Origin of the sequence: Paraburkholderia sediminicola (assembly GCF_046027825.1) — a bacterium.
Lineage (GTDB): Bacteria > Pseudomonadota > Gammaproteobacteria > Burkholderiales > Burkholderiaceae > Paraburkholderia > Paraburkholderia sediminicola_D.
The window spans coordinates 1-44,301 of sequence record NZ_JAQQDU010000072.1 but is presented as its reverse complement, the minus strand read 5'-3'; the positions used below and the strand labels follow the sequence as shown (position 1 = coordinate 44,301).

At 62.9% G+C, this 44,301-nt stretch carries 34 protein-coding genes; 19 read left to right on the top strand and 15 right to left on the bottom strand.

Annotated elements, in window-relative coordinates:
* Positions 1 to 260 precede the first annotated feature (260 nt).
* Both PQQ96_RS30480 and PQQ96_RS30475 read right to left on the bottom strand, forming a co-directional pair.
* Positions 261 to 1,658, bottom strand: coding sequence for a sigma-54-dependent transcriptional regulator (locus tag PQQ96_RS30480; RefSeq protein WP_408299485.1), 1,398 nt, complete (start codon positions 1,656 to 1,658; stop codon positions 261 to 263).
* A gap of 313 nt (positions 1,659 to 1,971) precedes the next feature.
* On the bottom strand, positions 1,972 to 2,241 hold the full coding sequence (locus PQQ96_RS30475) for a hypothetical protein (RefSeq protein WP_408299484.1): 270 nt from the start codon (positions 2,239 to 2,241) through the stop codon (positions 1,972 to 1,974).
* A 447-nt stretch (positions 2,242 to 2,688) separates the two neighbouring features.
* Here PQQ96_RS30475 and PQQ96_RS30470 point away from each other — a divergent pair, with 447 nt between their 5' ends.
* The 3 genes from PQQ96_RS30470 to PQQ96_RS30460 all read left to right on the top strand — a co-directional run bounded on the left by PQQ96_RS30470 (position 2,689) and on the right by PQQ96_RS30460 (position 5,271).
* Complete coding sequence (locus tag PQQ96_RS30470; protein WP_408299482.1) at positions 2,689 to 3,750, top strand: sigma-54 interaction domain-containing protein; 1,062 nt, start codon at positions 2,689 to 2,691, stop codon at positions 3,748 to 3,750.
* A gap of 400 nt (positions 3,751 to 4,150) precedes the next feature.
* Positions 4,151 to 4,747, top strand: coding sequence for a hypothetical protein (locus tag PQQ96_RS30465; protein ID WP_408299480.1), 597 nt, complete (start codon positions 4,151 to 4,153; stop codon positions 4,745 to 4,747).
* Positions 4,744 to 5,271: a hypothetical protein gene (locus tag PQQ96_RS30460; protein ID WP_408299479.1), complete on the top strand. Its 528-nt coding sequence runs from the start codon at positions 4,744 to 4,746 to the stop codon at positions 5,269 to 5,271. Before PQQ96_RS30465 ends, PQQ96_RS30460 begins: the two co-directional genes overlap by 4 nt.
* A 63-nt stretch (positions 5,272 to 5,334) precedes the next feature.
* Here PQQ96_RS30460 and PQQ96_RS30455 read toward each other — a convergent pair whose 3' ends face one another.
* The gene (locus PQQ96_RS30455; protein ID WP_408299477.1) at positions 5,335 to 6,681 is read right to left on the bottom strand and encodes an ABC transporter ATP-binding protein; all 1,347 of its coding nucleotides are present in this window, start codon (positions 6,679 to 6,681) and stop codon (positions 5,335 to 5,337) included.
* A gap of 23 nt (positions 6,682 to 6,704) precedes the next feature.
* Positions 6,705 to 8,456 carry an ABC transporter permease gene (locus PQQ96_RS30450; RefSeq protein ID WP_408299476.1) on the bottom strand — a complete coding sequence of 584 codons (1,752 nt, stop codon included), beginning with the start codon at positions 8,454 to 8,456 and terminating at the stop codon, positions 6,705 to 6,707.
* A 726-nt stretch (positions 8,457 to 9,182) separates the two neighbouring features.
* On the opposite strand from PQQ96_RS30450, the gene PQQ96_RS30445 reads away from it, so the two are divergent.
* Both PQQ96_RS30445 and PQQ96_RS30440 read left to right on the top strand, forming a co-directional pair.
* Entirely contained in the window at positions 9,183 to 10,874 is a 1,692-nt protein-coding gene (locus PQQ96_RS30445) for a sensor domain-containing diguanylate cyclase (RefSeq protein ID WP_408299474.1), read from the top strand.
* 186 nt (positions 10,875 to 11,060) lie between these two features.
* Complete coding sequence (locus tag PQQ96_RS30440; RefSeq protein WP_201074934.1) at positions 11,061 to 11,327, top strand: double-stranded DNA-specific endonuclease; 267 nt, start codon at positions 11,061 to 11,063, stop codon at positions 11,325 to 11,327.
* A gap of 141 nt (positions 11,328 to 11,468) precedes the next feature.
* Here PQQ96_RS30440 and PQQ96_RS30435 read toward each other — a convergent pair whose 3' ends face one another.
* A complete protein-coding gene (locus tag PQQ96_RS30435; RefSeq protein ID WP_408299472.1) occupies positions 11,469 to 12,785 on the bottom strand; it encodes an ATP-binding protein in 1,317 nt (438 codons plus the stop codon).
* Positions 12,769 to 13,494, bottom strand: a complete 726-nt coding sequence (locus tag PQQ96_RS30430; protein ID WP_054035058.1) for a response regulator — start codon at positions 13,492 to 13,494, stop codon at positions 12,769 to 12,771. Before PQQ96_RS30430 ends, PQQ96_RS30435 begins: the two co-directional genes overlap by 17 nt.
* 220 nt (positions 13,495 to 13,714) lie before the next feature.
* Between PQQ96_RS30430 and PQQ96_RS30425 the strand changes: the two genes are divergently transcribed.
* Positions 13,715 to 14,242, top strand: a complete 528-nt coding sequence (locus PQQ96_RS30425) for a Spy/CpxP family protein refolding chaperone (protein ID WP_408299470.1) — start codon at positions 13,715 to 13,717, stop codon at positions 14,240 to 14,242.
* Between the two features lie 174 nt (positions 14,243 to 14,416).
* On the opposite strand, the gene PQQ96_RS30420 is transcribed toward PQQ96_RS30425, so the two are convergent.
* Entirely contained in the window at positions 14,417 to 15,127 is a 711-nt protein-coding gene (locus tag PQQ96_RS30420; RefSeq protein ID WP_408299468.1) for a pirin family protein, read from the bottom strand.
* Between the two features lie 588 nt (positions 15,128 to 15,715).
* Here PQQ96_RS30420 and PQQ96_RS30415 point away from each other — a divergent pair.
* The 5 genes from PQQ96_RS30415 (at position 15,716) to PQQ96_RS30395 (ending at position 20,847) form a co-directional block, all read left to right on the top strand.
* Entirely contained in the window at positions 15,716 to 16,492 is a 777-nt protein-coding gene (locus PQQ96_RS30415) for an ABC transporter substrate-binding protein (RefSeq protein ID WP_408299467.1), read from the top strand.
* A 383-nt stretch (positions 16,493 to 16,875) separates the two neighbouring features.
* Positions 16,876 to 17,565 (top strand): ABC transporter permease, encoded by a 690-nt coding sequence (locus PQQ96_RS30410; protein ID WP_408299465.1) that lies wholly within the window; start codon positions 16,876 to 16,878, stop codon positions 17,563 to 17,565.
* The gene (locus PQQ96_RS30405; protein WP_408299463.1) at positions 17,562 to 18,275 is read left to right on the top strand and encodes an ABC transporter permease; all 714 of its coding nucleotides are present in this window, start codon (positions 17,562 to 17,564) and stop codon (positions 18,273 to 18,275) included. Before PQQ96_RS30410 ends, PQQ96_RS30405 begins: the two co-directional genes overlap by 4 nt.
* A gap of 46 nt (positions 18,276 to 18,321) precedes the next feature.
* Positions 18,322 to 19,101 (top strand): ABC transporter ATP-binding protein, encoded by a 780-nt coding sequence (locus PQQ96_RS30400; protein ID WP_408299461.1) that lies wholly within the window; start codon positions 18,322 to 18,324, stop codon positions 19,099 to 19,101.
* Between the two features lie 591 nt (positions 19,102 to 19,692).
* The gene (locus tag PQQ96_RS30395; protein ID WP_408299460.1) at positions 19,693 to 20,847 is read left to right on the top strand and encodes a porin; all 1,155 of its coding nucleotides are present in this window, start codon (positions 19,693 to 19,695) and stop codon (positions 20,845 to 20,847) included.
* Between the two features lie 275 nt (positions 20,848 to 21,122).
* Here the strand turns inward: PQQ96_RS30395 and glnK are convergent, their stop codons facing one another.
* Together glnK and PQQ96_RS30385 are read right to left on the bottom strand one after the other, a co-directional pair.
* The gene (glnK, locus tag PQQ96_RS30390; RefSeq protein ID WP_006048444.1) at positions 21,123 to 21,461 is read right to left on the bottom strand and encodes a P-II family nitrogen regulator; all 339 of its coding nucleotides are present in this window, start codon (positions 21,459 to 21,461) and stop codon (positions 21,123 to 21,125) included.
* A 145-nt stretch (positions 21,462 to 21,606) separates the two neighbouring features.
* On the bottom strand, positions 21,607 to 23,307 hold the full coding sequence (locus tag PQQ96_RS30385; protein ID WP_408299458.1) for an NAD+ synthase: 1,701 nt from the start codon (positions 23,305 to 23,307) through the stop codon (positions 21,607 to 21,609).
* A 133-nt stretch (positions 23,308 to 23,440) separates the two neighbouring features.
* Between PQQ96_RS30385 and PQQ96_RS30380 the strand changes: the two genes are divergently transcribed.
* The gene (locus PQQ96_RS30380; RefSeq protein ID WP_408299487.1) at positions 23,441 to 24,610 is read left to right on the top strand and encodes a GNAT family N-acetyltransferase; all 1,170 of its coding nucleotides are present in this window, start codon (positions 23,441 to 23,443) and stop codon (positions 24,608 to 24,610) included.
* Between the two features lie 9 nt (positions 24,611 to 24,619).
* Positions 24,620 to 24,946 carry a GIY-YIG nuclease family protein gene (locus tag PQQ96_RS30375; RefSeq protein WP_408299457.1) on the top strand — a complete coding sequence of 109 codons (327 nt, stop codon included), beginning with the start codon at positions 24,620 to 24,622 and terminating at the stop codon, positions 24,944 to 24,946.
* Between the two features lie 84 nt (positions 24,947 to 25,030).
* On the opposite strand, the gene PQQ96_RS30370 is transcribed toward PQQ96_RS30375, so the two are convergent.
* Together PQQ96_RS30370 and ppa are read right to left on the bottom strand one after the other, a co-directional pair.
* On the bottom strand, positions 25,031 to 27,136 hold the full coding sequence (locus PQQ96_RS30370; protein ID WP_408299455.1) for an FUSC family protein: 2,106 nt from the start codon (positions 27,134 to 27,136) through the stop codon (positions 25,031 to 25,033).
* Positions 27,137 to 27,530: 394 nt separating this feature from the next.
* Positions 27,531 to 28,058, bottom strand: coding sequence for an inorganic diphosphatase (gene ppa, locus PQQ96_RS30365; RefSeq protein ID WP_408210113.1), 528 nt, complete (start codon positions 28,056 to 28,058; stop codon positions 27,531 to 27,533).
* A gap of 268 nt (positions 28,059 to 28,326) precedes the next feature.
* On the opposite strand from ppa, the gene PQQ96_RS30360 reads away from it, so the two are divergent.
* From PQQ96_RS30360 to PQQ96_RS30350, 3 genes are all read left to right on the top strand, one after another.
* On the top strand, positions 28,327 to 29,766 hold the full coding sequence (locus PQQ96_RS30360) for an aldehyde dehydrogenase family protein (protein WP_408299453.1): 1,440 nt from the start codon (positions 28,327 to 28,329) through the stop codon (positions 29,764 to 29,766).
* Positions 29,767 to 29,854: 88 nt separating this feature from the next.
* Positions 29,855 to 30,613, top strand: a complete 759-nt coding sequence (locus PQQ96_RS30355; protein WP_408299451.1) for an SDR family oxidoreductase — start codon at positions 29,855 to 29,857, stop codon at positions 30,611 to 30,613.
* A gap of 84 nt (positions 30,614 to 30,697) precedes the next feature.
* Positions 30,698 to 32,017: an MFS transporter gene (locus PQQ96_RS30350; protein ID WP_408299449.1), complete on the top strand. Its 1,320-nt coding sequence runs from the start codon at positions 30,698 to 30,700 to the stop codon at positions 32,015 to 32,017.
* Between the two features lie 619 nt (positions 32,018 to 32,636).
* Here PQQ96_RS30350 and PQQ96_RS30345 read toward each other — a convergent pair.
* Genes PQQ96_RS30345 through hemC form a run of 3 tightly spaced genes read right to left on the bottom strand, consistent with a single transcriptional unit; the run spans position 32,637 to position 36,864 of the window.
* Positions 32,637 to 33,827, bottom strand: coding sequence for a heme biosynthesis protein HemY (locus PQQ96_RS30345; RefSeq protein ID WP_408299448.1), 1,191 nt, complete (start codon positions 33,825 to 33,827; stop codon positions 32,637 to 32,639).
* A gap of 2 nt (positions 33,828 to 33,829) precedes the next feature.
* A complete protein-coding gene (gene hemDX / locus PQQ96_RS30340) occupies positions 33,830 to 35,848 on the bottom strand; it encodes a fused uroporphyrinogen-III synthase HemD/membrane protein HemX (RefSeq protein WP_408299446.1) in 2,019 nt (672 codons plus the stop codon).
* A complete protein-coding gene (hemC, locus tag PQQ96_RS30335; protein ID WP_408299444.1) occupies positions 35,848 to 36,864 on the bottom strand; it encodes a hydroxymethylbilane synthase in 1,017 nt (338 codons plus the stop codon). Before hemC ends, hemDX begins: the two co-directional genes overlap by 1 nt.
* Before the next feature lie 410 nt (positions 36,865 to 37,274).
* Here hemC and ppc point away from each other — a divergent pair, with 410 nt between their 5' ends.
* Positions 37,275 to 40,472 carry a phosphoenolpyruvate carboxylase gene (gene ppc / locus PQQ96_RS30330; RefSeq protein WP_408299442.1) on the top strand — a complete coding sequence of 1,066 codons (3,198 nt, stop codon included), beginning with the start codon at positions 37,275 to 37,277 and terminating at the stop codon, positions 40,470 to 40,472.
* A gap of 206 nt (positions 40,473 to 40,678) precedes the next feature.
* On the opposite strand, the gene PQQ96_RS30325 is transcribed toward ppc, so the two are convergent.
* The gene (locus PQQ96_RS30325) at positions 40,679 to 41,431 is read right to left on the bottom strand and encodes a class I SAM-dependent methyltransferase (RefSeq protein ID WP_408299440.1); all 753 of its coding nucleotides are present in this window, start codon (positions 41,429 to 41,431) and stop codon (positions 40,679 to 40,681) included.
* 184 nt (positions 41,432 to 41,615) lie between these two features.
* On the opposite strand from PQQ96_RS30325, the gene PQQ96_RS30320 reads away from it, so the two are divergent.
* A complete protein-coding gene (locus PQQ96_RS30320; protein ID WP_408299439.1) occupies positions 41,616 to 42,428 on the top strand; it encodes a helix-turn-helix transcriptional regulator in 813 nt (270 codons plus the stop codon).
* 250 nt (positions 42,429 to 42,678) lie between these two features.
* Positions 42,679 to 44,085: an argininosuccinate lyase gene (gene argH / locus PQQ96_RS30315; protein ID WP_074285070.1), complete on the top strand. Its 1,407-nt coding sequence runs from the start codon at positions 42,679 to 42,681 to the stop codon at positions 44,083 to 44,085.
* Positions 44,086 to 44,301 lie beyond the last annotated feature (216 nt).

Genomic DNA, 44,301 nt, shown 5'->3' with positions numbered 1-44,301 from the left:
CTCCAAGCCAGGGGACCCGCTTAAGAATTTGCGGTTGGAGCCGCTTTCTCTTGCTTACTTCTCTTTGCGGCCGGCAAAGAGAAGTAGGTGCCCGCCCCGCACAGGGGCGACGCTAATAAGACCAATAACAAATCAAGGAAAGGCCAGCACCACAGGCACACAGAAACAAAGCGCCGCGAAGGCAAAAAGAACAAGCAGCAAAGCCCAACGACCTAGGCAAACAGACAACAAGCGCCGCGCAGGCAAAAAACCACTTGATCTTAAACCGCCCCCCCAATCGCACGCGATTCATCGGCCGCATCGCCGTCCTCCCGCGCATCATTCCCATACTCAACGAGCCGGTTATACAGCGTCTTCAAACTAATCCCAAGAATCTCAGCAGCACGCGTCTTCACGCCACCACACTGCTCAAGCGTAGCCAGAATCAACTGCCGATCCGCTTCGGCCAGCGAAGTCCCAAACGGAATCGTAATAGCCGTGCCAGCCGCCGGCTTCGACAACGTAATCTGCAACGGCACCGTAGCCGTACTATCCGAATCCTGCCCCGACATGATATGTGCGCGCTGCACATAATTCTTCAGCTCGCGTACATTGCCCGGCCACGGATACGTCATCAACATGTCCTTCACCGAGGCCGGGAAATGCTTCTTCGTGCTATGACGCTCGTTCAGTTCATCGAGGAACGCCTGCGCGAGCAACTCGACATCCTTACCCCGGTCGCGCAGCGGCGGCAACGTGATCGGAAACACGTTCAGGCGATGGTACAAATCGAGCCGCAACTTGCCTTCCATCACCGCCTGCTCAGGATCACGGTTAGTCGCCGCGATCACGCGCACGTCCGTTTCGGTTTCCTTGGTCGTACCAACTCGCATGAACATGCCAGTTTCCAGCACGCGCAGCAGTTTCACCTGCAACTCGATCGGCATTTCGGTGATTTCGTCGAGGAACAGCGTGCCGCCGCTCGCACGTTCGAAATAGCCCTTGTGCTGACGGTCCGCGCCGGTGAACGAGCCGCGCTCGTGGCCGAACATCTCCGATTCGATCAGGTTCGGCGAGATCGCGCCGCAGTTCACCGCGAGAAACGCATGCTTACGGCGCAAGCTGAGTTGGTGCAGCGTCTGGGCGGCAACTTCCTTGCCGGTGCCCGATTCGCCGACCAGCATGACCGAGGCCGCCGTCGGCGCAACACGGCCAATCTGGTCGTAGACCTCCTGCATGGCCGGTGAATTTCCGAGCATCAAACCGAAACGGCCCATGCGGCGCAACTCGCCGCGCAAGGTACCAATTTCCGCCTTCAGGTCGCCGGCGCGCGGTAAGCGCGACAGGATCGCCTTCACGCGCTGCATGTTGATCGGCTTCACCAGGTAGTCGGTGGCGCCCATCTTCAACGCATTGACCGCCGACTCCACCGTGGCGTGCCCAGTAATCACGATCACCTCCACGCCGGAGCGTGGATCGAGATCTTCAAACAGATCGACCCCACTGCCGTCGGGCAGCTTCAGGTCAGTAAAGACCACGTCTGGCATCTGCCGGACCAGTTGAATGCGCGCTTCGCGCAAATCGCCCGCAGTGGCGGTAGTCAGACCGTCTTCCCCGATGATGGCGGAAAGCGCCTCGCGGGTACCGGCATCGTCATCGACAATCAGTACGTGTGGCATCGCGTCTCGAAAACCTGAAAGCGTGGATGGAGGAACATGCAAAACCGCATGCTGAAAAAGCAGGTCGACGGCTCGCCGCTGCGCCGCGTGTGCGCTCAGATGTGAGTACACACTAACGTCTTCGCAACAGCGCCGCCCCTGATTTGACTCAATGCCGCAACAATCTACAGCAAAATGACGCGATACTGCGCAGCATTGTTGTCCATTTACCTATTATACGGTTTTATCGAGCCAAACTTGTATGCGCGCCCGGCGCCGCTTGTCGAAGCGACACGTCGGCGCAGCCGCGTACGCAAGGTCGTCATCGCGGCCCTCAACTGTGCGGAAACGGCCATGCGTCGTCTTTGCCGTTTGGACGTGCCGAGCCATTTGCGCCATGTGCCATATCTGGCGTAGACGGGCCAGTACTCGCCACCGTCACGCTGCCGGACGGCGGTGCCACCGTGCCGCCTTCGTCTTCCCACCGGCTCAGTTCACGCGCCGCCGGAACCTGCGCGGCACGATTTCGCTGCACGTAGCGTACAGCCAGAAACCCACCGAGGGCTATCAGTGCGCCGAAGATGCCAATTTTGGGTCGTCCCATCGTGAACTCCTTGTTGTCGTCAAACGGATGCGTCGAGCATTGCGTGTTAGCCCGTGTTCAGAACGCCAGGCAGGAGACCGGCGCCCGCGGCAATGCCGATCGAGCGCCGCAAGTTTGCGCCGCCGTCAGCGTTCGGTATTGACGGTCGCGGCTCGGTAGCGCCGCTGCGCGCTTTGAACTGAGTCGCGCAAGAGCACACGCATATCGAATGGACGCCGCAAACGCCGTGCCCGGTAAATTTGCCGCTCTCATTCGTTGCCGGCACGGACTCAGGCACTTTCGACCGAGCCTGCGCCGGGCCATTTCACCGACCGTCACATGGATTGCCGGAAGCGGGGTCAAAGTGGTTAAATCGAATTTTTGTGAGATAGTGGCCGCACGGTTCCGTCACGCTCCAAGGCCTGCGCGCCGCGACACCGAACCTCTTTTGCCCAGGATTCCCCGTTTATGGCGTCAACCGACCTCGACTCGCCGACCGTCTCCGCCGGCGGCAATGCTTCGGCACAGGCGAAGCAGCGCGTCGCGGACGGCATCGCGGGACTGAAATCGTACGGGCTCTTGTACGGCTCGTCGCCGGTGATGCTCGATCTGTATGAACAGATCGAACGCGTCGCCAGCACTGACGCGACCGCGTTGATCATCGGCGAATCCGGCACCGGCAAGGAATTGATTGCCCGCACGATTCACGATCAAAGCAGCCGCAAGGACGCACCGTTCGTCGCCGTGAACTGCGGCGCGATTCCCGACGAACTCATCGAAGCCGAATTGTTCGGCCACGAAAAAGGCAGCTTCACGAGCGCGGTCCAAGGCCGTATCGGCTACTTCGAACATGCGAACGGCGGCACGCTGTTTCTCGACGAAATCACGGAAATGGCGCCGGTGCGCCAGGTGAAGCTCTTGCGCGCGCTCGAGACCGGCACGTTTTTTCGGGTCGGCGGCAGCGAACTGATTCGCGCCGACGTGCGCGTGATCGCGGCGACCAATCGCGACCCCGCGATCGCGGTGAAGGAAAACGGTCTGCGCGAAGACCTGATGTACCGGCTCGCGGTTTTTCCGTTGCGCGCGCCGCCGTTGCGCGAGCGTGAGAGCGATCGCGAACTGCTCGCGCAACACTTCCTCGCCTTGCTGAATCAGCAGGAAAGCGCAAGCAAGAGCTTCAGCAAACGGTCGATCGAAACCGTGCGGACATGGTCGTGGCCGGGCAACGTGCGCGAGTTGAAGAACGCCGTGTATCGCGCGTTCATTCTCGCGGAGAAGACGGTCGAGCTGCCGCATCCGCATCTCGCGTCGCGCGTGAAAAAGCCCGTGACGCAAGGCGACGCGATGAGCGTGTGGATCGGCACCCCGCTCGCGGATGCGCAAAAGCAGATCATTCTCGGCACGCTCAAATATTGCGGCGGCGACAAGCGGCGCGCGGCCAAAGCGCTCGGCGTGAGTCTGAAGACGCTGTACAACCGCTTGAGCGTGTACGGCGGCGACGAAGGCGCGGACGAAGAAACCGAGCAATAAGCGGTGCCAGGCGCTCACGCGGTTCGTTCGCGTGCGCGGGTGTTCGCGGGTGTTGTTTGCGTGCTCGCCGTCTACTTTTTGCATCCTCCTCGCGCTTGTTATGCCTCCCCTGCTCTGCTGAAACGGCCCTTTTTTGCGCACCTGTCATCTCATAATTAATCCCTTCGCACCACCAATCAAATCGGCTTCTTCTCACCAGAAACCGATTTGACTCGCACCATCTTTTGCAATTGCTTGCACTTTCCCACTGCCAATTACAAATGGCATCCTGCAAAATGCGGCAGCGCATAGTGCAACGATGAGAAAGACGTGCCTTTCGCTCACGCACCATTCATACACGTGCTTCGCGTGTTTGAACGCTGCATAAGCGAAGGACACTTGCAGGAGCAGAGACAGGGAAATGCAAAAAAGTATGGTGTGGGTCAACAGGGAAAAGCAAACAGCCAAAGCGTCTAAAGCGGCCAAACGCGGACGTCCGAATACAACCGCGCTCGTCGCACTGGCCTTAGCGATCTCGTCGGCATTAAGCGGATGTAGCTCGTTCTATTCGGAAGGCGCCACCGCCGGCGCCGGTATCGCAGGCGCCGCAATCGCGGCCAAAGTCACCAGTAATGCGGCAGTCGCTACCGGCATCGGTCTCGGCGCAGTGGCCGCAGCCCGCGCGGGCGTGCAGTACTCGGAGCGCGTGGTCCATAAGAATACGCAGGACGGAATCGCCAAAATCGCCGGACCGCTCGATGTCGGCGCGATCGCACCGTGGAGCGTGACCCACTCGGTGCCGATCGAAGACGACGAACACGGCCGCGTCACCGTGAGCCGCACGATCAGCACAGGCGCGCTCGACTGCAAGGAAATCGTCTTCTCGGTCGATCAGACCGCCACCAAGAATGTGCCGGCAAGCAGTGCGTTCTATGTCGCGTCGATCTGCCGTGACGGCGACAACTGGAAATGGGCGTCGGCCGAACCCGCTACCGAACGCTGGGGCGCGCTGCAATGAGGGCGGCGACGCTTTCCGGCAACCGGCTGCGGCTCGTGCTGGCGGGTGCGCTATGCATCGGAGCCAGTCTGCTGACGAGCGGCTGCTCGTCGGTCGGCGCAGTGAGCGGTGCTGCGGCCGGTGTCGCATCAGGCCTCGTGACCACCAACCCCGCAGTCGGCATCGGCGTCGGTATCGCCGTGCAGGCCGCGACCGACGAAGCCGTCAACCGCTACATGCGCACCATGCACGGCGATCAGCAGAACATGATCGCCGCATTGGCGGGTGCGATGCCGGTCGGCGAGACGCGGCCCTGGGCGGTCAAGCACACGCTGCCGATCGAGAACGGCCACGGCCAGGTGCGCGTGACGCGCGCGTTCAGCTCGGCGCTCGCGCTGTGCAAGGATTTCGTGTTCTCGGTACAGGACGGCGACGGCCCGAACGCGCACGAAGACTGGTACACGGCGAGCGCGTGTCAGCAGGACAAGGGCTGGAAGTGGGCCTCGGCGGAACCGGCGGTCGAACGCTGGGGCAATCTGCAATAAAAAAAGCGGCAGGGTCTCCCCTGCCGCTTTTTGCCTGAAGCGTCTCAATCAACTCGACCGGATTTAAGACTCCACGTCTTCCAGACTGAAAATTTCCGTCTGGTCGTTGTACGAGAAGATCTCGCCATAACGGCCCCAGTTGATCACTGCGTCGAGTGTCTCTTCCGCGGCGCTGTCCGACAGAAAATCTTCCAGCTCCTGCTCGAAGCGCACGCGCGGTGCACGATGTCCCGGCCGTTCGTTCAACACCTTCTTGATCCGCGCGGCGAGCGGCACGTGGCGCAGCAGATGTTCAGCGAACATCATCTTGCGCTCCTGGGTGCCGAATTCAGAGAACACGCGTGCCGGCGGCGTCAGGAAAATATCGCCTTCGCGCACGTCCGCAAAGCCCAGGTGCTGCAGCACTTCGGCGACCGGGAACAGATCGTCCACCTCCAGATGCAGCGAACGGGCGATTTCCGGCATGTCCGCGCGGCCGTGGTACGGCGCGGCAGCCAGCGTTTCGATCAGACCAGCCATCAGGTTGGTCGACACATGCGGCAGCCAGCTGCCGAGGTCGAGCCCCTTCTTGGTCGCTTCGTCGGTCTGACGCGCGGTCATCTTGGCGTAGATCTCGTCGACCAGGCGGCGGAACGCCGGATCCAGCCGGTTGCGCGGATGCTTGAACGGCACCTTGATCTCGGCGATCACGCGGCCCGGGTTCGACGACAGCACCAGAATGCGGTCGCACATGAACACCGCTTCCTCGATGTTGTGCGTGACGATCAGCACCGATTTGATCGGCATGCGGCCTTGCGTCCACAGGTCGAGCAGGTCGGTACGCAGCGTTTCGGCGGTCAGCACGTCGAGCGCGGAAAACGGCTCGTCCATCAGCAGCAGCGTCGGATCGACCACCAGCGCCCGTGCAAAGCCAACGCGCTGACGCATGCCGCCCGACAACTCGCGCGGATATGCGTTTTCAAAACCGTCGAGACCGATCAGGTCGATCGCGGCCAGCGCGCGTTCGCGACGCTCGCGCGCACCCACGCCTTGCGCTTCAAGACCCGCTTCCACGTTCTGCAGCACGGTCAGCCACGGGAACAGCGCGAAGGTCTGGAACACCATCGCGACGCCCTTCGCCGGGCCATCGAGCGGTTTGCTCATATACGTTACGTCACCGCCGGTCGGCTCGATCAGGCCGGCGATGATACGCAACAGCGTCGACTTGCCGGAGCCCGAACGGCCCAGCATGCCGACGATTTCACCTTCGCGCAGCGACAGGTTCACATCGTCGAGGACAAGCAACTCACCTTGAGTCTTGTTGAACCCTCTGCACACGTCCTTGACGCACAGAATCTCTTCACCGAGGCGCGGAGGCATCGGCGGAGTCTGGACCGGCGCGGCGGTTACGGCAGCTTTAGGATTTTGCATCGCGGTTTGCCTTAAATTTACTGTCAATCGAGCCGAAGCTTGGACTCGGCATAGGCGTACATCGGACGCCACAGCAGGCGGTTGAACAAGGTCACAAACAGGGACATCACGGCAATGCCGAGAATGATTTTCGGGAAATCGCCCGCGGCGGTCGTCTGCGCGATGTACGAGCCCAGACCGTGCGCGACGACTTTGGTATCGCCCCACTGAACGAACTCGGCGACGATACTCGCGTTCCACGCGCCACCGGATGCGGTAATCGCCCCCGTCACGTAGTACGGGAAGATGCCCGGCAGCATCACCTTGCGCCACCACTGCCAGCCGCGGATGCCGAAATTGGTGGCCGCCTCGCGATAATCGTTCGGGTAGGAGCTGGCGCCCGCGATCACGTTGAACAGGATATACCACTGGGTGCCGAGCACGATCAGCGGCGACAGCCAGATGTCCGGGTTCAGGTGAAAGCGCACGATCACGATCACGAACACGGGAAACAGCAGGTTCGCCGGGAACGCCGCCAGAAACTGCGCGAGCGGCTGGATCTTCTCGGCAAGCGCCGGACGCAGGCCGATCAACACGCCGAGCGGCACCCAGATCACCGACGAGATCGCAATCAGCAGCGCCACGCGCAGCAGTGTGATCAGGCCAAGCACTAACACGTGGCCCACTTCGCCAAGCGTCACGCCGGTGCGCACATAGGCCACCACGCTATAGACGACATACGCGGTAAGGAGGATCACCACAATCCCCCACACGATGTCGCCCACACGCGACGATTTCTGGCGCTGCGGAATCGCGAAGCGGACGCGGTCGAATGCCGGCAGACGGAGCGGCACGCGCGCGGCGTTCGCGAAGACCCAGCCCATCGGCACGAGCAGACGGTGAATCAGGCGGGTACGGCGGATCAGGTCGAGCAGCCACGACTCCGGTGCATTGCCGGAGCTGGTCGTTTCCATACGGAACTTGTCGGCCCACGCGACGAGCGGTCGAAACAGGAACTGGTCGTAGGCCAGAATCACGACCGTCATCGCCAGAATCACCCAGCCGATCGCGTGCATGTTCTTGTCGGAGATCGCCTGCGCCAGATAGGCGCCGATTCCCGGCAGCGTGATCGTGTTGTTGCCCACCGTGATGGCTTCAGAGGCCACCACGAAGAACCAGCCGCCCGACATCGACATCATCATGTTCCAGATGAGGCCCGGCATCGAGAACGGCACTTCGAGCTTCCAGAAACGCTGCCATCCCGTCAGATGGAAACCCCGCGAGACTTCATCCAGATCGCGCGGCACCGTGCGCAGCGACTGATAGAAGCTGAAGGTCATGTTCCACGCCTGGCTCGTGAAGATCGCGAAAATCGCCGCGAGCTCCGCGCCCAGCACGCGCCCCGGGAACAACGCGAGGAAGAACGTGACCGTAAACGAAATGTAGCCCAGCACCGGCACCGACTGCAGGATGTCGAGAATCGGCACCAGCACGAGGCCCGCGCGGCGGCTCTTCGCGGCAAGCGTGCCGTAGATCAGCGTGAAGGTCAGCGACGCGACCATCGCCGCCAGCATGCGCAGCGTGGTGCGCATCGCGTATTCAGGCAGGTTCGACGGGTCGAGCGAGATGACCTGGGTCTTCAGCGTCGACATCGGCGCTAGCGTCTGATGAAAGCCAATGGCGGCCATCGCGATCACGCAGATGATCAACGGGAAGGCGACGAAATCCCAGCCGTTAGGTAGCAATCGCCACGCCGAAGCATTGGCGGTGCGTTTCAGGTCGAAACTGAAGTCCATCAGGCGTCCTCCCTATTATTACAAATGTTCAAATGCACCAAGGAGGCCGCGGCTTCGGCGCGGCAGTCTGAAGATTGGTCCGGAAAGCGGAAATCAGGCATGGCAAAACGCATGTGCGCGGTAAATCGTTAGCGTTGGCGACTCGTGGAACGGTGACGGACGTGTCCTCGGCAAGCCGCCTGGGACCACTACCGCGCAGCCGGACTCCCCTGTCGCCGCAGGCGCCGCCCGAAGGCAGGCGAGCTTTCCTTGTTTTGGACGGCACGACACTACACCATCCTATGTTTCAGGCACAACCTTTCACGCCAAATAGCAGTAAATAGCGGTGTACGCCCCACCAGCGGCCTTCAGCCAGCATCGACCACCTGGTGCAGCGAGTCATCTACTGTCATGCGCCAGCTACTTTCCCAGCGATTTCAATTGCGGCCGGGATCGCATTTCACGCCCCTCCCGGAAAACCCGCGCAGCCATTCAGAAAGCTGACGCACTGCCGTTAAGAACCTGATGGGCAAGGCGGACACACTTCGCATTCCCGCAATAACGGTGGCGTCAGGCCCCATGACGGTTAAAATCAGGAGACGACACGCCTCTTTACGGTCGCACCGGGCCGCAGCGCGGTCCGCACCGAGGGCGTATCGCCAGCCGCTTCCACAGGGGCGAACCAGCGCCAGCGCGCTGCCACGAATGAGCTAGTTGCATGTCACAGCCAGACGAATCAGAGGGTCGATGAACAGGACAACCTTGCGCCAGGCAACCGGACCGATCAGCTTCGCGCTGATCGTGCTCGTTTGCTGGTTCGTGGCCGGCATGGTCGCGGACCGGATGGTACAGCAAGAGCTGGACGCGGCCTTGCGCACGCAGCGCCAGATGTCCACGTCGATCGTCGACAATATGGCAGAGGTGATCGCCAGCGACCTCGCCATGTCTCGGGCCATCCCCGCAACCATGGCCGAAATGGACGTGGTCCAGCGCGCGCTGGTGCAATCCCAGAATTATGCCGCGAACGGCCAGGCGACGGAACCCGCTCTGCGCGCCACGTTGTTAAAAGACCCGCAGATGACCGCCGTGAGCAACTTCCTGCACGACGCGCAAGGCTTCTCCGGGCTCGATCAGATCTGGCTCGTCAACGCCAACGGCACCTGTGTTGCATCGAGCAACTCCGTGAACAACCCGCTCGCCGCGGAAAGCTCCTTCGTCGGCGTCGACATGCGCACCCGCAGCTACCTGACGAATGCCCTACTCGGCGCGTTTTCGGAAGCCTACGGCGTGGGCCGCTCGAGCGGCGAGCCGGGCATTTTCATCGCGGCGCCGGTGTATGCCGACGGCCTGCTGGTCGGGGCCGTGGTGGCCAAGGTGGGGATCGCGCGGCTGCGCCACTGGGTCGCGCACGCCGGCACCTTTGTCGCCGATGAACACGGCGTCATCATCATGGCGCACGACAGCGCGCTCGAAGGTCACGCGCTGCCGAACTCGCGCGTCACGCAGATGAGCGCCGAGGAGCGCATGACCATCTATCGCCGCGAAATCCTCCCCGACATACAGATTCAGGTCGACGCGCAGGTGCGCGAACAGGCACCGTGGGTGCCCACCGCCGTGGCCGGGCAGTTGTTCGGCATGAGCGTGCAGCCGGCGCCATCGCTGTATCAGGCACGCAGCGGCTTGAACTCGGGGCTGTCGGCGCATCTGGTCGATCCGCTCGCGGCCTGGCCCGAGCTGCTGCGCAATCACAAGCGCGACCATCTGCTGGTGTTTCTGACGCTGGCCGGCACCGTTGCGCTGGCGTGGGTGATCACCGTGTCGTACGTGCGCGAGCGGCGCCACCATCGCGCCACGCGCGATCTTGCCGAGCAATTGCAATCGGCCAACACGCTGCTCTCGGCCGAGGCGCGTCACGATGCGTTGACCGGCGCGTTGTCGCGACGCTACTTCCTCGACTTGCTACGCCACGAGATCGAACGTGCGCATGCGAGCAACGAACCGCTGTGCATGGCGATCGCCGACCTCGACCACTTCAAGCAGATCAACGACCGCTTCGGCCACGCCGCCGGTGACCGCGCGCTCGAACATTTCGTCGACACGTGCCGCGCAGAACTGCGCGGCGCCGACGCGATTGGCCGGCTGGGCGGAGAAGAATTCGGCTTGCTGCTGCCGGCCACGGATCTGGCGGGGGGCCGCGAAGTCGTCGAACGCTTGCGCCTGCGCCTGAAGGCGATTCCTTCGCCGAAATTGCCGGCCTCGGTGGGTTTGAGCGTGAGCATCGGCATCACCGAACTCTCACCCGACGATCTGCCCGAGCGCATCATGAGCCGCGCCGACATGGCGCTTTACGCAGCAAAGACGGGCGGCCGCGACCGCATCGAAGCGCTTCCGCCCGACGACACCGCGCCGCCCGCGCGGACGGTGGTCAACGCCTGGTGATGGCTGGTGGTGCCTGCTAGCGCGCCGGTCGCCGCTTAAGCTCAATGCCCGCCTCGGCGCAATCGGCGCCCCGATAAGTGCGGTAGCTGATGCAAAGCAAGTCCCGGCCTCGGGCGTCCCGTAACGAAGCAGGTATCATCAACCCTGACATTGAGGTTGCCGCTACCGCTCTAACGGGAGATTCGCATGAAGGGAAATTTGGTCATTGTCTGTCGCGATCAGGATGCTGACGCATTCGACCATCTGCTGGCCGAATACGGCGCGTTCCAGACGCGCCTGTCGTCGACTACGTGGTATCTGAAACTGGATGTTGCACCGGAACTGATTCAGGAAGAGATACTCGCGCGTCTCGGCAAGTACACCACGCACTACATCTTCGAAGCCGAAACGGTAACGTGGAATACCGTGGACAGTGACGCGGCGAATGCGTTGAACACGCTGTTTACTGATTAGCGCAACGGTTGCCGGACACGCAGTCCAGACGGCGCATTCAATATCGACTTACGGACGCCGCATTCCGAACATTGCGTTCGGACATCGCAGGGCGGCATGGATGCAGCGGGGCAGGTGCCTGCCGCCGCTGCCCCGCCCAAACTACCAGGCGCTTTCCGAGACCGCCGTGACGCGCGGCACCACTTCGAACGGAAAGCTCATCAGGACCCGCAAGCCACGGCCGCCGTGGTTGCCGATCTCACACTCCCCGCCCGCCCGCCGCACCAGACGCTCGACGATCGCGAGCCCCAGCCCGCTGTGACCGTTGCCGCCGCGTGCCGGGTCGAGCCGAACGAACGGCCGGCTGGCATTGATCAGATCCTGTGCGGCGATACCGCTGCCGTTGTCGCTCACCGACAGCGTGAACCCTTGCGCCGTGCGCGCCGTGGCGACAACGATCGGCGGCGCGCCGTAGGCATGGGCGTTGTCCAACAGGTTCGACAGAATCCGGTCGAGCGTCGCCGCGGGCAGCAGGAAACCCGGCCCCGCGTTGAGTTCGGTCTGCACAGTGGGCGCACCCGCCGCCACCGCGCGATAGCTGCGCACCACGCGCTCGCACTGCTCGTCCGCTTCGACCGCTTCGCTCCGATCGGCGCCGTCGTGCGCAAACATCAGAAACTGTTCGACGATATGCGTCATCGAATCGACGTCGCGCACGACGCCGTCACGCATCTTCACTTCTTCCATCATTTCGGCGCGCAGCCGCAAGCGTGCCAGCGGCGTTTTCAGATCATGCGCGACACCGGCCAGCATCACGGCCCGGTCGTTTTCCGTACGCGCCACTTCCTGAACCATCTGGTTGAAACCGTGCGTCAACTGCCGCAGTTCACGCGGACCACGCTCCGGCACCGGCGGCACCGGCAAGCCGCGGCCGAAGCGCGCCACCGCCTGGGCGAGCGAACGCAACGGCTGCTGCAGCGCCCATGCGGCAAAGAGGGCCGCCATCACCGCGAACGAGAAAATGATCGCGAGCCACAGCACCGTGCGATCGAGCGAACGCGGTGGGCGCAATGGCTGCACCGGCACCACGATCCAGCTGCGATCCGCGGCGCCTCGCACCCACAGCGTGGGCGGACGGCCTGGCGGGCCAACCCGTACCTGGGTGCCGGCAGGCATGCGATCGCGCACGTCCTCGATGAAACGTTCCATCGGCGCCGGCAGACCCGCGCTTTCCGGCGGCACGTCAGGGCTCGCCGGATCGACCAGCCTGACGCGCGACGGCAAGGGCTGGTCCGGCGTGCGAGCGACGTGCTGGCGCACCGCGTCGACGAGGAAAGTGGCTTCCTCGACTGCGTAGCGCGTTTGCAACTGGCTGCGCTCGAGCCGCATCAGCGCGTACCACGCGAAATGCGACAGCAGCAACACCGCAATAACTAGCAGCGCGAGGCGCCCGAACAGCGAATCAATGGGCCGGCGCATGCTGTTCGCCATCCGGCACGAACACGTAGCCGCGCCCGCGCACCGTTTGAATGAAGCGCGGCGTGGACGGGTCGGTTTCGAGAATGCGGCGCAGACGCCACACCTGCACGTCGATGCCACGGTCGGTCCCGTCGTATTCCGGGCCATGCAGCAGTTCGAGCAGGCGCTCACGGGTGAGCGTGCGCATGGGGTGATTGACAAAAATCTTCAGAAGCGCGAATTCACTGCCCGACAGCGTGAGCGGCTTGTCTTCGAGATGCAGCGTGCGCGACTGGAAATCCAGCGTGAAGCGGCCGAAGTTAAACGGCTCGCGCTGCTCCGGCGCCGCCGCCGACGGCAGCGTGCGGCGGCGCCGCAGCACCGCTTGCACGCGCGCCAATAGCTCGCGCGGATTGAACGGCTTGCCGAGATAGTCGTCCGCGCCGAGCTCCAGCCCGACGATGCGGTCGACGTCATCAGCACGTGCGGTGAGCATGATCACAGGGATGTCGTCGCCCGACGCGCGCAGCTTGCGCAGCGCGGTCAGCCCGTCTACGCCCGGCATCATCAGATCGAGCACGATCAGATCCGGACGCTCCCGTTCGAGCCTGCGCTCGAGCGTGCCCGCGTCGTGCAGCACGGAGACTTCGATGCCCTGACGGGCCAGATAGTCGCGCAGCAGATCGCGTAATTCGACGTCGTCGTCAACAACAAGTATTTGAGTAGCCATGGGATGAAGTTTAACGCGCAGCAGGAAGGGTTTTCGATTTCAGACGGCCGTCAAGGGTTACCGGGTGTTACCGTGAAAGGCGCACGTAATGACCCGTAATAGCCGCATCAAGCCACGTAACACAGCGCCGGGCACAGTTCTCTACGCTGTGACTTACCGAATGCAGGCCGTCCTTTATCACCGGTTGCATCGTCGGCTATTCCATTACAGGGAGTCTTACATGTCCACCAAAAGAATGTCGCGCGTTCTCGCCGTTGCCGCCACTGCCCTCGCCATCGGTGCGGGCGCTGCCTATGCCGCACAACCCGCCGGTCAAGGCGGCCCCGGCGGCTGGCATGGGCACTTCATGAAGGAACTGACGCAACTGCACGACCAGTTGAAGCTGAACGCGGATCAGGAAAAGCAATGGCAAGCCGCGCTCAACACGATGAAGCAGAACCACGAGGCCATGCGCGCCAACCATCAACAGATGAAGGACCAGTTCAAGGCCGCGCAGCAGCAGCCGATTCTGGACCTGAACGCCATGGCTGCCGCGCACCAGCAAGTCGAGCAGAAAGACGCGCAACTGCGTCAGCAAACCTCGGACGCGTGGCTCAGCTTCTATAACGGGCTGAACGACCAGCAGAAGACTACCGTCAGCACGGCGCTGAAACAGCGTTTTGCGAAGATGGAAGCGCGTCACCAGAAAATGCACGAGCGCTGGGAGCATAAGAAGGGTGCAGCGTCGGCGCCGGCTGCTAATCAGTAAGCCGCACAGCAAAGACGGGGGGCGGGAGGCAGCCTGCACGGCTGCCTCCCGAATGCAAAAACGCCACGGAGGGTTTTCCGTGGCGTTTTTGTTTGCGTGCGGCTCGCTGATTCGAGCCAAGCTCCTCGTTGCGTGCGCGACTGGCGATTGGCGCTTACCCGCGCGTATGCGCGCTTACCCGTTGAGCGGACCGAGATCGAACAGCAGCACTTCGGCGTTCTCGCCCTTTTCGAGCGTCACCGTATCGGTCTCGCTGAGCTTGGCGGCGTCGCCAGCCTGGAGCGCTTCGCCATTCACAGTCAGTGCGCCGCGCGCCACGTGCACATACGCCAGGCGGCCTTTCGGCAGCGCGAACGTAGCGTGTTCCGCGCCGTCGAGCAACGCCGCATAGATCGAGGCATCCGCATGAATCGTGACAGAACCGTCCCGGCCGTCGGGCGAGGCGACCACGCGCAGACGCCCGCGCTTGTCGGCGTCATCGAAGCGCTTTTCCTCGTAGCCTGGCTGGTCGCCCGCGCGTTGCGGGATCACCCAGATCTGCAAGAGGTGCGCCGCCTCGTCCTGCGACGCATTGAACTCACTGTGCTGCACGCCCGTGCCGGCGCTCATGCGCTGCACGTCGCCGGGACGGATGGTCGAGCCGTTGCCCATGCTGTCGCGGTGCGCAAGCGCGCCTTCGAGCACATACGTGACGATTTCCATGTCGCGGTGGCCGTGTGTGCCAAAGCCCTGGCCGCCGGCGATACGGTCTTCGTTGATCACCCGCAGCGGTCCGAAATGCACGTGTTGCGGGTCGCGATAGTCGGCAAACGAGAAGCTGTGATACGAGTCGAGCCAACCGTGATTGGCGTGGCCACGTTCGTCGGAACGGCGAATCTCGATCATGGGGATCTCCGGTGAGTAATTAGCGATGCCGAGAATGTATGGGCGCGAAGCGCGCTAAACAATCGACAAAGGCACATCAGATCGTTTCATAAATCCGTGCAATCGTGCGCCTGCAGGGCGTGCGGCAAGGCCAGATCGGCTACCGGCGGCCCTGCTCGCCATATCGGTCGTCCGTGGGTCGATCATTACCGCGAATGAGCGCATGCAAGAACAACGCGGCCGCGACCCGACACCGTCGCGCATGCACAACGCATGCGCCCGCCCACCGGCAGCCGGCTGCGTCCCGCACTGGCGCCTCGCCCCTGTTCGGGTAAAATACCGCCCTTTTCGAGACGCGCGGGCGCGCAAGGCGCGCCGGCGGGCCCGGCAGCCTGAGCCGCGAAGGGGCAGCCGCGGGTTTCACCCCTCGCCAATCTCGCTTGATACGTCGAAAAGGCATCGGCGAGACCGAAGCAGGGCCGTAGCGGAATCGAAGCAAACCCATACGCGGCGCGACAATTTTGACCGCCTAGAATAGCGACGGCCGGCCACGAGCCGGCGGTCGTCGAGATCGGCACACCACGACGATCAGTTTGATCCAGGAGAAACATGAAGAAGGCCGCACTGTGCGTGGCGCTTGCCGTCATGGCCACCGGCGCCACGGCGAAAGAATGGAAAACCGTGCGGATCGGGGTGGACGCCAGCTACCCGCCGTTCGAATCGATCGCGCCCAGCGGCCAGGTCGTCGGCTTCGACGTCGATTTGACGAAAGCGCTGTGCGCGAAAATGAACGTCAAGTGCGTGTGGGTCGAGCAGGATCTGGACGGGATCATCCCGGCGCTGAAGGGCAAGAAGTTCGACGCGATCGTGTCGTCGCTGACTGTCACGGACAAGCGCCGCGAGCAGATCGATTTCTCCGACAAGCTGTTCGACGCACCGGCCCGCATGATCGCCAAAGCCGGCTCGCCCCTGCTGCCGACGGCTGAATCGCTGAAGGGCAAACGCGTCGGCGTCGAGCAAGGCTCGACTCAGGAGGCTTTCGCCAAAGCGTACTGGGAGCCCAGAGGCGTGACCGTAGTGTCCTACCAGAATCAGGATCAGGTGTACGCCGACGTCGCTTCGGGACGTCTCGACGCCGCCTTGCAAGACGAATTGCAAGCCGACGCCGGGTTCCTGAAGACGCCGCGCGGCAAAGGCTTCGCCTGGGCTGGTCCGGAAGTGAAAGACCCACGGACGATCGGTGAAGGCACGGCCATCGGCCTGCGCAAGGATGACGTCGAGCTGAAGGCGATGTTCAACCAGGCGTTGGCGCAAGTACATCAGGACGGTACGTTCAAGAAGCTCGAAAAGCAGTACTTCGACTTCGATATCTATCCTGGTCACTGAGCGAGGGACTGAGCGGCGTACTACACCGGTCATGGGCCGCTCGCCGGGTTGATCGCTGAGCGGGCCTCCAGCCCGGCAACCAGTCAGGCAACTAGCAACTTGCAGCACCCGCGAAACTCGGGGCTCGCCCGCATGGGCTTTCCCGAGGCTTCGTAATACAGTCAGTCATTGTTTCAAAAGCAGCATCAGAACCAGCTTCAACCCCGATTCAGAACGAGAGTCGAAAAGCGCGCTGCAAGGCCGGCAACGGTCATGCAGTCATGATTTGCACAGCGGTGCGCTGTGCGCCGCAGGAACCAGCGAGCCCAGGCTCGCGGCAAACGCGGCGCAGAGCTGGCCGCGTCTTTCGCGGTGCGTCGCAAACGCATTGTCAAGGACCCCATATGTTCCTTCAAGGCTACGGCCCGCTGCTTCTCAACGGCACCTGGCAAACCGTCAAACTGGCGGTGTTGTCGCTGGCGTTCGCTTTCGTGCTGGGTCTGCTCGGCGCGGCGGCGAAACTGTCGAAGAATCGCGTCTCCCATAGTGTCGGCACCATCTACACGACGCTCGTGCGCGGCGTGCCCGACCTGGTGCTGATGCTGCTGCTGTTCTACAGCATCCAGATCTGGCTGAACAACCTGACCGACCTGCTCGGCTGGGATCAGATCGATATCGACCCGTTCGTGGCCGGTGTCGCCGTGCTCGGCTTCATCTACGGCGCGTACTTCACCGAGACCTTCCGCGGCGCGTTTCTGGCCGTGCCGCGCGGCCAGCTCGAAGCGGGCGCAGCCTACGGCATGACCGGCTGGCAGGTGTTCTCGCGGGTGATGTTCCCGCAAATGATGCGCTTCGCGCTGCCCGGTATCGGCAACAACTGGCAGGTGATGGTGAAAGCCACGGCGCTGGTGTCGATCATCGGTCTCGCGGACGTCGTCAAAGCCTCGCAGGACGCCGGCAAGGGCACGCTGCGATTCTTCTTCTTCACCCTGCTCGCAGGGGCGATCTATCTCGTCATCACCACAGTGTCCAACTTCGTGCTGATGTACCTCGAAAAGCGTTACTCGACTGGCGTGCGAAAGGCGGATCTATGATCGAGATCATTCAGGAATACTGGCGCAACTATCTTTATAGCGACGGCTATCGACTCACCGGCGTCGTGATCACGCTATGGCTGCTGGTCGTGTCGATCGGGCTGGGCTTTTGCCTGTCCATTCCGCTTGCGGTCGCACGGGTCTCGAAGAAGAAATGGCTCGCCCGCCTAGTCTGGCTGTATACCTATGTATTCCGCGGCACGCCGCTGTACGTGCAACTGCTGCTCTGCTACACCGGCTTGTATAGCCTCGAAATCATCCGCAATCACGAACTGACCAACGCGTTCTTCCGCGACGGCATGCATTGCACGCTACTCGCGTTCACGCTGAACACCTGCGCGTACACCACCGAGATATTCGCCGGCGCGATCAAGGCCACACCCTATGGCGAGATCGAAGCCGCGCGCGCCTACGGCATGTCGTCGTTCACGCTGTACCGGCGGGTGATTCTGCCCTCGGCACTGCGCCGCGCGTTGCCGTACTACAGCAACGAAGTGATCCTGATGCTGCACGCCACCACCGTCGCGTTCACCGCGACCGTGCCGGACATTCTCAAGATCGCGCGCGACGTGAACTCGGCCACGTATCAGTCGTTCAATGCGTTCGGCATCGCCGCCCTGCTCTATCTGTGCATTTCGTTTGCGCTCGTGTGGCTGTTCCGCCGCGCCGAGCACCGCTGGCTCGCTTACCTGCGGCCGCAAGGCAAGTAATAAGAAGGGCTCCCGCCCCAAGCAAGTAAGCCCGCTAAGGATCCTGATGAACACCAAGAAGCAAAAGCTCTTCGTCGACGAGCTTCACAAACAGTACGGCGACAACGAAGTCCTCAAGGGCGTGTCGCTGAAGGCCAACGCCGGCGACGTGATCAGCGTGATCGGCTCGTCCGGTTCGGGCAAGAGCACGATGCTTCGCTGCATCAACTTCCTCGAGCAGCCGAACGCCGGACGCATCTTTGTCGACGGCGAAGAAGTCCGCACGCAGATCGGCAAGGGCGGCGCGCTGCGCGTGTCCGATCCGAAGCAGTTGCAGCGCGTGCGCACCAAGCTGTCGATGGTGTTCCAGCACTTCAACCTGTGGACGCACATGAACGTGCTCGAGAACATCATCGAGGCACCGGTCAACGTGCTGGGTCTGAAGCGCAAGGAAGCCGAAGAGCGCGCACGCCAGTATCTGGAGAAAGTGGGCCTCGCGCCGCGTCTCGAGAAGCAATACCCGTCGCATCTGTCGGGCGGCCAGCAGCAACGCGTCGCGATCGCGCGCGCGTTGGCCATGCATCCGGACGTGATGCTGTTCGACGAACCAACTTCCGCGCTCGACCCCGAACTGGTCGGCGAAGTACTCAAGGTGATGCAGACGCTCGCCGAAGAGGGCCGTACGATGATCGTCGTCACCCACGAAATGGCGTTCGCGCGCAACGTGTCGAATCACGTGATGTTCCTGCATCAAGGCCGCGTGGAAGAAGAAGGTCATCCGGACGAAGTCTTCAAGAACACAAAGAGCGAACGGCTCAAGCAGTTCCTCTCCGGCAGCCTCAAATAAGACTGTTGGTCAGCCTGGTATTTGGGCTGTAGTTAAAGTAACATTACAAGGCGCTTACGAGCGCCTTTTTTACTTCGCTCACCTGCACATTCCGGCCGTTCTGGCCTCGAAAATGGGCCCGAACATAGCCCGACCCACCCTCTTTCGCCATACTCTGCCGCATTTGAAGCGTCAATAGTGGCAATCCTTGACGTTGCTCGTCCCAATCCGTGATTCCCTTACCGCATAAGGGTTTCCTGCCATTTTGGGGATATCGCAACGATTCCATGCACACATTCGTATTGCAATTTGGAGACACCGACCTAAGCCGGTACTAATTTCTTCTCCCACTGAAGTGTATTTTTGATAAATTAGTAACCAAAGTAGCAAAACAAAGTTCATTAAAAGTAGTTTCACTTCAAAGCAACAGAGGAGAACCGGTCGGCGAGGGATCGGCATGGCGCGAAGAATAGCCCGCTGAGGCTATCCGTCACGGCAGGAGACCCAATCCACCCGCTAATCTCCCTGGTACCGATTTCTGTTCGGCGCGCTTGCGTCCGAACACCATTCGTAGTACTGGGTTTCACTTTTTGACAGGGTATGGAGGAGAAGATGAAGAAAGCTTTGCTCGCCGCTGCGCTAATGACAGCCGGTGTAGTTGCGCACGCCCAAAGCAGCGTGACGCTGTACGGCCGCCTGGACGCTGGCTTGGAATATATGTCGGGCGTTCCGCAAGGCGTCGGTGCAAACGGCCAGGCCACTGGCAGCACGAACCGTTTCAAAGCAGAAAGCGGCGACTGGGGTACCAGCCTGTGGGGCATGAAGGGCGTTGAGGACATCGGTGGCGGCAACAAGGTCCTGTTCCAGTTGGAAGGCTCCTTCAACACCATGACGGGCGCAGGCCCTGGCGGTGGCGGTCTCTTCAATCGCTGGGCAACGGTCGGTATGTCGAACGACGCCTTCGGTACGCTGCTGTTGGGTCGCGAACTCTTCATCTCGAACGGCGTGTGGGACTTCGATCCGTTCGGTCAATCGAACTGGTCGTCGGCGTCGCTGGTGCGTGGCCGCAACTGGCCGCAATCGAGCAACAACATTTCGTACCAGTCGCCGAAGGTCGCAGGCTTTGACTTCTACGGTCAATACGCCCTGTCGAACGCAACGAGCTGGAACGGCAACGGCACGACCCCGCAAGGTCGCGAAGCTGGCGCACAAGTCACCTACACGAGCTCGCTGTTCCAGGTTCGCGGCCTGTATGACGAAATCCGCAACCCGGCCAACGGTGCCCTGTATGGTCCGGCTGCTGCTACTCCGGCCAATGCAGCTAACATCTCCACCGGCGTGTTCGCGGCATCGCGCGAATATTCGGCTCTTGTGAACGTGTTCCTCGGCCAGTTCAAGATTCAGGGCGCTTTCCAGGCAGTCCGTTCTGCAGGTGCAACGGGCGTTCTGCCGGGCCAGCCGACCACGCTCGATCACGAATGGGGCGGTGTGACGTGGCAAGCAACGCCGGCTGCAGCGCTGATCGCAGCGGTGTACCACGTCAACGGCAACAATGGCGCGGGCAACGCAACGATCTACACGATTGGCGGTTCGTACAACCTGTCCAAGCGCACGTTGCTGGATCTCCAGATCGCTTCGACCCGCAACAGCAAGAATGCTAACTTCGGTCTGAATGCGGACAACGCTGGCACGTCCACCGCAACGGACAACCCGCTGCCGGGTCACCAGCAGTCGGGCGTGTACGCAGGTATTCAGCACTCGTTCTAATCGAACGGTGTGCCCCGAAGGGTTTTCCTTGGGGGCGCCCCCCAAGGGGACTTCCTTCGGGGCGTAGTAACGAGTTCTTCAAGAGAATCTTTTTCACGCTGCTGCGAGAGGCGCGTATCGGTGCGATGTCCGAAAGGGTATCGCACCGTTTTTTATTTGAGCGCGCGGTTTTGCCACTGCCCCGCGCACCGTCGCGGTGCGTGCTAGGCAACAGGAATACGATAAGCAATACCGGCGCTTGAACCCTGTGCTTCAAGTTCGAGAAGTCAGGCCGCTCAAACCGCCGCTTCGTTTTCCTCGCCGGTGCGAATCCGGATCACACGCTCCACGTCCGCCACGAAAATCTTGCCGTCGCCGATCTTGCCGGTACGCGCCGCCCCGATGATCGCGTCGATCACCTGATCGCACTGGTTGTCCGCGACAACCACTTCGATCTTCACTTTCGGCAGAAAGTCGACCACATACTCTGCACCACGATAAAGCTCGGTGTGGCCTTTTTGCCGCCCGAAGCCTTTGACTTCGGTCACGGTCAACCCTGTGAGGCCGACTTCAGCAAGCGCCTCGCGCACTTCGTCGAGTTTGAACGGTTTGATGACTGCAGTGATGCGCTTCATGGCGGACCTCGTCTCGTGATTGGAAGGTTGAAAGGCAAATGGATGATTTTTATTCTACGCTGCGCCGGATGCCTTGCGGCGGTCCGGCGGTCCGGCGCGCGCTTCTGGTCTGCTACGGGGTAAGTCCGCAGCAACCGTTCGCTTCTTACTCCACCGGCTCGGTGTAGCGCGATGTAATCGGATAACGCCAGTCGCGCCCGAACGCACGATGCGTAACGCGAATACCGATCGGCGCCTGACGGCGTTTGTACTCGTTGATCTTGATGAGGCGCGTGACGCGTTTCACGTCGTCGACCGCGTAGCCCGCCGCGATGATTTCCGCGAGCGAGCGGTCCTCTTCCATGTACATGCGCATGATTGCGTCGAGCACTTCGTACGGCGGCAAGCTGTCCTGATCGGTCTGGTTATCGCGCAGTTCAGCGGACGGCGCGCGCGTCAGAATCCGCTCGGGGATCACGTCCTGCTTGTCGAACGTGGTGGCCTGATTACGGTAGTGGCACAGCTTGTAGACCAGCGTCTTGGCGATATCCTTGATCACCGCAAAACCGCCGGCCATGTCGCCGTACAGGGTGCAGTAGCCCACCGCCATTTCGCTCTTGTTGCCGGTGGTCAGCACGATCGAGCCGAACTTGTTCGACAGCGCCATCAGCAAGGTGCCACGGATGCGGGCCTGAATGTTTTCTTCGGTGGCGTCTTCGGCGCGGCCGGCGAACTCTTCGGCAAGCGAGCCGCGGAACGCGTCGAACATCGGCGCGATCGCGATTTCGTCGTAACGTACGCCGACGCGGCGCGCCATCTCGGCGGCGTCCGTGGTTGAAATGTCGGCGGTATAGCGCGACGGCATCATCACCGCGCGCACGCGGTCCGCGCCTAGCGCATCGCACGCGACAGCCAGCACCAGCGCCGAGTCCACGCCGCCCGACAGGCCGATCAATGCGCCCGGGAAACCGTTCTTGTTGATGTAGTCGCGCACGCCCATCACGAGCGCGGCGTACACCTGCGCTTCGAGCGAGAGCTCCGGCGCGACCGCCGTAGGCACCGGTTTGCCGCCGTCGAACTCGACAATCGCGTTGCCTTCCTCGAACTGCGCCATCTTTGCGACCAGTTCGCCGTTCTCGTCGAGTACGAACGAGCCACCGTCGAACACCAGTTCGTCCTGCGCGCCGACCATGTTCACGTAGACCATGGGCAAACCGGTCTCGCGAATCCGCGCGCGCAGAATGTCGAAGCGCACCGCCTCCTTGTTCAGGTGATACGGCGAGCCGTTCGGAATCAGCAGCACTTGCGCACCGGCGGCCTTCGCCATTTGCGCGGCCGATGCGTGCCACGCATCCTCGCAAATCACCACGCCGTACTTCACGCCGTCCAGTTCGAACACGAACGGCTTCGGGTCGGACGCGAAGTAGCGCTTCTCGTCGAACACCTCGGTATTGGGCAAATCCTGCTTGCGATAGGTGCCGACCACCTCCCCGTCCACGATCAGCGAGGCCGCGTTGAAGGTATCGACCGGCGGCACGCCACGCTCGATCGGCGCGTTTGCATTACCATGGCCGTTTGCCGTGCTGTGCGTCAAGTCGCGCAGCGGATGGCCGACGATCACATGCAAGCCGGCGAAAGGCTTCAATTGCGTAGCCAGGTCGGCAAGCGCCGCCGCGCTCGCGGTGTAGAACGCGGGACGCAGCAACAGATCTTCGGGCGGATAGCCGGATAGCGCGAGTTCAGGCGCGATCAGCAGTTTCGCACCATCGTTGTGCGCAGCGCGCGCGGCAGCGACAATCTTCGCGACATTGCCGGCGAAATCGCCGACGGTGACATTGATTTGAGCAAGAGCGATTCGGGTCTTCATGGCAGGATCGACAGGCAAGCCAGGTGGCTTGCGAGTACCGCGGCTGGTTAAGCTCGACGGAACGGACAAATCGGATAAACGAGCGACGCATCGCACCACGCTTGGCGTCGCTCATTGGGAACAGTCACACAGATTGAACCAGGAACGCTTTGATTATCGCACGGGCATTCTGGCGTCGCCCTCCGAGGTGGATGCCGCGGAATGGAATGCCCTCCTCGCGCAGCAAACGCAACCCACGCCGTTTCTGCGGCACGAGTTTTTGAGCGCGCTGCATGCGACCCGATGTGCGGTCGCCGATACCGGCTGGGCGCCGCAATTCGTCACGCTGACCGACCCGCGCACGGACAAGCTCGCGGCGGCCGCGCCCGTGTATCTGAAGGGGCACTCGTACGGCGAGTATGTCTTCGATTGGGCGTGGGCCGATGCGTACAAACGCAACGGTCTGCCGTATTACCCGAAGCTGCTCTGCGCGGTGCCGTTCACGCCGGTGCAAGGCAACCGGCTGTTATCGGCGGATACGCATGCGCTCAGGCATCTGGCGGCCACGCTGATGGCGTTCGCCGAGCAGGCCGACGTGTCGTCATTGCACGTGCTGTTTCCAACCGAAACGGAGGCGAGCGCGCTGACCGACATGGGCATGATGCTGCGCGAAGGCGTGCAGTTCCACTGGTTGAACGACGGCTATCGCGACTTCGACGATTTCCTCTCCACGCTCGAACAGAAGAAGCGCAAGAACATCCGCGCCGAGCGTCGCAAGGTGCAGGAAGCCGGTGTGACGATGCGCCGGATTCGCGGCGAAGATATCCAGGACGCCGACTGGCGCTTCTTCAGCAAGTGTTATCGGCAAACCTATCGCGAGCACTTTTCGAGTCCCTATCTGAACCTCGATTTCTTCCGGATGATCGGCGCATCGATGCCGGAAAATCTGCTGCTGGTCATCGCCGAATACGAAGGCAAGCCGATTGCCAGCTCGCTCGTGGTGTATCAACGCGAGGAGAAAACCGGCGGCACCTTGTACGGCCGTTACTGGGGCGCGCTCGAACATGTGCCCTGCCTGCACTTCGAAACGGCGTACTACCAGCCGCTCGAATTCTGCATCGAGGAGAAGCTCGGCGCGTTCGAAGGCGGCGCGCAGGGCGAGCACAAGATGGCGCGCGGGTTTCTGCCGACTGTCACGCGCTCGGCACATTGGCTCGCGCATCCGGCCTTCGCCGATGCGGTCGGCCACTTCCTCGATAACGAAAAGAACAGCATCCACGCCTATGTGGACGAGCTGCGCGAACACAATCCGTTCAAAGGCTGAAGCGCACCCATGGCGTGGTTTCTGTATCTGCTCGAATGCTCGGACGGCAGCGTCTATACCGGCATTGCCACTGATGTGCAGGCGCGCTTCGACAAACACGTGAGCGGCGTCGGCGCGCGTTATACGCGTTCGCGCAAGCCGGTGCGGGTGCTCGTGTCGTTTGAGTTGGCCGACCGATCAAGCGCGTCAAGTGCGGAGTATTGGGTCAAGCGGTTGTCGCCTGCCGAAAAGCGTGCGTTAGGCGCTGGACGGCGCACGCTCGAATCGGTGTTGCCCGTGCCCGAACCAGAGCCGGTTGCCACCGAGGAAGCGGAAAAAGAAGCCGGCACGTCCTAACAGCGACTTCGCTTCGTCACGCGCGTTCTGGCTGCGAAGCGATAGGCAGCCGACCATGCCAAGGCGGATGCTTCTGCCTGCCGCCTACCCCCTCGCCTCCCTCATCCGCTCAGCCAACAGCCGATGCATCAGCGCGATTTCGCCCACCGCATCCGCCTCCAGTGACGTCAACCGGTCGCGCGCGGGAAGGTCGTGCCGGTTCGGCCGTAACGTCCTGTTCAATGCAGCCTCTATCTCGGCACTCGTGGTGGCAATCCACGCACCGAGCTCACCATGCATGCTGCGCCGGTTCGTACTCAAGCGCAGTTGGGTCGCGGTGCCCGCCATTTTTCGCAACACGCTCAGGACCGTCAGCGTCACCGTGTCGGCCATCGAGTCCTCGAGCTTTTCGAGTCGAACGCGGCCGATTGCCTCCTCGGCATTATTGCTGCCCAATCCAGCGGCCCGGCGCAAACGTTCCATGTCCTTCTCGCTTCGATCCGGCGACTCCAGTGCCGCCCTCAGATACCTGAGATTGGCCCGCACCGCCTCGTTCAGATAGGCGCGATAGTCGACTTTCTCCCGCGTCGGCCACAAATAGAACGTTGCCAGCAGCGCCAACACACAGCCGAGGACATTGTTGCCGAGCCGCGTCAGCGCATAGGCAAATTCGCTGGCGCCTGGCGTCGCGAAGTCAGCCACGAGCACGAAGGTCGGTGTCAGGAACAGAACGAACAGGCTGTAGCTGACGGGACGCAGCGCCATGGTCGCCACCACCAGCGGAAACACCGCCAATGAGATGCCGAGCGGCGAATGGATCGCATAGCCGATCGCGGCCGCCAGCACGCCCCCGACGATGCTCCCGGCCGCGCGCTCGATACTCCGTGGCCACGTCGCGGCGATGGACGGTTGCAGGATCAGCAACGTCGCCATGGTTGCCCAGTAGCCGAAGGGAAGCCCGAGTGCCCGTATGACCAGAAAGCCCGCCGTCGTCGTGACGCCCACACGGGCGGCGTGGCGCAAGCCGACCGACTGCACCGAGAGGTTCGCCTTGAGGGTCGACCACGTCCGCGTCAGCAGTCTGGCCGCACTGTCCGACCACCCGAGCGGCTGGGCAGACGTCGGCGCGAAATCGACCAGTTCGAAGTCGGACCTGAGTGTCACGGGTTCCATCAGCGCGGATTCGAGCCGACTCGCCAGGCGCCGCATACGGAGTTGCAGGCCAGCGAGACGGTTCCATTGCGCGTCGTTGGTGGCCGCGCCGATTCTTCGCAGAACCTCACCCATCCCGGTCAGGAGCCGCGCCGCGCGTCTGCCGCGCCGTGCGTCTTCGGGGGCTTTTTCACACGCGCCGGTGACCGCTATCAGATACGCGAAGAGCGCTTCACTTTCGCTCAGCAGGGCGAGGAGGTTGTCGTAAGTTTCGCGGCCTGCCGTTCTCGAGTCAGGCACGTTCGCCAGCGTCTTGCGCGAGCGCTCAAGCGTTGCTCGTGCATCGGCGCGAAATTTCGCGGCATGCGTGGCCCACTGTCCTGGGGCCGCGCGCTGCTCAAGCAGGCGCGCGCTGTCGAATGCGATGTCAGCCAGACGCAGATATACCGCACGCAGCGAAGCGCGGCTCGTACCGAACGGATGAATGCGCCAGACGGTCAGGCTCAGCACGACGGCAAACAGGCACCCGGCCAGGTAGATGCCGAGAAACGCCATGCCTTCCCGAAGGTCGCGCATCGGCCGGTCGACCATCACGACGCAAGCGGTCGCCGCGAGAATCGTCACCTGCGAGGTCGCGGCACCCCAGATCCTGCCGAATGCGCCAAGCGTTGTGAATGCCAGCATGGCAAGCGCCGCGAACACCGTCCCCTCGCCTGATGCGAAGGCGGTCACGCCCCCGCACACGGTCGACAGAAGCGCAAAACCCATCATCGAGGCGAAGCGCGCGCGATTAGAGCCGGCCGCATCGGCAAGACAGGTCCAGAAAGCGCCGATCGCGGCCCATGCGAAGGCCGGCTCGTGCAGCAGATTGCCCAGCACCAGCATGGCGGTGGACGCACAGGCGGCTCTCAACCCTTCCGACAGGTTGGCCTCGCTCATCGAAAACGACACCATCCATACCGGCCGGCCGCGGTAGATCGCGGTGACGAACGCATACAGGCTTGCGTACAGGCGGCTCGACCAGCGCGGCGACGAGGGGTTGGACTTGCGATTCAGCATCCGGACGGTGGGCTCCCAAAAACGCGCATTGGCGCTACATCAGCGCATTAATACGCCGACGGCAGGAAACCTGCTGCGGCCGCCGAATGATAAGGGTTAACACTTAGATATAAAAATGCATTCGATTCATCCAGTCGATGCGCTGTGTCTATGCGCTGGAACGGGTGGGCGGTCAGGTTGGCGGGTTGGCGGGTTAGCGGGTTAGCGGGTTAGCGGGTTAGCGGGTTAGCGGGTTGGCGGTCGGCCGGATGGCCGGATGGCCGCATGGCAGATGGGCCGAACACATGCCTTTAGCTCGGGGCCGAATCCCTGAAAACGCCGCCCATGAAAAAACCGCGCGGCCCTTGCAGGCGCACGCGGTTTTTTCATCAACCACTGGTGTAACGCAGCTTACTTACTTCTTGTAGTTCGCCGCGCCTTCGGTGATTTCCTTGTGAGCGGCTTCGATGCCCGCCCAGCCTTCGACCTTCACCCACTTGCCCTTTTCCAGCGCCTTGTATTGCTCGAAGAAGTGCTTGATCTGGTCTTTCAGGTACGCCGGGACGTCGTCGATCGACTTGAGATCAGCGGTCATCGGGCAGACCTTGTCGTGCGCAACGGCAACCAGCTTCGCGTCGACGCCGGATTCGTCGGTCATTTGCAGCATGCCGAGCGCGCGTGCACGAACCACCGAGCCTGCCAGCAGCGGGAACGGGGTGATCACCAGCACGTCGACCGGGTCGCCGTCGCCCGACAGCGTTTGCGGAATGTAGCCGTAATTCGCCGGATAGCGCATGCCGGTGCTGATAAAACGGTCGACGTGGAGCAGGCCCGTTTCCTTGTCAGCTTCGTACTTCACCGGATCGCTTTGCGCCGGGATTTCGATGATGACGTTGAAATCTTGCGGAAGGTCTTTGCCTGCGGGGACGTGATTGAAGCTCATGAGCGCTCTCTGATCAGATGGAATTCGGAACACGGCGTGCGACATGCGGCGCGTGAACTCGAGCGGCGTGAATCGTGAAACTCGCCAGAACGAGGCGCTGCAGCCGGACAGTGCGGAATACGCCATTATAGCCAATCGGCCGATGGCACCTCGGGTTGGATCGGCGCGATAATCGTCTGGCGTCGCTCGATTGTGCCTCTCGTTTGTGAACATCGCGTATCTGGGCCTCAGCTTGAGCCCCGGCTGCATGACACCTCAAGGAGCCTGCATGGAAGAAGCCCGACACTTCATCAACGGCGAATGGGTCGCCGCATCTGGCGGCGAGACCCTCGCCGTGCTCGACCCCTCGGATGGCCAGCCGTTTACTCAACTGGCCCGCGGCACCGCGGCGGATATCGACGCCGCGGTCCACGCCGCCCGCCGCGCCTTCGAAGGCGCATGGGGCGAGGCGAGCGCCGCCGAACGCGGTCGCGTGCTGTACCGGTTGTCGATGCTGGTCGCCGCCCACCAGGAAGAACTCGCCCAACTCGAAGCCCGCGACACCGGCAAGCCGCTCAAACAGGCGCGCGGCGATTCGGCGGCGCTCGCCCGCTATTTCGAGTTTTACGCCGGTGCGGCGGACAAGCTGCACGGCGAAACGCTCCCCTATCAGGCCGGCTACACGGTGCTGACGATCCGTGAGCCGCACGGCGTGACCGGCCATATCGTGCCGTGGAACTACCCGATGCAGATCTTCGGCCGCAGCGTCGGCGCGGCGCTCGCCACCGGCAATGCGTGCGTCGTCAAGCCGGCGGAAGACGCGTGCCTGTCCGTGTTGCGCGTCGCCGAACTGGCCGCCGAGGCGGGTTTGCCGGCGGGCGCGCTGAATATCGTCACCGGCTTTGGGCATGAAGCGGGCGCGGCCCTCGCCCGTCATCCCGGCATCGATCACATCTCCTTCACCGGCTCGCCCGAAACCGGCAAGCTCGTGACGCAGATGGCCGCGGAGAACCACGTGCCCGTCACGCTGGAACTGGGCGGCAAGTCGCCGCAAATCGTGTTCGCCGATGCGGATCTCGACGCAGCGCTGCCGGTGCTGGTGTCGGCGATCGTGCAGAACGCCGGCCAAACGTGCTCGGCGGGCAGCCGCGTGCTGATCGACCGTGTCATTTACGAGTCGCTGCTCGACCGGCTGAGCGGCGCGTTCCACGCGCTGCGGGTCGGACCGTCGCATGCCGATCTCGACTGCGGTCCGCTGATCAACGCGAAGCAGCAACAGCGCGTGTGGGACTTCCTCTCCGACGCCCAACACGACGGCATCCCGATGGCAGCCCACGGCGAAGTGATCCCCGAGGCGCCGGAGAGCGGCTTCTATCAAGCACCCACGCTGCTGCGCGACGTGCCCGCGAGCCACCGTCTCGCGCGCGACGAAGTGTTCGGCCCGGTCCTCGCCGCGATGTCGTTCTCCGACGAAGACGAAGCGCTCTCGCTCGCCAACGGCACGCAGTATGGTCTGGTCGCAGGCATCTGGACACGCGACGGCGCCCGGCAGATGCGCCTCGCGCGGCGCCTGCGCTCCGGCCAGGTGTTCATCAACAACTATGGCGCGGGCGGCGGCGTCGAATTGCCGTTCGGCGGCGTGAAGCATTCAGGCCATGGGCGTGAAAAGGGTTTCGAAGCGCTGTATGGCTTCACGGTGTTGAAAACCATCGCCATTCGTCACGGTTAGTCAGGCACGCGCATTCGTAGCGAGGGGAAGCAAACAGGAGCAAACACAAGCAGGCGCATCACCATCCACAACAAGCAACGGAGACATCATGCGGTTGACAGGTAAAACGGCCATCGTCACGGGTGGCGGCTCGGGTTTCGGCGAAGGCATCGCAAAGACCTACGCGCGCGAAGGCGCGAACGTGGTGGTCAACGATCTGAACGGGCCAGCGGCCGAACGGGTGGCGAGCGAAATCGCGCTCGCCGGCGGCAAGGCGATCGCGGTGGCGGGCAACGTCGCGCAACGCGAGGACTGGCAGAAACTGCGCGAGGCCGCGCTCGAAGACTTCGGCAGCGTGCAGATCGTCGTCAACAATGCCGGCACGACGCATCGCAACAAGCCGGTGCTCGACGTGACGGAAGCCGAGTTCGACCGCGTCTATGCGGTGAACGTCAAGAGCATCTATTGGAGCGTGCAGGAATTCGTGCCGTATTTCCGCGAGCAAGGCGGTGGATGCTTCGTCAATATCGCGTCGACGGCCGGTGTGCGGCCGCGGCCGGGCCTCGTCTGGTACAACGGCAGCAAAGCCGCGGTGATCATCGCCAGCAAGTCGCTTGCCGTCGAACTGGGCCCCGACCGCATTCGGGTGAACTGTGTGAACCCGGTGATCGGCGAGACGGCGCTGCTGTCGGAGTTCATGGGTGTCGAAGATACGCCGGAGAATCGCAAGCGCTTTCTGGCCGGCATTCCGCTCGGGCGCTTCTCGACGCCGCAGGATATCGCCAACGCGGCGCTGTATCTCGCCTCGGACGAAGCGGAGTTCATCACGGGCGTATGCCTCGAAGTGGACGGCGGGCGCTGCGTGTAAACGCCATGCAAACCAAACCATCCAGCACGGCTAGAATCGCGATCGAAGCAGGTACTTCATTTCCACAAGAAAAAAGGAGACACCATGGCTAGTCCCGCAGATCCGCTCCACCATTCCGGCGCGGGGGCGCCGCCTTCAAGTTTCGAAGAGGCGACCTACCGCAAGGTCACCTGGCGGCTCGCGCCGTTCCTGATGCTCTGTTACGTGGTCGCGTATCTCGACCGGGTCAATGTCGGCTTCGCCAAGCTGCAAATGACCACCGATCTGGGCTTAAGTGACGCGGTCTACGGCTTCGGTGCGGGGATTTTCTTCCTTGGCTATTTCATCTTCGAAGTGCCGAGCAACGTGATCCTGCACAAAGTGGGTGCGCGGGTTTGGATCGCACGGATCATGGTGTCGTGGGGCGTGATCTCGATGCTGACCATGTTCGTCACCACGCCGACCATGTTCTACGTGATGCGCTTCCTGCTCGGTCTCGCCGAAGCGGGCTTCTTCCCCGGCATCATTCTGTACCTCACGTACTGGTATCCGGCGCACCGTCGCGGCCGCATGACCACCTTGTTCATGACGGCAATCGCGTTGTCCGGTGTGATCGGCGGCCCGGTGTCGGGCTATATCCTGAAGAGCTTCAACGGCATGAACGGCTGGCATGGCTGGCAGTGGCTGTTTCTGCTCGAAGGGATTCCTTCCGTGATCGTCGGGGTCATGGTGTTTCTGATGCTCGACGACCGCATTTCGAAGGCCAAGTGGCTCACCAACGAAGAGAAGCAATTGCTCGAACGTCAGGTGTCAGCCGAAGAAGCCACCAAGCACGACATGCCGATCAGCCAGGTGCTCAGGAGCGGACGCGTGCTGATGTTTAGCCTCACGTACTTCTCGTTCGTGATGGGCCTATATGGTGTGAGCTTCTGGCTGCCGACCATCATCAAGGCGACTGGCGTGACAGACTCGTTCATGATCGGCCTGCTGTCCGCGATTCCGTTTGCGGCAGCGGTGGTCGCGATGGTGCTCGTGTCGCGCAGCGCGGACCGCCGTCGCGAGCGGCGCTGGCATATCGCGTTGCCGGCATTCGCAGGGGCGGTTGGCCTCGTGCTCTCCGTGGTGTGGGCCCACAACACGGTGCTGGCCATGGCCGCGCTCACGCTCGCGACCATGGGCATCCTGACCACGCTGCCGCTGTTCTGGAGTTTGCCGACGGCGATCCTCGCCGGCACGGGCGCGGCGGCCGGCATCGCGATGATCAACTCGATCGGCAATCTCGCGGGCTTTCTGAGCCCGTACGCAGTCGGCTGGCTGAAGCAGGCGACTGCCGCGAACGACTCCGGCATGTATATGCTGGCGGCGTTTATGATCCTCGGCGGATTGCTGGCGGTCAGTGTGCCGGCGAAGATGGTCAATAAATGAGGATGTGCGGTTCGTGACGTAAGGCAGACAGCGCCGTCAAACGCAGTACTTCACGAGCCAGGAGCTACGGTTCACGGTTCAAGTGACGTGCACCAGAATCCCGCATCAACCCTCCAACGAAAAAGCCCCCAATCCAATGCGCCCAGCCCCTCACTTGGCGTGTTGTTGCTGGACCTTTGATTTAACGCTGAGCCCCGCCAGTCTTGGATTGGCGGGGCTCTTCTTATTTTGAAAATATTTCTCTGCGCCCGTAACCCGGCAAAGTCCCCGTGCGGCGGGGCGAGGAAGGCTGCTGTTGATTGGGCACCAGCTCAGCGTTTGCAACGAACGTAGGGGCTTCGCGGGTTGGAGCGAGCCCCTTTCCCACGCGCTGCGCCCAACCGATTGATGACCAAACAAGTGCCTCAAATCGGCACAACGCGAGAAATGGCGGCCGAATTTTATACTTCCAGCCCGATATGTATAAAAAATGCCGAGGATTTTGGTCCTCGGCATCGAATCAGCCTTGTACGACAAGGCCCCTAACAACACACTAAGTGAGGGGCTGGTCCAATGCGCCGGGGGCTTTTTTCCGTCTACCGTAGCGCTCGATCAAACACACACCGCAGCGCTCAAAGCATCAAACGATATTCATCGCCAACGCACTCTCACGATAATGCTCGCTCGCCTTAGCGGAATCACCAATCTGCTCATGCAAACGCGCCAACGCGCGATGCGAACGAATCTTCAGCGTCTCGTTGTCGGCGAGTTTCAGTGCGCGCTCGAGGAACGATTGCGCCTTGCCCCACAACTGCTGATGCAAGCACAAGCGGCCCAGTGCAAACATCAGATCGGCATCTTCCGGGCGATCCTTCTGCCACCCTTCGGCCTTCTGGATCAACGGCAAGGCATCGCCCCCGGTTGTATCCGGATAACGGCGTAGCAGACGCGCGTCCCAGTTCTGTGCCAGCGCTTCTTCGACGATCTTGCGCGCTTCCTGCGGACGATTCAGCGCGACCAGCAGTTCGGCTGCGAGATCCGCGAGACGCGGCGAATGACGTTCGGTGGCCGACAGCGAACTCCACAACTCCAGCAGCGCATCGGCGTTATGGCGCCGGTCGCGCAACAGGTTTTCCGCCGCGAGCTGACGCAAACGCACCGCTACCGCCGGATGGATCGCTTCGCGTTTTTCCAGCGTCTTGACGAGCTTGAGCACTTCGCTCCAGTTCTTTAGCTGCTGTTGTGCGCGCAACATGATCTGCTGCGCGTGAATCCGCCGTGAGCCCTGCGACTGCATTTCGGTGAGCGCGGTGAGCGCGCCATCCGCGTCGCGGCCATCGGCACGCATGTCGGCGGTCGCCATCAGGCGTGCGTCCTGCCAGTCGGCTTCATCGATCTGGGCGAGCCATTCATCGCGCCGCGCATATTCATGCATGCGGTGCGCCGCGGTGGCCGCGATCAAACCGGCCGCGCCCTTGTTGTCGCCGTTCGTGAGCGAATCTTTCGCGGCTTTTTCAGCGCGCGAGAAACGCCCGGCGTACAGATTGCCGATCGCGTCACGCAATGCAGCATGCGCCTTCGCGACGCGCGAGCGCGCGCGATAGGCCGCCACGCGCTGCGGCATGCGCCAGATATTGCGCACGATGCGCAGCAACGCGTAGATCAGGATGAACAGCACCACCAGCCCGACCACGAACAGATTCAGCGAGATATCGACGCGGTACGGCGGATAGATCAGCAGCACCTGCCCCATATCGAAGCGTCCGACCACCGCCAGCACCACGGCGATGGCGAACAGCAGCGCGAGCCATAGAAGTCCCCGGATTGCCATGATTAACCTCGGCTCCGGTATTGATTGACGGCCTGCAGACTGGTGTTCAGATTCGGCAGTTCAACCGCGGCCGAGCCCTCATCCACCTGCTTGACCAGATCGATCACGGTCTGTGTTTTCTTCGACGTGTTGTCGAAGTAGCGCGTGAGCGCGGCCTGCGCCGCTTGCAGATCGGACTTCAGCGTAGTCTGGTTGCGCGACAGCAGCGCGAGCCGCGCCGACAGCAAACGCAGCTTCAGATTCTCGCGCACGAAGTAGCCTTGATCGGGCGTGACGAGCATCGCGTCGGCGTTGTCGATGCGGCGCACCTGCACGAGGCTGATGAGCTGCTGGCCAATGCCGGTCGTGACTTCGCGCCACCACACTTTCCAGCGCGGCTCGCCGGTGGCCGCAGCCACCTTCGCCGTGTCGGCCCAGGTGGCGGCCTTTGGCGTGGCGTGGGCAATCGGTGCTTCGCCGGAGAGCGGCAAGTTGTCGACCTGGTCGATCGCGTTGTCGAGCTTGATCGCCATACCCGTCAGATCCGTGGACGGCGCGGCCTTCAGTTTGTCGATATCTTGTGCGATCGCCTTGCGGACGGTGACGGCTTGCGGGCTATCCGAGGCGGCGAGACGCGTATCCGCGCTTTGCAGCGCAAACAGCGCCAGTTGCGTGTTACCGGTGAGCTGCAATTGCTGGCTTGCAGCCGACAGCATCTGACCGACTTCAGCCATCGTCCAGTCGTCGCGATTACGGGCGAGATCGGTGTATTGCTGTTGCAGTGCCTGCTGCGCGGTTTGCGCGTCAGCAAGTTTGCCCTCGAGTTGCGCGACCTGCGCGTCCGATTGATGAACCGTGGCCAGCGCCTGATCGGTCTTGACGCGCAACTCGTTGGTCTGCGCGTCGTTGGCTTGCTGGCGTTGCGCGAGTTGCTGCTCGGCGCGCTCCACCTTGCGATTAAGCGCATAGCCGCCCACACCCGCCGCACAAGCGATGATCACGACGACAAACCACAGCAGCGGTCCGCTCGCGCTGTGGCGCTTTTGCGCTTCGTAGGGCGTGAAGGGTGGATTCGGCGGCAACGCAGTCGTTGCGGCCGGCTGGGGTGAGGCGTTCGTGGATGCGTTCGTTTCAGTCATGCGTGATTTAGCCGGTGAATGAGCCGGGTTGGTCGGTACCGGTTGAACTACGGTCGGCACGGAGGCAAGCAAGGCGCGGGCAATGCGATCATCGCCCGCGCCGGACACCGTAATGCTATCAAAACCCAATGCCCGCGCGGTCTGCGCGATACGGGGATGCGGCGTGACCAGGTTGGCGTGCTTCAGTTGCGCGATTTCACCGGTGGTCAGATGCTCTTGCGCAAGCTCGTGCAGATTGCGCACGCCCTCCGAACTGGTGAGCAACCAGGCGTGCGGCTCGCCGGCAAGCAGCGCGTGCACGCGCGCCCAGCCGCCGATTGACGGTTCCGGCACGAGGCGGCGATAGGCCGCGACCGTTTCGACTTCGGCGCCCGCCTCGCGCAAGCGGTCGGCGAGCCATTCGCGGCCGCCGTCGCCGCGCACGATCAGTACGCGCTTACCTTCGAGCGTGCTCGCGCCGAGCGCGGTATCGATCGCCGCAAACAGACCTTCGGAGTCGAAGCGCGCCGTATCCTCGTCGGCTGCGGACGGTGGGCTGATAACGTTGTACGCTGGCGCCGTAACGCCGTGGCGGGCCAGCGCCTGCACACTGCCAGGCCCGACGACACCGATCGGCAGCGCGTGCGGCCAGATCGCATCGCTCCTGGCAAACGCGTGATCGACCGCATTGGGCGAGACGAACACCACCAGCGCATAGCGTTCCAGCGAAGCCAGCGCCGCACGCAATGGCGAATCGTCGGTAACAGGCGCAATGTCGATCAGCGGAAAATCGAGCACCGCAATGCCCGCCGCCGCGAGTTGCGCAATCAATTCGTTCGACTGACCGGCCGGTCGCGTAATCACGACCGTGAACGCCGCCTTGCCGACGGGTGAGGATGCGTTGCCGGGGATATCGGCCGCCATCACTCGCCAGTCACCGGGCTGTCCGCCGCGCCGTCCGCTGACGCTGCGGCGGGACCGCTGGCCGTGCTCAGCGCGCGGACGATGTCCATCGCGCCTTGCTGTTCGAGCGCGCTCGCCACTTCCTGACCAAGCGCAATCGCACGTTCGACGGTGGGCGCCGGTGCCGATGCCTGCGCACTCAAGACACGTTGGCCGTCGGGCGTGGCGACGATGCCGCGCAGATGCAGCGCGCCGTCGTGCCAGTGGGCATAGGCCGCGAGCGGCACTTCGCAACTGCCGCCAAGGGCGCGCGAGACCATCCGCTCCGCTTCGACGGCCGCTGCCGTATGTTCGTGATGCAGCGGCGCGAGCCATGCCGCGAGGTCCGCGCGACCGGCGCGAATCTCGATGCCGAGCGCGCCCTGACCGGCTGCGGGCAAGCTGTCTTCGGGGTCGAGCAGCGCGCGGATGCGCCCGCCGAGACCCAACCGCTTCAAACCGGCAGCCGCCAGAATGATCGCCGCGTAGTCGCCGCGATCGAGTTTTGACAGGCGCGTATCCAGGTTGCCGCGCAACGGCCGCACCACAAGATGCGGGTAACGCATGCGCAGCATGGCCTCGCGGCGCAGGCTGGAGGTGCCGACCACGGCGCCGCCCGGCAGCGCGGCAAGCGAGTCGTAATCATTAGACACCAGCGCGTCGCGCGGATCTTCGCGCTCCATGATGGCGGAAAGCGCAAAGCCCGCGGGCAATTCCATCGGCACGTCTTTGAGCGAGTGCACGGCCAGATCAGCGCGGCCATCGGCCAGCGCGGCTTCCAGTTCCTTGACGAAGAGGCCCTTACCACCAACCTTCGACAAAGTGCGATCGAGAATTTGATCGCCACGTGTTGTCATTCCGAGGATTTTTACGTCACAAGATGGATATAATTTGTGCAGCGCACATTGCACATGCTCCGCCTGCCACATGGCAAGGCGGCTTTCTCGCGACGCAATCACAAGCGTGTGGGGTGGCGCAAAAAACGTCTCGGTGTTCATTAGCTTGCTGATTGAATGACGGGATGTAATAACAATCAATGTTAGCACGCGACCCCGTGTCTCAAGGCACAGCGGAGCGCCGTGCCGGCACGGTATCGATGGAGGAGACAGGCTTCGCGCAGCGCGCGCCTGCCCCATCCCAGCCTGTTCAAGCACGGTCGTTCGCGCACCGGGGCGCGGCATGCGGGATGATGCAATGCGGCGCAACGTGCCTGGCGTGCATGTAAATGCACGTCGTGCGCCTCGTGCACTTGGTGCAAATGCGCGCGCGGCCCCCCCGCTCCGGCGTAGTGCCATCGGCCCGGACCGCTTTGTGCTGGTTCCGTGCAGTTCACGTTGCAACTCATAGTGCAGTTCCGCAGTAGCAGTTCATCACTCAACAGACCCTGGCTTCCCTGAGGAAACCCATCGTGACGTCTTCCGGATCGGCGCGCCCTGCCCGCCGCAACACTGCATCGCCCAACGCTTCCGCGGCCGACGCCGCTTCTGCCGCTGCAACGACTACCCAGTCCACGCCGGCCAAACGCGCCGGCAAAACTGCCAAGGCAACCCAGGCCGCTAATGTCGCCAAAACTGCCAAGTCCACCAAAGCCTCCGCGCCCGCCAAGGCGGTGAAGGCCGCGAGGACAGGTAAGGCGACGCAGGCCGCGAACGCCGCCCAGGCGCTGAAACCGGCCAAAGCCAAGTCCCCGAAGATCAAGGTCGTCGTGAGCGAAGCCGCGCCGCAAGCGACTAAAGCGCCCAACCTGCAAGCCGTTGCGCAGGATACGATCGTGCCCGCGTCGAAAGGCAGCGGCCGCACGCGTGAGGACAAGGATCATCCGCTGTTTCAGGACATCCGGTATCTGGGACGCCTGCTCGGTGACGTGCTGCGCGAACAGGAAGGCGACGCGGTGTTCGATGTGGTGGAGACGATCCGCCAGACCGCCGTGCGTTTTCGCCGCGAAGACGACAGTGCCGCGGCACAAACGCTCGACAAGAAACTGCGTTCGCTGAGTCCGGAGCAAACGGTCAGCGTGGTGCGCGCGTTCAGCTACTTCTCGCATCTTGCGAACATCGCCGAAGACCGCCACCGCAATCGCCGTCACCGGATTCACGCGCTGGCCGGCTCGACCTCGCAACCGGGCACCATGGCGCACGCGCTCGAACGGCTCGTCGAGGCGGGCGCCGCCGCGACGCCGGTGCTGCAACAGTTCTTCAACGACGCACTGATCGTGCCGGTCCTGACCGCTCACCCGACCGAGGTGCAACGCAAGAGCATTCTCGACGCGCAGCACGACGTCGCGAGCCTGTTGGCCGAACGCGATCAACCGTTGACCGACCGCGAGCGTGCGCATAACGAAGCGATGCTGCGCGCCCGCGTCACGTCGCTGTGGCAAACGCGCATGCTGCGCGATTCGCGCCTCTCCGTGGCCGACGAAATCGAAAACGCGCTGTCGTACTATCGCGCCACCTTTCTCGAAGAAATCCCGGCGCTCTACGCCGATATCGAAGAAGCGCTCACCGAGCACGGCATCGACGCGCGCCTGCCCCCGTTCCTCCAGATGGGCAGTTGGATCGGCGGCGACCGCGACGGCAACCCGAACGTCACGGCAGAAACGCTCGAGAACGCGATCACCCGCCAGGCCGCGGTGATCTTCGAGCACTACATGGAGCAGGTGCACAAGCTGGGCGCCGAGTTGTCGGTGTCGAACCTGCTGGCCGGCGCCAGCGATGCACTCAAAGAACTCGCGGCCGCCTCACCCGACCAGTCACCGCACCGTACCGACGAGCCGTATCGCCGCGCCCTGATCGGCATGTACACGCGGCTCGCGGCAAGTGCGCGGGTGCGTCTCGGCGAAGGCAGCGTGCCGGTGCGCAGCGCGGGCCGCGGCGCGGCGCCGATACGCGCCAAACCGTACGACGACTCCGCCGAATTCGTGCGCGACCTGCACGTGCTGATCGATTCGCTCGCCGAGCATCATGGCGCGCCGCTCGCGGCACCGCGCCTGTCGCCGCTCGCGCGCGCTGCCGAAGTGTTCGGCTTCCATCTGGCAAGCATCGACCTGCGCCAAAGCTCCGACATCCATGAAGCGGTGATCGCCGAGTTGCTGAAGCGAGCGGGCGTCGAAGACGACTACGCGTCGCTCTCCGAAGAAGACAAGCTCAAGGTACTGCTCGCCGAACTTTCGCAGCCGCGCTCGTTGCGACTGCCGTACGGCGAGTACTCCGATCTCGTGAAGAGCGAACTCGGCGTGCTCGAAGAAGCCCGCGTCACGCGCGAGAAATTCGGCGCGCGCGCGGTGCGCAACTACATCATTTCGCACACGGAGACCGTCAGCGATCTGGTCGAAGTGATGTTGCTACAGAAGGAAACCGGCCTGTTGCACGGCCGTCTGGGTGACGCGCACGATCCGGCGCGAGCGGGGCTGATGGTGATCCCGCTGTTCGAAACGATCCCCGACTTGCGCAACGCGCCGCACATCATGCGTGATCTGATCGCGCTGCCGGGCGTCGGTGCACTGATCGAACATCAGGGCAACGAGCAGGAAGTGATGCTCGGCTATTCGGATAGCAACAAGGACGGCGGTTTCCTGACATCGAACTGGGAGCTGTACCGCGCCGAGCTGGCGCTGGTGTCGCTGTTCAATGAGCGCGGCGTGACCCTGCGCCTGTTCCACGGACGGGGAGGCACGGTAGGCCGTGGCGGTGGTCCGACTTATCAGGCGATTCTGTCGCAGCCGCCGGGCACCGTCGACGGCCAGATCCGTTTGACCGAGCAAGGCGAAGTGATCGCAAGCAAGTTCGGCAATCCGGAAATCGGCCGGCGCAATCTGGAAACGGTGGTGGCCGCGACGCTCGAAGCCTCCTTGTTGCCGCACGGCATTGCGCCCGCGCAGCTGCCCGCCTTCGAAGAGACGATGCAGCAATTGTCCGACGCGGCGATGGCGTCGTATCGCGCGCTGGTCTACGAAACGCCGGGCTTCAAGGAGTATTTCTTCGAGTCGACGCCGATCTCCGAGATCGCCGAACTGAACATCGGCAGCCGTCCGGCTTCGCGCAAATTGCAGGACCCGAAGCAACGCAAGATCGAAGATCTGCGCGCGATTCCGTGGGGCTTCTCATGGGGGCAATGCCGTTTGCTGCTGACCGGCTGGTACGGTTTCGGCAGCGCGGTGGCCGCGCATCTGGACAGCGCGCCGAGCGACGCCGAGCGCACCCGCCGTCTTGCGCTGCTCAAGAAGATGCACAAGACGTGGCCGTTCTTCTCGAACCTGCTCTCCAACATGGACATGGTGCTGGCGAAAACCGACCTTGCGGTGGCCTCGCGCTACGCACAACTCGTGTCGGACAAGAAGCTGCGCAAGCATGTGTTCGAGCGGATCGTCGCGGAATGGGAGCGGACGTCGAAGGTGTTGTCGGAGATCACCGGCAAGAGCGAACGGCTCGCGGAGAATCCGCTGCTCGCGCGTTCGATCAAGAACCGCTTCCCGTATCTCGATCCGTTGAATCACTTGCAGGTCGAGTTGCTCAAGCGTCACCGCGGCGGCGATACCAACGCACGCGTGCGGCGCGGGATTCATTTGAGTATTAACGGGATTGCAGCGGGCTTGCGCAATACCGGCTGATCGAGCTGTATCAACCGGGTGGTTGGGCCCACCCGGCTTAACCAGCGGCCGCTGCTGAGCCGCACGAAAGACGAAGCCGAGCGCGGATCAATTCGCCACGCTCGGCTTCGGCGTTTCTGGGGCGTGTTTTCAGGCCCCATCGGCGGACGACGCAATGGTGCTCAACGCATCAACGCCCGCGCCATTTCCGCAATGGCATAGTGGACTTACTGCGCCTCGACCATCAGCGCGTCGAGCTTGAACGAGCCGTCTTCCTCCACGTCGAAATACTGGCGCACCTCATCGGGCGCGTTGCGCCACAACGAGCGAATCGCCACCACGTGCTGTTCCGGCGTGCGCATGCGCGCCACCCACGAACTGAACTCGATCGCGATGCGCCAGCGCTCGCGAATCGATGCCTTGAAACCGGCTGCTTCGAAAAACGCGATCCATTCGTCGGCACGGTAGTCGCGGATATGCGAGCCGTCGCGCAATACTTCGACCGACTGAATATACGTGTCGAGCAGCGGATGATCGGCGCCGGCGATGTCGATGAAGAGCACCTTGCCGCCCGGCTTCAACACGCGCCGCACCTCGGCCAGCGCGAGCGGCACGTCGTGCCAGTGATGCGCACTCATGCGGCTAATGATCCAGTCGAACGAATGATCGGCGAACGGCAACGTTTCGGCGGCGCCCTGTTGCGTGCGGATGTTGGCAAGGCCGCGATCCTTCGCTGCGCCAACGACCGTCTCCAGCATTTGCGGCGCGATGTCGTAGGCGACCACCTCTTTTGCGTGCGGCGCGACCGCGAAACTCGCGTGACCTGCACCGCAGCCCATGTCGAGCACCTTTGCGTCCGGGGTCGCGGCGATCGACTCGGCCAGCGCCCGCAGATCGGCGCCCGTGGCATGCGTCTGACTCGTCAAATACGCGGCGGCGGTCGAGCCGAAGGCGTCGGCGACTTGATCGTGGTGCTTCATGGAAGGCTCCGGTTATCTATGTGGGGTTCGGCCGGGCTCGGGCCGGGCCGGCCAGGACGGCGCTGCGCCGTTCCAGCCGTTACAATAGATCCCGCCGTGTACCAGTACAAGTTAAGCGATTATTCTGGTATCAATAACACTACCCCGACACCCCCTCGACGCCCCCAAGCGCTACCCGATAAGAATGACCACGCCGACCTCCGCCGACAACCCGCCGCCGCTCGACGCCACCCCTGCCCGCGCGCTCGGCGATTTCATCCGCGCGCATCGCGAACGGCTCACGCCGCAAGCGCTGGGCCTGCCGCCCGGCCCGCGCCGCCGGACCCCCGGTTTGCGGCGCGAGGAAGTCGCGCAGCTATGCGGCGTGAGCCCGACCTGGTACACCTGGATCGAGCAGGGCCGCCCGGTCTCCGCCTCCGCCGACGCACTGGCGAGGATTGCCGTCGCCTTGCAGTTATCGCGCGCCGAGCGGGCGTATCTGTTCGAGCTGGCCGCCCAGCGCGACCCGGCCGAGCCCGATCCGGCCGCCGCCGACGCGCCCGCCACCCTGCTGGAAACCGTGCAACTCGTCAACGCTCCGGCTTACGTGCTCGACCGGCAGTGGAACGCACTCGCCTGGAACGAGCGCGCCGCCGACCTGTTCGTCGGCTGGCTGGACGGCGCGCATGACCGCAACCTGCTGCGCTACACCTTCACCGAGCCAGCCGCCCGTGAGCTGATCGCCGACTGGGAAACCCGCGCGCGGCGCCTCGCCGCCGAATTCCGCGCCGATTCGATCCGCCATCTGAACGACGCGCCCACGCGCGGGCTGATCGACTCGCTCACCGCCGCCAGCGACGCATTCGCCCGTTTCTGGGCGTCACAGGACGTCGGCGGCCGTGAAGGCGGCCGGCGCGAATTCAACCATCCCCGCGACGGCCGCCTCGTCTACGACCAGATCACCTTCAAACCCGCGCATCGCGAGGATCTGAAGCTGGTCGTGCTGGTGCGGGAGTAGCTGCTGTGGAGCGGAGGCGCACCGCGGCATACGTGGCCGCCGGCCACCAGGCCGTTCGCGCCGCCCGCCTTTTCTCCGCGTCGCTCGTTAGAAGCCGGTAGCACGGGTCCGGCTGCCCGAGCGGCCGCCGACGGGCGGCATCGAGGGGGTCGGCCGCCAGTGTTAAAATCCCTGTCTTTCTTCGCTTCGGCGGCGCCTGCACGTACGCGACCGCCGTCAGCCTCCTCACCTCGTTCAACTGCCCAACACCATGACGTCCCAACTGCACAAAAAAGGCGAAGCCTGGTCGGCTCGCTTCTCGGAGCCGATGTCGGAGCTTGTCAAACGCTACACGTCGTCGGTTTTCTTCGACAAGCGTCTGGCGCTCGTCGATATCGAAGGGTCGCTCGCGCACGCCTCGATGCTGGCCGCGCAGAAGATCATCGCCGCCGACGACCTCGCCGCGATCCAACGCGGCATGGCGCAGATCAAGGGTGAAATCGAGCGAGGCGAGTTCGAGTGGCAACTCGATCTGGAAGACGTCCACCTGAACATCGAAGCGCGCCTGACCGCGCTGATCGGCGACGCCGGCAAGCGCCTGCACACGGGCCGCTCGCGCAACGACCAGGTCGCGACCGACATCCGCCTGTGGCTGCGCGGCGAAATTGACCGCATCGGCGGCCTGCTGACGGAATTGCGCACGGCCCTGCTCGACATGGCAGAAAAGAACGCCTCGACCATCATGCCCGGCTTCACGCACCTGCAAGTCGCGCAACCGGTCACGTTCGGCCATCACCTGATGGCTTACGTCGAAATGTTTTCGCGCGACGCCGAGCGCATGGTCGATTGCCGCAAGCGCGTGAATCGTCTGCCGCTGGGCGCAGCCGCTCTGGCCGGCACCAGCTATCCGATCGACCGTCATGCGGTGGCGAAGACGCTCGGCTTCGACGGCATCTGCGCGAATTCGCTGGACGCCGTGTCGGATCGTGATTTCGCGATCGAATTCACGGCGGCTTCGGCACTGGTGATGACGCACGTGTCGCGCTTCTCCGAAGAACTCGTGCTGTGGATGAGCCCGCGCGTCGGCTTCATCGATCTGGCCGACCGTTTCTGCACCGGCTCGTCGATCATGCCGCAGAAGAAGAACCCGGACGTGCCTGAACTCGCGCGTGGCAAGACGGGCCGCGTGAACGGCCATTTGATCGCGCTGCTGACGTTGATGAAAGGCCAGCCGCTCGCGTACAACAAGGACAATCAGGAAGACAAGGAGCCGCTGTTCGACACCGTCGACACGGTGGCCGATACACTGCGCATCTTCGCTGAAATGGTCGCCGGTATTTCGGTGAAGCCGCAAGCCATGCGCGACGCCGCGTTGCAAGGCTTCTCCACGGCAACCGACCTCGCCGACTACCTGGTCAAGCGCGGCCTGCCGTTCCGCGACGCCCACGAAGCGGTCGCGCTCGCGGTGCGCGTGTGTGCCGATCGCGGCTGCGACCTGGCCGACCTGACGCTCGAAGAAATGCGTCAAGAACTGCCGAACGTCGCGCACCTGATCGGCGAAGACGTGTTCTCGTATCTGACGCTCGAAGGTTCGGTGGCGAGCCGCAACCATCCGGGCGGCACGGCGCCCGAGCAGGTGCTCGCAGCGGTCAAGGCCGCACGGGCAGCGTTGAAGTAAGGCACGGCACGGCGCGCTTTGGCGCGTCCAGCGGTGCGTGTATTGCGGCGTGTGTTGCCGCATGCAATACGTGCGGGCAATAAACGACGCGTAAAAACAAAGGCGAACTCAGCAACGGGTTCGCCTTTTTCGTTTTCGTGGCGGGATTGATTGCGTTGATTGCGCGAAGCGCCGCGCAAATCGGGATAGGGGCAGGCCTCGCGGCCCGCCCCCTCC

Excerpts from the sequence above, each read along its gene's own strand:
- PQQ96_RS30480 (WP_408299485.1), bottom strand. The coding sequence starts at position 1,658 with ATGCCACACGTACTGATTGTCGATGACGATGCCGGTACCCGCGAGGCG.
- PQQ96_RS30475 (WP_408299484.1), bottom strand. The coding sequence starts at position 2,241 with ATGGGACGACCCAAAATTGGCATCTTCGGCGCACTGATAGCCCTCGGT.
- PQQ96_RS30470 (WP_408299482.1), top strand. The coding sequence starts at position 2,689 with ATGGCGTCAACCGACCTCGACTCGCCGACCGTCTCCGCCGGCGGCAAT.
- PQQ96_RS30465 (WP_408299480.1), top strand. The coding sequence starts at position 4,151 with ATGCAAAAAAGTATGGTGTGGGTCAACAGGGAAAAGCAAACAGCCAAA.
- PQQ96_RS30460 (WP_408299479.1), top strand. The coding sequence starts at position 4,744 with ATGAGGGCGGCGACGCTTTCCGGCAACCGGCTGCGGCTCGTGCTGGCG.
- PQQ96_RS30455 (WP_408299477.1), bottom strand. The coding sequence starts at position 6,681 with ATGCAAAATCCTAAAGCTGCCGTAACCGCCGCGCCGGTCCAGACTCCG.
- PQQ96_RS30450 (WP_408299476.1), bottom strand. The coding sequence starts at position 8,456 with ATGGACTTCAGTTTCGACCTGAAACGCACCGCCAATGCTTCGGCGTGG.
- PQQ96_RS30445 (WP_408299474.1), top strand. The coding sequence starts at position 9,183 with ATGAACAGGACAACCTTGCGCCAGGCAACCGGACCGATCAGCTTCGCG.
- PQQ96_RS30440 (WP_201074934.1), top strand. The coding sequence starts at position 11,061 with ATGAAGGGAAATTTGGTCATTGTCTGTCGCGATCAGGATGCTGACGCA.
- PQQ96_RS30435 (WP_408299472.1), bottom strand. The coding sequence starts at position 12,785 with ATGCGCCGGCCCATTGATTCGCTGTTCGGGCGCCTCGCGCTGCTAGTT.
- PQQ96_RS30430 (WP_054035058.1), bottom strand. The coding sequence starts at position 13,494 with ATGGCTACTCAAATACTTGTTGTTGACGACGACGTCGAATTACGCGAT.
- PQQ96_RS30425 (WP_408299470.1), top strand. The coding sequence starts at position 13,715 with ATGTCCACCAAAAGAATGTCGCGCGTTCTCGCCGTTGCCGCCACTGCC.
- PQQ96_RS30420 (WP_408299468.1), bottom strand. The coding sequence starts at position 15,127 with ATGATCGAGATTCGCCGTTCCGACGAACGTGGCCACGCCAATCACGGT.
- PQQ96_RS30415 (WP_408299467.1), top strand. The coding sequence starts at position 15,716 with ATGAAGAAGGCCGCACTGTGCGTGGCGCTTGCCGTCATGGCCACCGGC.
- PQQ96_RS30410 (WP_408299465.1), top strand. The coding sequence starts at position 16,876 with ATGTTCCTTCAAGGCTACGGCCCGCTGCTTCTCAACGGCACCTGGCAA.
- PQQ96_RS30405 (WP_408299463.1), top strand. The coding sequence starts at position 17,562 with ATGATCGAGATCATTCAGGAATACTGGCGCAACTATCTTTATAGCGAC.
- PQQ96_RS30400 (WP_408299461.1), top strand. The coding sequence starts at position 18,322 with ATGAACACCAAGAAGCAAAAGCTCTTCGTCGACGAGCTTCACAAACAG.
- PQQ96_RS30395 (WP_408299460.1), top strand. The coding sequence starts at position 19,693 with ATGAAGAAAGCTTTGCTCGCCGCTGCGCTAATGACAGCCGGTGTAGTT.
- glnK (WP_006048444.1), bottom strand. The coding sequence starts at position 21,461 with ATGAAGCGCATCACTGCAGTCATCAAACCGTTCAAACTCGACGAAGTG.
- PQQ96_RS30385 (WP_408299458.1), bottom strand. The coding sequence starts at position 23,307 with ATGAAGACCCGAATCGCTCTTGCTCAAATCAATGTCACCGTCGGCGAT.
- PQQ96_RS30375 (WP_408299457.1), top strand. The coding sequence starts at position 24,620 with ATGGCGTGGTTTCTGTATCTGCTCGAATGCTCGGACGGCAGCGTCTAT.
- PQQ96_RS30370 (WP_408299455.1), bottom strand. The coding sequence starts at position 27,136 with ATGCTGAATCGCAAGTCCAACCCCTCGTCGCCGCGCTGGTCGAGCCGC.
- ppa (WP_408210113.1), bottom strand. The coding sequence starts at position 28,058 with ATGAGCTTCAATCACGTCCCCGCAGGCAAAGACCTTCCGCAAGATTTC.
- PQQ96_RS30360 (WP_408299453.1), top strand. The coding sequence starts at position 28,327 with ATGGAAGAAGCCCGACACTTCATCAACGGCGAATGGGTCGCCGCATCT.
- PQQ96_RS30355 (WP_408299451.1), top strand. The coding sequence starts at position 29,855 with ATGCGGTTGACAGGTAAAACGGCCATCGTCACGGGTGGCGGCTCGGGT.
- PQQ96_RS30350 (WP_408299449.1), top strand. The coding sequence starts at position 30,698 with ATGGCTAGTCCCGCAGATCCGCTCCACCATTCCGGCGCGGGGGCGCCG.
- PQQ96_RS30345 (WP_408299448.1), bottom strand. The coding sequence starts at position 33,827 with ATGGCAATCCGGGGACTTCTATGGCTCGCGCTGCTGTTCGCCATCGCC.
- hemDX (WP_408299446.1), bottom strand. The coding sequence starts at position 35,848 with ATGGCGGCCGATATCCCCGGCAACGCATCCTCACCCGTCGGCAAGGCG.
- hemC (WP_408299444.1), bottom strand. The coding sequence starts at position 36,864 with ATGAACACCGAGACGTTTTTTGCGCCACCCCACACGCTTGTGATTGCG.
- PQQ96_RS30325 (WP_408299440.1), bottom strand. The coding sequence starts at position 41,431 with ATGAAGCACCACGATCAAGTCGCCGACGCCTTCGGCTCGACCGCCGCC.
- PQQ96_RS30320 (WP_408299439.1), top strand. The coding sequence starts at position 41,616 with ATGACCACGCCGACCTCCGCCGACAACCCGCCGCCGCTCGACGCCACC.
- argH (WP_074285070.1), top strand. The coding sequence starts at position 42,679 with ATGACGTCCCAACTGCACAAAAAAGGCGAAGCCTGGTCGGCTCGCTTC.